This is a genomic window from Fructilactobacillus sp. X7R4C1 (assembly GCF_059901115.1).
In genome coordinates this window covers 1-57488 of the sequence record NZ_JBWXVD010000006.1, presented here as the reverse complement: position 1 = coordinate 57488, position 57488 = coordinate 1, and the positions used below count along the sequence as shown (strand labels likewise).

Sequence of the window (57488 nt, the reverse complement as noted above, 5' to 3'; positions counted from 1 at the left end):
GACGCATCAAATCATCTTCAAGTGAAAGATAGAATTGGGAATAACCAGGATCACCCTGTCTTCCAGAACGTCCACGTAATTGATTATCAATTCTTCGTGACTCGTGTCGTTCGGTCCCGATAACCGCTAATCCACCTAATTTGACCACTCCAGGTCCAAGCTTAATATCAGTTCCACGACCGGCCATGTTGGTTGCAATGGTAACAGCTCCCTTTTGACCGGCGTTAGCAACAATGTCAGCTTCTTTGGCATGATTTTTCGCATTCAAAACTACGTGAGGAATTTTTTCTTCATCAAGTCGCTCTGAAAGATATTCAGAAGTTTCAACCGCAACCGTACCAATCAGGATTGGTTGTCCCCGTTTGTGTAAATCTTTAATTTTGGCAATAACGGCGTCAAATTTTGATTCCAAACTTGGATACAAAACATCTGGCTCATCAATTCTAACAACCGGTTTATTGGTTGGAACCGCAATGACATCCATGTTGTAAATTTCTCGAAACTCATCCTGTTCTGTCTTAGCGGTACCAGTCATTCCAGCTAATTTACTGTATTGTCTAAATAGGTTTTGATAGGTGATGTTAGCCATCGTCTTGCTTTCTTCTTGGATGGTAACACCCTCTTTAGCCTCAAGTGCTTGGTGAAGTCCATCTGAAAAACGACGACCTTCCATGATTCTTCCGGTAAAGGAATCAACGATTAAAACCTCGTCTTTTGAGACAACGTAATCTTTATCTTTTTCCATCACGTAATTGGCACGTAAAGCCTGATCCAAATGGTGGGTTAAAGCAGTGTTTTCCGTATCATAAAGGTTATTTAAATTGAAGTACTTTTCAGCTTTTTCAATTCCAACATCTTTCAAAGAGACCGTTTTAGTCTCTAAATCAACTTTAAAATCCGTTTTAGGATTTAGTGTCTTGGCAAATTTATCGGCCTGCATGTAAAGCTTGTTTGACCCACGAGCTTCACCAGAAATGATCAATGGGGTTCTGGCTTCATCGATTAAGATCGAATCAACTTCGTCGACGATGGCAAAATTAAGTGGGCGTTGAACCCGATCTTCTTTATAAACCACCATGTTATCCCTTAAATAATCAAATCCAATCTCACTATTAGTTGAATAAGTGATGTCGCTATCATAGGCAGCTCGTTTTTCTTCCGGATTCTTATCAGCCGAGTTCACCCCGACCGTTAAGCCCAGCCAATTGTATAACTGTCCCATTTGAGTGGCATCACGTTGTGATAGGTATTCATTAACCGTAACGACATGAACACCTTTCCCTGATAAAGCATTCAGGTAGACGGGCATTGTAGCCGTTAACGTTTTCCCTTCACCAGTCTTCATCTCAGCAATATTACCCTCATGAAGGACAATTCCACCCATAATCTGGACTCGAAATGGATTTAGTCCGAGCACTCGTCTGGCACTTTCACGGGCAACCGCAAAAGCCTCAGGTAACATGTCATCTAAGCTTTCACCATTTTGATAACGCTTTTGAAATTCTGGAGTTTTAGCTTGTAATTCCTTATCACTTAATTTTCGATATTGTTCTGAGTATGAGCTGACCTTATCGGCGAGCTTTCCTAATCGTTTCAGTTCGCTTTTGTCGCTTTCAACCCATTTCTTTAAAAGGTTTGTTGCCATTGATTGATTTCTCCTCTAGTGTCTAAACCGTTTTTGTTTCTCGAATTCTCAGTCTATTTTCTTATTCTAACATTTTATCAAATCAATTAAAAATTCATCACAAAAAAACAGAAATATGATATTTCTGTTTTTTCTAACGATCGGTTTTAATTAACCCATAGTCCCCATCATGTCTTCGATAAACAATATCAGTGGTGCCATCGGTGACATCAACATAGACAAAAAAATCATGCCCAATCAAATTCATCTGAATAACGGCATCTTCCGAAGTCATCTTCTGTAAAGGAATCCGCTTTTTCCTAACGATCTTAGATTCAGCTAATCGTTTATCGGGATCATTAAAAACGTGGGATAACTTATGCTCAGTTAATTCTTCATTTACCTTTGAGCCATATTTATCGATCTGTTGCTGGATATCGTGAATCGCGATATCAATGCTTTTGTGAATGTCATCAGAGTTGCCCTCACCTCGCAGTAAGAAGTTCGGTAGGATAATAGTGATTTCAGCTTTGATTCGTTCGTTAGAATAGTTCATAAGATCAACATGAGCAGTCCCTTTCACGTTTACATCAAAACGTTTATCAATTGTTTTGACGTGATGATTAATGTAATCACGGAGATCACTGGTGATTTCAACATCATCACCTCTTAATTTAGTTTCAAGCATTTTAATCTCTCCTATGCTTAGTATCATTGTCTTCAAACGAATCTCTTATAACTATTATAAATTCTAATCGATTAAATAACAATCAATACTAACGTGCAAGGGTAATACTTGAGACTTTCTTAACCCCATACGAATATAACAGTTTAGCTGCTAAGTGCAGGGTGGTTCCAGTCGTATACACATCATCAATCAAACAAACCTTTCTCCCACGTAGGTTGTTAGTCGACCACTCCGGCTCAACGTAAAATGGTTGTTTTAAATGCATCCTATCAAATTTATCTTTTTTGGACTGGGGTAAGCCCTTTTTTGACACCGCTCCTAAGACCTTTTGATATTTCACACCAGCTAACCACCCCTCAACCTGATTAAACTTTCGCACCTCAAACGTTTTCTTACTAATCGGGATGGGAACAATCATACCGCCGTCGTTATGGTCAAATATAAAAGACTGAAACTGACTCTGAAATAGTCGCCTTAACCGATAATCACCCTGAAACTTGTACCGAGCCATATAATCACTCACTTCATCATATGGAAACAACGCATGATTAATTAATTTGGGACCAGATTGATCTTCCCAAATTTTACAATCATCACACAACTCTAATTTCACTTGCTGCTTGCCACAATCTGGACACGCCGTTTTTAAATCAATGGGACAAAAAATTTTTTGACATTCATCACACATAATTGGCGGGGCAAAGGAACGAAAACTTAAAATAAAGGAAATCCTCATATCACTTCTAATAATTTGATTACACCATAAACATTTATTCATTATTTTTTAATTTCATCCCTCTGCGATTCATAGCCCTAATCTCATTTTGGGCGCTAGTAATTCGTCTTGAAAAACTGCCCACAAAAAAATCAACGTTACCGGTCGGTCTGGTCCTTTTTCGACCCACTCTTCCTGCCATCTGAACTAATGACGACGTAGAAAAGACCTCATCGTCGGCTCCCAGTACCATTACATCAATATCCGGAAAAGTCACTCCTCGTTCTAAGATGGTCGTAGTAACCAAAAATAACACTTGCTGGTCACGCATGGCTTGAACCTTTTCCATTCGTTTCTTGTCAGCAGAATAAACACATTCCCATACCTTTGGACCACGGATTTGTTTGCTTAAAATCCGATCAACCACCGGTAAATCTTTAATCTTAGGAACAAACAATAAAAATCTTCTTCTAATTGCAACGTTACGCTGACACATTTTAATTAATTGATGGGGTAACCTTCCCTTTGATAATTGCATCCGCCATTTTCTTGACAAGTGAACTTTAATCACGGGCAATAAATGACCATGAAACCTGATCGGCAAATAACTCATATCTCCATTTCCACGCGTGATTTGGGTTCTCAGTCGTTTACTTGGAGTGGCACTTAACATGATTCTTTGTCCCGTAGTCTTTAAGGCATGCTTTACGGCAAACTCCAGGTTAACGTTGTTAACGAATGGAAACGCATCAACTTCATCAATAATCAATAAATCAAAAGCATGAAAGAAACGCATGAGTTGGTGGGTAGTACAGACAGTTAGTTGACAATATCGGTAATCATCCTTACTTTTACCATGTAATAAAACCATATCAAGGTTAGAAAAAGCCACTTTAAGACGCGGATAAAGTTCCGAACACACGTCAACTCTGGGAGAAGCAATGGCAATTCGAAATTTACGTTTAATTGCCCATGTTAATACCGGAAAAAGCATCTCGGTCTTACCAGCCCCAGTAACCGCCCACAGTAGATGATCACGGTGATGTTTTACTGATTCAATCATCCTTAACGCACAGTCTTTTTGATTTACAGTTAGCGTCCCATCCCAAGTCAAAACATTACTTGGAACCACAAAACGATTTGTTTCTAGGACACTAACCAGTTTCATCGACGAATCAATTCGCCCCATTTCGATGCAATTGGGGCAGTAAAAAATATGATTGGGAAGTTCACATTTTGATTTTTCACAATTGAATCCACATCGGTTACAATGAATAGTAGTTTGATTAACCGTTACCGCTAATTCAAAATTAAGAAGTGGATCACTTAAAAGCATCGGATCAATCAAAGTGCTTGGCGTAAGTCTTCCCATTAGTTCTTTTTGATCTTTGATCATTAACTATCCGCCTCCATTTTTAAATACGAAGAACAGGAATAATTTAATGCAAAATTCTTTTTTAACCATTAAACAAGCTGGTCAAAATGAAATTATTATCAAAAAATCAAAGTTTATTGCTTCCGTATCTCGTGTCACGGACGAAGCGAGTGCTCAAGCATTCATTGCCAGTATCAAAAACCAAAATAAAAAGGCCAACCACAATTGTTTTGCCTATGTTATTGGCCCAAATGATGATATCCAGCGAGAAAGTGACAACGGCGAACCCAGTGGGACTGCCGGGATTCCAATCCTGGATGCCATTAAAAATATGGAACTTCACGACACAGTAATCGTAGTAACAAGGTACTTTGGTGGCATCAAACTAGGTGCTGGTGGCCTAATTCGAGCATATAGTAACTCGGCATCGGATGTGATTGAAAGGGTTGGAATCAGCAAAATGACGCTTAAAACTGCACTTACTATTTCAGTATCCTATAAGTTAAATGATAAACTCCAATATTTTCTTAAACAAAATAATCTACCAATTACTAACGTTGAATATGACACCAGTGTTCGGGTAAGCACCGCCATTTCAAATCATGTGATTGATGACTTCAAAACAAAAATCAACAATTTGCTTGCAGGAGACGTTCAATTCAAGATTGGTAAGGAAGCTTATTTTGAGAGTCCAGTTTAGTCTAAAAAGAGTAGTTCACCTTCAATGAACTACTCTTTTTTGTTTGATTTGGTTTTATGCTTTGCCTTGGTTTTAGTGATTTCGGTTTCGTGATTAGCCTTACTGGTTGTTCCAGTCACAACACGTTTAATCAAATTAAGCAACGGTTGCCGGTTCTTTCCGACTAATCCAATGGCTTCCACAAAAAGCTCAATCCCAATCAAAGTGGCAACCGTCAACAACACTGATCCCCAGAAACTGGACAATGGATAGAGTAAAGAGATGAAAGCGAAAATTAACGCAATCCCGTAAATCACCAAAACCGTTTGTCGGTGGGTCAAACCAATCTGCATCAATCGATGATGCAAATGGTGCTTATCAGCGTGAGAGATGGGTTGCTTGTTCAAAATCCGCCGTAAAATTGCATAAGCGGTGTCCGAGATTGGGACTCCCAAAATCACAACGGGAATAATGACAGATATGAAGGTGGCGTTTTTAAGACCTTGTAAAGAAAAGACCGAGATCATAAAGCCAATTAATAGGGATCCGGTATCACCTAGATAGATTCGAGCTGGGAAAAAATTATACGGTAAAAAACCCAAACAGGAAGCGGCAAAGGTGAAAATCATGATTGATACGTAAACGTTACCGACATTTAAAAAGAATAACCCGATGATTCCCATGGTAGTCAGAGCAATAATGGCAATCCCCGTCGCTAGTCCATCCAGTCCATCGATTAAATTAATTGAGTTCGTAATCCCCAGAATCCATATCCAGGTAATTGGTAGACTTAACCATCCCAGACTAACATCACCAAAGAATGGGAGCGTAATGGAGCTCATCTGAATGCCCGCAAAAATGTACACCCATAGTGCTGCTAGTGAGATCCCAATCACCTTTTGTCGTGGCTTCAATTCAAAAATATCATCAATGACCCCCGTCATAATGATAATAATTTCTCCGCCCAGAATTCCCCACAACTTACTAGATGGAATTTGGTTCCGCAAAAAAACGCAAGTCGTAATGGTATAAGCAATAAAAATTGCCAGACCACCTAACGTTGGCATTGGAATTTTATTTACACGTCTTTTATTCGGTTTATCAATGGCGCCAATTTTGAATGCTAAAATTCTGATAAAAGGGGTTAAAACCGCCGACATTATCATCGTTGCAAACAAATAGACGAATATTTCAAATTTCAATTAAGTATGGCCTTCCACGATTAAGTTTATATTCAATTATACAAACGGAAAATAACAAACACAAGCTTCCCTTTATTTAATTTATGATAATTAAATCTAATGATAACAATTAAAATTTTGGTTTGTTTTTTAGTTCATTTCATATATTATATTAAATATAGAAATAGCTAAATCAATCACATACTTTTGAAAGGAGTCAAACATGCAAAATAAAGAAGAAAAATCTCAAAAAGATGCTCCATTGTTAACTCAACTCGGTATCTTTGGGGTCATTTTATTCGTCTCAAGTCTAATCTCAGCACTCTTTCCAGCCAACTTTCCAGTTCCAACCCCAGTAATTGGGTTGGTGATATTATATTTGTTATTGACCTTTAAAGTCATTAAACAAGAACAGGTCGAAAAGGTCGGATCATTTTTTATTGGAATCCTAGGATTCCTTTTTGTCCCTTCTGGAATTCAATTAGCGGCCTCCCTCGACATTATGAAACATTCTGGCGTCAAACTAGTGATTATGATCATTATTTCGACAGTTGTCATGTTGGTGTCGGTGGCTTTAGTTGCTACTTTTTTGATATGGGCCCGCAATAAAATTTTTGGCAAAAAACAAGATATCGATAAGGAGTAACCAAATATGCAAACGGAACTATTAAAATTTTTAGGCAATCCAATGTTTGGAATCGCTCTATCATTGGTGGTCTATCTGATTGGATCATTTCTATTTAAAAAATTTAACGGCTTTTTTCTTTTTCAACCATTATTTGTTGGAATGGTGCTCGGGATCTTTGTTCTCTGGTTAATGAGCAAAGCAACGGGGATTAACATTACCTGGATTTACACTCATCTGTATAAGCCCGGTGGTGATATTATTTTTTGGTTTCTCTTCCCTACCACGATTGCTTTCGCAGTCCCACTCTTCAAGCGAAACGACATCGTGAAAAAGTACTGGTTTGAAATTTTGTTATCACTAATAATCGGTTTAACCATTTCGGTAATCATCATGTACTTTGTCTCCAAGTTAATTGGATTAAACAAGTCGGAAATTGCTTCCATGCTTCCGCAAGCTGCCACTACCGCAGTTGCAATGCCAATCGCCCAAGGCATTAACGGTGTGCCAGCAATTACCGCTATGGCATGTATTTTAAACGCTGTTATTATTTACGCACTTGGCGACTGGATCATTAAAATATTCAGATTGAAGAACCCCATCGGAATTGGATTGGGGCTTGGAACGGCAGGACACACCCTTGGATCAGCTAAAGCCCTTGAACTTGGTGAAGTTCAGGGCTCCATGGCTGCGATTGCGGTGGTCATTATTTCGGTGGTCGTTGATATCATCGTCCCACTATTTGCTCATATTGTGCACCTTTAAATCTAAATCAAAAAAGCTAGGCTATGTTAAACATAGCCTAGCTTTTTGTTCTATTATTCACTTAAATGATAGTTATACGTCGATACAATGATGTCCTGACGTGAATTCAAGGCACTTCTTAATCGAACAGCAGTCTGATTATGAAGGACTTGTTGCCAGTAGTGTTTTGGTACAAACTGAGGAACCAAAACTGTCGTAGTATAATTGCGATCCTCATCCTGTTTCGCAATAACATCACAGAAACGAAGCACTGGATCGACAACCGAACGATACGAGGTATGAATATCGACAAATCGAATGTCTGGATACTCTTCCTTAAACTTCGTTGAAATTTTCTCTTCTTTTTGCGGATTATCGGCAAACGAAACGTGCATGGCAATGACATTGTCACCAATCGATCTCGCATAGTTAATTGCTTGTCTAGTAACTTGGGTAACATTTCCCACTAACACGATTACCGTTGAACCAGCATAGGTATGATTCTCATAATTCGGATCAGTTGAAATACGAAGCTGCTCAGCAATTCGCTGATAGTGAAGATGAATTTTGTAAAACATCAAAAGGAGCAACGGCATGATAATGAGATATGGCCAAACGTTTGCAAAATGAAGTGCAAACAGGAAGAAGACTAACATCACTGAGATGAACGCTCCAATAAAATTAATGACAGCCTTCACCGGCCATAAGCCATCTTTATTTCTGAACCAGTGAACAATCATTCCAGATTGAGACAACGTAAATGGAACAAACACACCAACAGCATAGAGTGGAATTAAGAGATTGGTTTTACCCTTAAAGAGGACAATTAAAACAATCGCACCTAAAGCTAACGAAATAATTCCATTTGAATAACCTAGTCGGTCACCCTTATCCAGGTAGGCATGTGGCAAATATTTATCCTTAGCCATGTTGTAGGCCAAAATTGGAAAGGCTGAGAAACCAGTGTTAGCAGCAACAGCTAAAATCAAGGCCGTTGCAAGCTGAAGTAAGTAGTACATGATTCCGTGACCAAAGACATTGGTACCAATCTGTGATAAGACGGTATCCTTAGCGTTAGGAATAACTCCCATGTAGTAACTTAGAAAGGTAATCCCAGCAAAGAAGATTCCTAAAATAATGGCCATGATACCTAATGTATTGGCAGCGTTCTTTCGTTTTGGTTGTTTAAAGTTCGGAACCGCATTACTAATGGCTTCAACTCCAGTTAACGATGCTGAACCAGATGAGAATGCCTTAAAGAATAATACCAAGGTCATTCCCTTAACTGAGGTATTCAGTGGAGCATACGCATGATAAGTAATTTTATTAGTTAAAATATTATAAGCACCAACAATGATTAAAATGATAATCATCACAATAAATAGGTACACTGGAATAACCAGGAATGAAGCTGAATCATGCATTCCACGAAGATTCAAAATCATGATAAATATTACAATTAAGATTGCGATCGGAACCTGATAATTATATAGCGCAGGGATGGCAGAAGTAATTGCTTCAGTCCCAGAAGTCGTTGAAACGGCAACCGTTAACATATAATCAACTAATAGGGACCCACCGGCAACTAAACCAGCAGTGTCACCCCAATTGGTTCGGGCAACAACGTAGGCACCTCCACCAGATGGATAAGCATAAATAATCTGTCGATAAGATAATGTGATTGCGGCTAACAGAACCAACACTAGTAGTGCGACCCACATTTGATACATTAATGCCGCGGTCGATAAGGTAATCAAAACGGCAGTGATCTGTTCAGTACCATAAGCAACTGATGATAAGGCATCAGATGATAACAATGCTAAACCTTTGAACTTAGTGAGAGATTGACCAGAGCCTTCCGTTGTCTTAAGCGGACGTCCAATAATTAATCTTTTTAAATACCGCCACATTTAATCCATACTCCTTTAATATGTCATATTTAACCTAGTAAAACCGTAATTTTAAAGTCAAATGCAATTGTACTACATTAAAGTAGATAATTCATCATAATTGGAAATAAAAAAGAGTCCATTCGGACTCTTTTTGGTTAAAACTTAAATTACATCATTCCACCCATTCCAGGTTGTTGTGGAGCAGCTGGTTGATCATTATCATTTTTTGGTTGTTCGGCAACAACGGCTTCAGTAGTTAATAGAAGAGCTGAAACAGATGCAGCGTTTTGAAGTGCTGAACGGCTTACCTTAGTTGGGTCAACGACACCAGCCTTGATCATGTCTTCGTACTTGCCAGTCAATGCATTGTAACCAATGCCTGGTTTTTCGTCTTTCAAATGATCAACAATAACTGAACCGTCAATCCCAGCATTTTCAGCAATTTGTCTTACTGGCGCTTCTAGGGCTTTAACAACAATGTTAACTCCAGTTGCTTCATCACCTTCAGCAGGGATTTTATCAACGTCATTCAAGATGTTGATAAAGGCTGTACCACCACCGGGAACAAATCCTTCCTCAACAGCGGCTCTAGTAGCATTCAAAGCATCTTCAATTCGGTACTTACGTTCTTTAAGTTCAGTTTCAGTGGCTGCACCAACTTTGATAACAGCAACTCCACCAGCCAGCTTAGCTAAACGTTCCTTCAACTTATCACGGTCAAAGTCAGAATCAGTGGCATCAATTTGTTGTTTGATTTCATCAATTCGTTTGTCGATAGCTTCTTTGCTACCCTTACCTTCAACGATAGTTGTGCTGTCTTTAGTAACGTTAACCTTATTAGCTTGACCTAACTGATCAATGGTAGTGTCTTTTAGATCTAATCCAAGATCAGAAGTAATTACAGTACCACCAGTCAAAGTAGCGATGTCTTGGAGTTGTTCTTTACGACGATCACCAAAGCCGGGAGCCTTAACAGCTACAACATTAAAGGTTCCACGCATCTTGTTCAAAACTAAGGTTGGAAGAGCTTCTCCACCAATATCATCAGCAATGATCAAGAGTGAACGACCTTGTTGTACGACTGATTGAAGTAATGGCAAAATGTCTTGGATATTAGTGATTTTCTTGTCAGTAATTAAAATGTAGGGATTATCTAGGTTAGCTTCCATTTTTTCTTGGTCGGTAACCATGTATTGTGACATGTATCCACGATCAAATTCCATACCCTCAACAACGTCTAAACTAGTGTCAACACCACGTGATTCTTCAATCGTAATAACACCATCATTACCAACTTTTTCCATTGCGTCGGCAATCAAATTACCAACCTTTTCGTTAGCTGATGAGATTGAAGCAATTTGAGCGATATCTTCCTTGCTAGTTACTTGGTGACTCATCTTGTGAAGACTGTCAACGGCTGTTCTAGTAGCCTTTTCGATTCCTTGACGAACTCCAACGGGATTAGCACCAGCGGTAACGTTCTTCATACCCTCTTTAACGATTGCTTGGGCAAGAACAGTAGCAGTAGTAGTACCATCACCGGCAACGTCATTGGTTTTAGAAGCAACTTCAGATACTAACTTAGCACCCATATTTTCAAAGTGATCTGGAAGATCAATTGCTTTAGCAATGGTAACACCATCATTTGTGATTGTTGGATCTCCAGCTTTTTCTTCTAGAACAACGTTACGTCCTTTTGGACCCATAGTTGTTTTTACAGTGTCAGCTAATTTGTCAACACCATTTAACATCGAATTTCTAGCATTTTCAGAAAACTTAATTTCTTTAGCCATTATTATCACCTCATATTAATTAATTTATTTTTATTATTTAACGATTGCAAGTAAATCTTTTTCGTGCATTACAAGGTATGGAGTACCATCATATTCAACCTTTGTCCCTGCATACTTATCAAACATGACCATGTCGTCTTCTTTAACAGAAGGGGCAACTTTTTGTCCGTTATCAAGAACTCGACCCTCGCCTACAGCGACAACTTTACCCATCTGTGGTTTTTCTTTAGCGTTATTTGCTAAAACAATTCCACCGACGTTTTTTTCTTCTGGTTCTTGCACTTCGACAATTACGCGATCTCCTAATGGTTCTAACACGTTAATCCCTCCAATAAATATCTTTATTAAATTTTAGCACTTGCACTTATCAAGTGCTAACTTACATTCTTAATATATTATTTTTTCACAACTAATGCAAGAACTTTGCCCGATAAAAATAAAAAAGCATCCAAAATTGGATGCTTAATCTTTATCATAATGATCAATAAAATAGATCAATGTTTGCAGTTCATTAGTCAAATCAACATTATGAACTCTAATTTCCTTTGGAACCGATAATCGGACTGATGTGAAGTTTAAAATTCCTTTTACACCCGCTTTGGCAACTTGATCAGCAACTTGTTGAGCAACTTTACCAGGAACTGTGAGAATCACAACACTGATTTGTTGATCTTTAAGCTGTTTTACCAATTGATCCATTGGGTAAATTGGAACCCCACCTTGAATGGTATTAACATTTTTAGGATTAACGTCAAAAGCAGCGGAAATTCTAATATTACTATCCATGTGGAAGTTAAAATTCAAAAGGGCATGACCCAAGTTACCAACACCAATCAATGCTACATTGGTTAATTGATCTTGGTTCAAGATCTTCTTGAAAAATTCTAGTAAACTGTCTACGTCATATCCATAACCTCGCTTACCAAGGGCACCAAAATATGAAAAGTCACGACGAATTGTAGCAGAATCCACTTGAATTGCGTCGGCCAATTCATTTGATGATATTCGTTTCTTTCCACCGTCATGTAAAATATTTAAATAACGATAGTAAAGCGGCAATCGTTTCGCGGTTGCACGTGGAATTTTTGTCTCAGCCATTTTCAAATCTCCTATTATTATTGTCGAGATTAATAAGTCACAAAATTAATTCTAACATAAAGAAATTGTTTGTGAAATAATATAAAAATGAAATCAGCTGAAAAGCCCCACAGGGCAGGATAAATTAATTTAATAATTTGTTGTTAACGATTTATTTTTCATTTTGAGCCCACTCAAATTCTAATCCTGGATCAGCATTTAGTGAAGCTTTTCCTTTTTCCTGATGGTGCTGCATTGCCGCTGCAGCAGCTCCTATCATGGCTGCATTATCTCCACACAACTTAAGTGGAGCCTTGACAAATTCCACATTTTCCTTACTGGCAATCGCATCTAGTCGATTTCTAATGCCCTTATTCGCGGCAACTCCACCAGCTAAAATAAACTCTTTTACAGGATAATTTTCAAGCGCACTTTGTGATTTTTTTGCCAAAACGTCCACTACGGCAGCTTCAAAACTAGCAGCTAAATCGTTCTTATTTATAATCTTTCCAATCTGATCGGCATGGTGAACGGTATTGATAAAAGCACTTTTAAGTCCGCTAAAACTAAAATCATAATTACCATCTGATTCCATCGCGCGTGGAAAATTAAAAGTATCCTTTCCCTTTTGAGCCATTTTGTCAACGGTTGGACCAGCTGGATAATTAATTCCTAAAACTCTACCAATTTTGTCAAACGCTTCACCTGCGGCATCGTCTCTAGTCTCACCGATGATCTCAAACTTACCTTCTTCGGGCATAAAAACAAGCTCCGTATGACCACCAGATACCACAAGTGCCATTGCTGGAAACTCAATTGGCTTAATAAAGTTAGTAGCATAAATATGTCCTGCAATGTGATTAATTGGAATGAGGGGTAGATGATGAGACCAAGCTACCACTTTGGCAGCGGTGACTCCAATCAAAAGTGCACCAACCAATCCTGGGCCATAGGTCACAGCTACTGCCGTTAAATCATCGTATGTGACGTTTGCACGTTTCAAAGCATCATTTATACAAATGGTAATCTCTTCAATATGATGACGACTAGCCACTTCTGGTACCACACCACCAAATCGCTGATGACTTTTAATCTGAGTTGCAACGACGTTTGATAAAATTTCTTTACCATCCTTGATAACAGCAACACTTGTTTCATCACAACTACTCTCAAACGCCAAGATCACACTATTATCTTGCATTAATCCTCACCCGTCTCTAATTATCTTCCAAAATTATTTGGTGCCACTTTTTGCTTGGATAAATCCAGTTTCATTACCACAGCATCTTCACCATCATTATAGTAATCTGGATCAATTCCAACCTGAACAAACCCAAGATCCCGATTCAAATCTTGAGCTTTAATATTTCCTAATCGAATTTCGATTGAAACACTTTTAAGTCTCATCAGTCGTGCTCTTCTGATAACCATGGTAAGCAAAAAATATCCCAATCCGCGATTTTGGAATTTGGGTAACACCGCAATATTTTCAACGTGACAATTCTTACTATCACGAGAAATCGAACAACCGACAAAAGCAATCAATTCGTCGGCTTTCCTAATTACCAAGTATAAACTGTTTTTGTGCTTTTTTAGATCATTTAGGAAACGTTCTCGATCCCAAGCTGCCTTTTTGTCGTAAACCTCTTCTTCAACATTCACAATGTCAGGGATGTCAGTAATAGAACCCTTGCCAAAATAGTAATCGACTCCATTCACATCAACAATGTGATTTTTAATCTGAAGTCCCCGCTGAATCTTAGCTTCTTCCTTTTTTTTAACGTTCTTTTTTAACCATGCCTCAATTTTCTTCAACATAAGACTCGTTTTCCCTCCCCGGGTTTAACTTTTGCCAGTCTGCTTGTGCTTTGGTTAAACGAAGATAATTGGGATTAAAATTGTTAACATCAGCAACTGGTTCTTGCTTTTCCCCATAGATACCAATTTTAGCTGCCTGTGGCAGGTTATCAATTCCAGTCATATATTTGAAATCTTTCCCGAAATGTTGTTTTAAGCGCTCGGAAAAATGAGCAACATCACTTCCAACGAATACGATGGGCTCATCAAACTTGTCCAGTTCGGTCATCCACTTATCAAAATTAACGTGTTGATCTTTAATTACCGACTCGGGACCACGATCGGAAGTACGGTACAGACCAGTAAACAAATTATCGTTTCTACCATCAAATAATGGCACTACCAACTGGTCGTGTTTTTGCACGTTTAAAACAAGCGCCATGAGACTTGAAATGCCAACCAAATCAATATTCAATGTATCGGCCAAAACTTTTCCAACCGTGGTGGCAATTCTAATCCCAGTGTATGAACCAGGACCATTACTTACGACTACCCGATCCAGATCTTGTGGAGTTAAATTGGCATACTTAACCAACTCTTCAACCACTGGCATTATGTATTCAGCATGTTTTCTATGCGTTGTCATCGTGGTTGTTGCTAGCACCTGTTCGTCTTTTAAAACTGCTACAGTTAATGGTTGATTAGAGGTATCAACTGCTAAAACGTGCATATTATTTACTTCCTTCTTTATTCAGCTTCTTCCATTTAATTTCGGCAATCGATTTAGTATCATCGTTGACCGAAATATCGTGGATCGATTGAATTTGATCACCGGTATTAATGAGTTTGCTTCGACTTACGACCGGATCACCATATGTAACTTCATCTTCATACTTAATACTTACTTGCTTTGGAACGTGAGTTGCCAAAAAATCATAGGATAAATCATCAACCATCCATCCAATGTATTTGGCATTATTGACATGAGAATTCCAATCAATGTCAGTAAAACGAACGTGATACTCAGTCTTCATAAGATTTTGTTCATCATGAATTTGAGGAATCTTTCTTAACCGTTGAATCCTTCTTACTCGATCACAGTGATAAGGAGTAATCATATCTTCCTCTAATCGAACCATTTTCCTAGATTTAATGTCCATCATGACCCACAAACTGCCAACATGAACTAATTCATTGCCGTCAACGTCTCTAACCCAGAATTCACGGTACGCAAAGTACTTAGTGTATGAAGTTCCCCTCGTTTGAACCTGAATTTTTTCATGAACTTTAGGAAGACGCGTAATATCCATGTCGGTTTGAACAACAACCCAAGTTACGCCATGTTCAATCACATGTCTGGTACTTACACCGAGTGCTTTTGCTTGGTCCTGTGAAATCATAATGATCACGTCAATTAACATTGAAAGAGTAATGTTACCCAGTAAATTGGTTTCATAGTACTCAACTACATGGTCTTCAGAAAAAATATCTCCAGTCATCTTAATTCCTCTTATCTTATTCTATGTGGTGGTATTGATTATAAACATCCTGACGGACTAGCCCATTTTGCTTAGCGACTTGCTTAATCGCGCCATTTGGCTTTTCACCGTTACTAATTAATTGATCAACCTGCTCGTAAACCGATAATTGAGCTTCATTTTGCTTCTCTTCATGAAGTTTAAACCCGGCTGAATTCCCAGAAACTAGAATGACAAACTCTCCTCTAATCTCATTTTGTTTGGACCATTCCACTAAATCGTCAAGACCACCACGAACGTATTCTTCAAACTTCTTAGTGAGCTCTCTTGCAAGCACTGCCTGCCGATTTCCAAAAACCTTTTGCATGTTTAAGAGCGTCTTTTTAAGTCGATGAGGCGCTTCATAAAAAATCAAGGTCGGATATTCTTGTGCTAAAATCTTTAGTTCATCAACCTGCTCTTTGGGTTTCCGTTTTAAAAATCCATAAAACAAAAACGGTTGAGGTTTAAGTCCTGAAGCAATTAAACTAGTAAGGCCAGCGTTTGGTCCCGGAATGCTTATCACGGAAATATCATGTTCAATGCACTGCTTTACTAATTCACGTCCAGGATCACTAATTGAAGGCATTCCTGCATCACTGACTTGTGCAATTGAAATCCCATTGATTAATTTTTCAACTAATTCAGGTGCTCGTTGTTCAGTATTATGCTCATGAAAACTAATTTGTTTGGTCGTAATATCAAAATGATTTAAAAGTTTCTGGGTATTCCTCGTATCTTCAGCGGCAATCAAATCAACATCTTTTAAAATATTGATGGCTCTAATCGTCATATCATCAAGATTACCAATTGGTGTAGGAACCAGATATAAACTGCCCTTATTATGATCTGCAAAACTTTTTTGAACTGATAAATCCAATGGAATTACCTTTCTCCGTAAATGATATCGGTACAAAACATACAACTACTATTACTGTTACGCCGTTTTCCATAAAACTGTGTGCAAACATGAAATCCTTCGTTATACAACTTTTCCAAGTTTTTCTTGGACATCGAAAGTTGCTGCTTCTTTTTGTTTTTCCCATCTTTTCCCGAAATTAACTCTCGAAGATGTTCATTTTCAATCTTCAGTTCTGAATTTTCCTCGATGACTTTATCAATTTCATCCCGAAGATCACCAATTTTTTCACTCATTAATTCCGATTGTGATTCCAAATTATTAAATTCTTCGTTAACATCTGATTCTTTCAATCGACTTTTGCTCCTCCTTCAATGACTGCTAAACATTTCAGGGTAATAACCTCCAAAATATTTTGGAAGCTAACGTTTAGATCTTGTTTTTTGGCACTGTTCAAGACCGTTGTGATGATTTCAATTAATTGATCATCTGATAACTGGTTAGCCATCTGTTTCAAAAGGGAATACTGATCACCAAATCCTAAACTATCAGGCTTTAATTCCCTAAACTTGACATCAAAGACATCCTTAAAAATTTGATAAATCATTTTTAAAGTCATCTGTTGTTCAAACCGACCCGTTATATTAGGCATAAAGCTAATTTGAACGCTCGTAAAAGCGCGATAATCATCATTAACTAATTCATTAAACCAGTGCTCAACTATCTCTTTAACCTTGTTAAACCAACCGTCTTCAAGCATTTTATCAATTGAAGATAAGTCCTCAGTTAATTCTAAAATAAGATTACTAGACGTTTTCGATAACCCTCTATCAGTTACGTACTTAATCAAGTTATCTTCGTTAATTTTGGGAAATTCTACTAACTGCGTTCTAGATATGATGGTTGGTAATATCTTTCGATAGTCATTGGTAAGTAAAAAGGAATTAACTTGCCCATTTGGCTCTTCAATAAACTTTAAAAGACTATTAGCAGCACTAGTAGTCATCGTATCGGCCCCGTCAATAATGAAAACCTTCTTGTTTCCTTCAACCGCACTTTTAGAAAATTCATGTTTTAAATGTCGAATTGAATCAACTTTGATACTTCTGCCATCGGGTTTGATCATCACCACATCAGGATGTTCGTCTTCTGCGATCCGGACACACTCATTACAGATGCCACATGGCATGTCATTTTGAACGTTATTACAAAACAACCGCATTGCAATCGTCTTTGCAACCGCTAATTTTCCCAAACCATCCGAACCCGAAAAAAGATACGAGTGACTGAGATCTTGAGCCGAAATAACGCCCATAAAGTGTTGTGTTAAAGTAGCTTGTTTTTGGGTAGCCTGTTTAATTATGGTCTGAGCTAAAGTTTCTTCTACCATTATATTAACTAACTAGAAGCGATTTAATGATTCCATTGGCAAAATCATAACCGTTGCTCCTCCAACCTGAACTTCAACTGGGTAAGACGTCTCACTAATGCTTCCAGCTAAACTAACTGGTGGCGTCATGTATTGTTTTCTAGTTTCACAGGTTGTTTTAATGATATCCAAAATCTCGTCGACCTTATCATCTTTAGCTCCAATCAAATAAGTGACGTTTTTAGCCTTCAAGAATCCACCCTTAGTGGATAATTGGGTTGCCTGGATCTTATGTTTGATGAATTCAGATTGTAATTTGGCTGCATCCTTATCTTGGATAATTGCAATAATTAACTTCATAACTGATCCTCCTATTTACTTTCGTTAAAATATCTAGCTGCTCTCTTATACAATACGGAAATGACCTGATCTACTACTTGTTCAATTGGCTTAGTAGCATCAACCTTAATAACACGCTTGGGATTCTGCTTAGCAATTTCATCATAAGCTTCATGAACCCGAACATAAAAATCGTGTTCTTGAAGATCCAATCGATTAACTTCCTCACTCCGATGTTCAGCAATGCGATCTAATCCAACGTCCACTGGGACGTCAAAATAAATGGTGGTATCGGGCATTAAACCCTCAGTAGCAAACTGATTCATTGATAAAACGGCGTTTTCACCAAGTTCTCGGCCCGCTCCTTGATACGCAATTGAACTGTCAAGATAGCGGTCGCACAAAACTAATTGACCGGCCTTTAAAGCTGGCAAAATGGTCTTAACTAAATGCTCTCTTCTGGCCGCCGCAAACAAAAGCGCCTCACAACGGTCATCCATATCTGACTCGTTTTTATTCAAAATTATCTGACGAATTTGCTCGGAGACTTGGTTCCCACCTGGTTCACGAGTAGTTAGCAATTGGTCTTTAAGCATTGGTTTAATTTTATCAACCACCTGATTTAAAACGGTGGTTTTTCCAGCACCATCGGTGCCTTCAAATGTAATAAATTGTCCAGTCATATTAGATTCAGTCCCAGCATTTTTGCTATTTTCATTGTACTTTAAGTTATATTTATTGTCTATTTAAAAAGCCAGCTAGGATCTAGCTGGCTTACGTTTAATTTTCATATACTGACGGTTGAATCCGATCATTTTTAATGTTTCGTTTTCGTGCTTGCCGATACATAAACATGTATTTTTGCTTTGTAAGCATCGTTTGTGCAAATAAGTGACTGTCCGTTTCGGAAACAGCTTGTTCAGTTTGCACAGCCTGATCCCAATCATTTTTTAAAAAATTGATGGTATCAAGCAATTGGTCATCATAATTTTGCTTCATAGAACTATATCTAAATAACGAAAACATCGTTCATCCCTCACATTTCGGTGCGTCCAGAAACTGCCTTTGAAAGGGTCATCTCATCTGCATATTCAATATCACTTCCAACTGACAATCCATGAGACAATCTGGTAACTTTAATGCCTGCTGGCTTAATTAACTTTGCCAAATACATTGCCGTTGCTTCTCCCTCAGGAGTTGCATTAGTAGCAATGATGACTTCTTTAACTTCTTCGTTTTTTTGCAGTCGTTTGATTAAAGAACTGATATTGATGTCTTCAGGACCCTTCCCCTCAATTGGGGAAAGCACTCCGTGTAAAACGTGATAAAGACCATTATAATCCTTCATTTTTTCCATCGTCATCACATCTTTAGACTGTTCCACTACCATAATCTTACTTTGATCACGACTTTCATCGGTACAGATCTCACAGGGATCGGTCTCGGTGATATTGCCGCAAATTGAACAAAAACGCAAATCATTCTTAGTTGAAGTTAAGGCATCCGCAAAGTTTTTTACATCGGTTTTATTCATATCAACCGTATAAAATGCCAATCTAGTGGCGGTCTTTCTGCCAATTCCTGGCAAATGCATGTAACTATCGATTAGCTTAGCAATTGGTTCTGGGTATTGCATTTAAATCCCTTCTTCTACATACCTGGAATATTCATTCCCTTGGTATACTTTCCCATCTTATCTTGAGTGGTCTTTTCAATCTGTGAAAGTGCATCGTTAACCGCACTGATCACTAGATCTGAGAGCATGTCTGGATCGTCTGGATCAATGGCCTCTGGTTTGACGTTCATGTCCTTCATCTTGCGGTCACCAGTAAAGGTAACGGTCACCATATCTTCTGGAGCTTTTCCAGTGAATTCACTCTTCTCAATTTCTTCTTGTTCATTTTGCATTTGTTGTTGCATCTTACGAGCTTTTTGCATCATCTTTCCCATGTTCATTCCGTTCATAATTATTCTCCTTTTAATTAATCATCTTTAACATCAATTATATCATCACCAAACATCTGCTTGGCAGTATTAACCGAATCATTGTTATCTTTATCTTTGGTCGTTTCAGTTTGTTCTTGCTTTTCGTAAGCTTTATTCGTATTAGAAACCGCTTTTTCTGACTTGGGGTTTGACTGAATTTTTTCATTATGAGACCGGTGATTTTTAAGGTAATCACTTCTAAGTTGTGGCCATTCATCATTTGGTACAAACACCACCATTGGAACAAATCCTAAAATACGATCAAGGCCATTTTGAAGTGCATCCATCAAATCACCATCGGTTCCAGCCTTCTGATACAAAAAACCATAATCAAAGGCAACAACAACTCCTTTATCACTCGCAGCAACGGGGTTTGAGACATGCATCACGGCTCGTTGCGTGACCGACAACGACTGAAGTAATTCCTGCCAGATATCCTGATAGGTAGTCAGATCTTTTCTAGTGGCCTTTTCTAGGATATCGTAAACTTTCGTCAAATTAACTCGGACCTGTTTGGTGGAATCATAATGAGTGGAATCAGCGATTGGTTTAGATTTAGTTGATTTAGGTTGCTTATCATCATCAGTTGACGTTGACCCATTGCCCAGTTCCGACTTTAACTCACTAACTTGATTTTGCAGCTCAGACAGTTGCTTTTTTAAAACTTTCGTATCCATATCATCGCTTTTTGATTCGTTATCTGGGTCACTTTCTTTTTGATTTGCCAGTTTAACCGTTAAAATATCCAAATAAACATCGGGATGAGACGAATAACGCATCTGACTTTGAACGTCACTCATAATTTCAACGTAATGATATATTAGATTACTATCTACCTTATCAGCAATCGTCTTAAAATTGTCGCCTAAAAGGCCAAGTTCGCTCTTTTGGACCATTTCTGGATCCTGATGATATAACAAAATGTTCTGACAATAATCAATTAAGTCCTCAATAAACTGATTAGCGTCTTTGCCGTCATCAAGAATTTCTTGAACCATTTTTAAACCCGTCGAAACGTCTGAATTAAAAACGGCCTCAAAGTACGACTGAATTCGATCCCTGGTGACACTGCCAGTGACTGACAAGGCACTTTCATATGTCACCTTATCATTACTGTAGGAAAGAGCTTGGTCAAGGATACTAAGTGCATCACGCATCCCACCCTCAGCACTTTTAGCGATTACCTTTAGCGCTTTGTCATCGTACTCAATGCCCTTTTTTGAAAGGATGTATTCCATTCGTTGCAGGATATCACTAGCCTTGATTCGCTTGAAATCAAAACGTTGTGTTCGTGAAATGATGGTAGCAGGAATCTTTTGGGGTTCAGTGGTAGCCAATATGAAAATGACGTGCTCCGGCGGCTCTTCTAGTGTTTTAAGCAAGGCATTAAAGGCCCCCGTCGACAACATATGCACTTCATCAATGATATAAACTTTATATTTACCTTCCGTTGGGGAATACTTCGCCTTATCGCGAATATTTCTGATCTCTTCGACCCCATTATTAGAAGCAGCATCAATTTCAATGACATCATTAAACGCACCCTTATTAATCGCTAGACACGTTGCACACTCATTACAGGGCTCGCCATCCTTTAAATTAGGGCAGTTAACCGCTTTAGCCAAAATTTTAGCGGCGGAAGTTTTTCCCGTTCCACGGGGACCCGTAAATAAATACGCATGACTAATTTGGTTAGTTATCAATGCGTTTTTTAGAGTCTGAGTAATGACCGGCTGCCCAACAATTTCATCAAATCTTTGTGGACGCCAGGTCCGATATAGTGCTTGATAACTCATGAAATGCTTCCTTTCGCCAAAAATTGATACCATTAATTATTATATCTTGAAAATTGATGAAATGCTAATAACTTTAAACGACATTTTGTCCAAAAAAAATCTCCCAGTCAAACGACTAGGAGTTTAATTTCTAAAAACGAGAAGCACAAGGCAAAAGATACTTAGTGCTGCTTCCTTCCGGACCTGACACGGTTCGTAAGTCTGCCCTTGCTTCAGGGCCTTACGGCATTAATTATCATAACCGAAAAATCCACAAATGTCTAGGAATATTACCGTGATTTGCGTTTATCTTTAAAGAATTTCTTCATCATACTACCAGATTGGGCGGCTTTCAATCCACTTGTCACTTTAACCTGATGGTTTTGTCTTGAATCATTTAGGGTGTGGTAAAGACTTTCAACGGCTCCAGCTTTCTCATTTTTTGCTCCATATACTAATCTTTTAATCCTGGTATTAATAATCGCACCAGCACACATTAAACAAGGCTCAACCGTCACGTACATCTCACAATCATTTAAACGCCAACTCTTTAAATTGATACACGCTTCTTCAATCGCAATGATTTCAGCATGCTCGGTTCCAATCTCCGTGTGTTCACGCAGATTATGTCCCTTCCCAACAATTTGACCGTCCTTAACGATTACTGCTCCAATCGGTACCTCACCAATGACGTAAGCATGGTTAGCTTCACTTAAAGCTTGGTCCATAAAATACGCATCATTTTCATTCATTTATGACTTCCTTTCTGCTCTTTAAAATGTAATATCCTTTATCTCGTTTAACGATTTGTACGTTACCAAAAACCTTATTCATTAATTTTTTAGCCGAGGGTGCTCCCTGCTTCTTTTGTAAAACCACCGTCAACGTTCCATCATTAACCAGGTGGTCATAAGAACCCGTAATCATTTCATCGACAACTTTTTTTCCGGCACGAACAGGCGGATTAGTTATAATGCCCGCATACTTTTGGGAAATATTCTGGTACCCATCAGAAGCAAAAATATCTACGTTATCAATCTGATTGAGATCTGCATTCTGTTTAGCCAGTTTTAATGCTAAATTATTGACGTCTACCATAGTAAAATGCCGTTCTGGATTTGTCTTGGCCAAAAACAGACCAATCGGGCCGTAACCACATCCCATGTCTAAGATTGCTCCCTGAGGCATTTCATTAACATCGACATTATTAATCAAAACCCGCGAACCATAATCCACGGTATTTTTAGAAAACACACCGTTGTCTGTCACAAAACTTAGCGTGGTTTTAAGTAAAGAAAAGTTCCAATGTTTTTCCTCATGTTTAACATCAGGATTTGCGGTATAATAAAAGTCGTTCAAAATTAATCACATCCTAAAAAAATAATATTTAAACCATAAACACTATATATAGCGTCTAATTCCTATCAATTTCACTATATATGGTGTTTTTTTCTGTTGAAAATTTCACTTTTTGAGAGTAAACTCATCAAGTGAAAGATATCAAGGAGATGAAACAAAATGAAAAAAATTACTGTATTTACCAAGAACAATTGTATCCAATGCAAGATGACAAAACGTTTCCTTAGCGAACACAACGTTGACTTCGTTGAAAAAAACACATCCGAAAATCCGGAATACGTCGCTTACCTGAAGGGTGAAGGCTTTCAAGCTGTTCCAGTTGTTGAGAGTCAAGCACTTGAAGCATTTAGTGGGTTTCAACCTGACCAATTAAAGAAACTAGTTGGTTAAATTTTTCATATTTATAGTATAATACAAAACCAACGTTTCAGATATTTCGTACGACACGATTAAGGGAGAGTAATCCAATATGTCTTTAAAAGATTTGCACGATGTTACGTATTACGAACTAAATAATGAAATTAATATCCCTGTCGATGGCAGAATCCAATTGGAAAAAGATCAGGAGGCTTTAAAAGCCTTTTTCAAAGAAAACGTTAATCCAAATACCGTTAAGTTTGATTCTTTAAAAGATCGTTTTGATTATCTAATTAAGCATAATTACATTGAAGAGGATTTTGTAAATAAATATCCCTTTTCATTCATTGAAAAATTATACAAGTATTTGGAAAAACAAGATTTTCACTTCAAATCATTTATGGCTGCATACAAGTTTTATGCTCAATACGCCATGAAAACTGATGACAATTCCATGTACTTAGAAAGCTACATAGACAGAACCGCAATGAACGCCCTGTTTCTTGCTGATGGTGATCAAAAGCTTGCCATGGATCTTGCTGATGAATTAATTCATCAACGCTTTCAACCAGCCACTCCAACTTTTTTAAATGCTGGAAAGAAACGCAGGGGTGAGTTGATTTCGTGTTTTCTACTTCAAACCACCGATAACATGAATACCATCGGTCGTACCATTAATTCGGCCCTTCAATTATCCAAAATTGGTGGTGGAGTTGGGATCAACCTTTCTAACCTTAGAGCGGCCGGCGACCCTATTAAACACATTCAAGGAGCAGCTAGCGGCGTTCTTCCAGTAATGAAGTTACTAGAGGATAGTTTTACCTATTCTAATCAATTAGGCCAAAGAAACGGTGCTGGGGTTGTTTATTTAAGTGTCTTCCATCCCGACATCATCGAGTTCTTAGGGGTTAAAAAGGAAAATGCCGACGAAAAAATTCGGGTTAACACTCTTTCCCTGGGAGTAGTTGTCCCAGATAAATTCTATGAACTAGCTAAAAACAATGAAGATATGTACTTATTTAGTCCGTACGACGTTGAACGTGAGTATGGCGTTCCCTTTTCTTACGTCGATATCACTAAAGAATACGACAACATGGTCAACAACAAGAATATTCGCAAAAAGAAGATCAGGGCACGTGAATTAGAGACAGAAATTGGTAAGTTACAACAAGAGTCCGGCTACCCATACATTATCAATATCGACACCGCCAATCGTGACAATCCAGTTGATGGCAAAATCGTCATGAGTAACTTATGTACTGAAATTATGCAAGTCCAAACCCCGTCAATTGTTGATGATGAACAAAATTACGAACAGCTTGGAACCGATGTTTCTTGTAATTTAGGGTCAACGAACGTTGTCAATTTGATGGCTTCTCCCGACTTCGGTAAATCAGTCGAAGCCATGGTCAAAGCTCTCACTTTTGTGACCGATCATTCATCAATTAACGTTGTTCCATCAGTCAGACGTGGCAATGAATTAAGTCACTCAATTGGTTTAGGAGCTATGGGTCTTCACTCTTATTTTGCTAAAAATCATATGTATTATGGTTCAAAAGAATCCATTGAATTTACCAGCACCTATTTCATGTTATTAAATTACTGGACCTTAAAGGCCTCAAATCAAATGGCAAAGGATCGCGGTAAGGTCTTTCATAACTTCGACAAGAGTAAGTACGCTGACGGTTCTTATTTTGATCAATACGTAAATAAAAGTTGGACGCCAACTTCCAAAAAAGTCAAGTCATTGTTTGATGGTATCTTTATTCCAACTGAAAAAGATTGGGAAGATTTAAAGAAGTCAATCATGGAATATGGTTTGTACCATCAAAACCGAATGGCAGTTGCTCCAAACGGTTCCACTGCTTACATCGGTGATGCTACCGCTAGTCTGCACCCGATTGTTCAAAAAATTGAAGCCAGACAAGAGTCCAAAATCGGGACAATTTACTATCCGGCCCCCTACCTTTCTAATGACACCATTCCTTACTACGAGTCAGCTTACGACACGGACATGCGAAGGGTGATTGACGTTTACGCCGCCGCTCAAAAACACGTCGATCAGGGAATGAGTTTGACTCTCTTCATGCGCTCAACCATTCCTGAAGGGCTATACGAATGGAAAGACGGTCGAAGTAACAAAATGTCCACCAGAGATTTAACGATCCTTCGTAATTACGCCTACAAAAAGGGAATTAAATCGCTCTACTATGTTCGGACATTTACCGACGACAACACTGAAGTTGGTGCTAACGAGTGTGAAAGCTGTGTAATTTAATCTTTAGGAGGGAATTTATGGACATTAATAAAGTTTTAACCGGAAAGTTACAGGGAAACTACAAGGCCATTAATTGGAATTCCATTGGCGACGAGATTGATAAAGCCACCTGGGAAAAACTAACCGAACAGTTCTGGCTTGATACCAGAATTCCTTTGTCAAATGATTTAAAGGATTGGCGTTCGCTTGACGATGATCATAAATGGATTGTTGGTCACGTTTTTGGTGGCTTAACTTTACTGGATACCTTACAGTCTCAAGACGGAATGGCCGCCCTTAGAAATGATGCTGTTACCCAACATGAAATTGCGGTTTTAAATAACATTCAATTTATGGAATCCGTTCACGCCAAAAGCTATTCATCCATTTTTTCAACTTTAAACAGCCCTGATGAAATTGATGAAATCTTTCATTGGAGTGATACAGAAGAATTCCTCCAAAACAAAACGAAAAAGATCTATTCGTTATACCATGACGATGGTCATCCATTAAAAAAGAAAATTTCTAGTGTGTTCCTTGAAACTTTTCTTTTTTACTCTGGATTCTATACTCCCATCTGGTACCTCGGTCATAACGAGCTTCCAAACGTTGCTGAAATCATTAAATTAATTATTCGTGACGAATCGGTTCACGGAACATACATTGGCTATAAATTCCAAGTTCAGTTCAACCAATTAGGTGAAAATGAACAAAATGATTTAAAGGATTGGATGTATAACTTCTTGTACGACCTTTATCAAAACGAGGAAAAGTACACCCATTTGCTTTACGACCAAGTGGGATGGTCTGAAGATGTTTTAACTTTCATTAGATATAACGCCAATAAGGCCCTCATGAATCTAGGACAAGATCCAATGTTCCCTGATACTGAAGCAGACGTTAACCCAATCGTTATGAACGGAATCTCCACTGCTACGGTCAATCATGACTTCTTCTCCCAAGTCGGTAACGGTTATCGACTTGGTAACGTTGAAGCAATGAGCGATTCCGACTACGATATTGGTAATAAAAAGAACCCAAAATAATTGTTCAACTAAAAAGAGGTTTCAGAATTAATTCTGAAACCTCTTTTTTATGGCATATTTTCTTCAACATTTTCAATCGTGGGACGTTCACTAACCACCGATAAGAGCTGTAGCATCGTGAATACCAATGAATTATCCTTACGATATACGAAGTACTTGGACACCCAGTTATCGACGTATTTCTGCTTATAAGACCGCAATCCTTGAAAGCTATAGAAGGCATCACCGTACTGATAAATCAAGTGAGCAATTTTTTCGTTAATGAAACTAAACTTTGATTCACCAACATTAGCTAGTGGTGCCATTCCTAAGTTAAACCACTTGTAACCCTCATCCTTTGAATACCTGAAGAGATGAATGAAGATTCCATCCATAATTCCAGACGGAGCATCATTTCCCGACCGCATTAAGTCAACCGAAGTCATCACTCGATCACCCGTTGGCATGATGTTAGCAAAAGCTACAATCGCATCATTTTTATCGCGAATGACCGCAATTGGAGCCTGGTTTAAGTAATATGGATCAAAGAATCCCAGAGAGAAGCCCTTTTCATCACGTCCATTGAGCCACTCATCAGAAATTTGTTTAAATTCACCCATCTGTTCTTTAGAAAATGGTGGATCTAAAACCTCAAAACGATAGCCTTCCCGATCGAACTTGTGCATTAACGCCCGTTCACCTCGATGTCGCTTACCGGTAAGCGAAAAATCCGTTAAATCAACGTGACCTTCCTCTCCAGCCTTAATAAAGTCAAAGCCCTTTTCGTGAAGTAACATTGTTAGTGATTCTCCAACTTCGTAAAACACCAGGGAGAAATCAGCTTTGTCAGCATCACTCATGAATTGGTCAATCGCTGGATCTAATTTATCCTGATTTCCAATTGGTTCACCCATCACAATTAACTTATTGGCCTTCTGTTTATACATGAAAATGACTTCGTCTTCACTATCTTCAGCGTAGAAGTAAACCTTTTTATCACGCAAGAAGACTAAGTGACTAACTTCGTTTCCACCAAATTTGCGAATAACATTGCGAATTCTAACTTCATCAAAGGGTTGATTCAACCATGGGATACGAGCGTACGTTAAGTACTTGTACAACATAAACAGGATAATAAAAGCAATGATAATGCCCACAAATCCAGTTAACCAGACCTGTTCAGATGGTAAAAGATACACATTCATCATTTTGATGGGAGCGTGTCTACTAGACAAGTTATGATTACTCATGTAGATTCCGATGATGGAATACATTAAGAAAGTTCCAATAAAAATGATGCCGTCAAAAATTGCATTTCCCCACGAGTATGTGAGTTTTTGCCGATACATGCCCTTTCTTGATAACCACAAACAAATAATGATAAAGCCTAACAGTAACGTTAATTTTAGTGGAAAGTCCTCTTTCCACAGGGTGTTAGCAATGGCAAACAACAAAATGATAACGGTCGGCCAGAAAGCTTTGTGGACTCTCGATCCTACTCCACGTGCTAATCCAATTAGTAAAATCCCAATAATCACGTTCGACAACTGTCCTAAAAAGAACAGCGTGTATGGCGCCAGTGATAAGTAGAGTGGATTAACAAGAGCCAAATTAGGAATGGTCGCATACAAAATCATCATGATTCCCGAAAAGTACATAAAAATCGTAATGATCAGCTGGGCCGACCTATGAACAATCGTTTTCGGAATATCATCCAGAAAATTATTAATTCGTGCTCCCATTTCGTGGAAAAAGAGAAAGGCCCCCACGAAAAACGGGAGAAAATAGTAGAAAATTCGGTACAATAGCACCCATACGGCAGCAATTGTCGGTGACACCCCAAGTAAACTCAGGCTACCAATCATCATCGTATCAAATGACCCAAGACCACCTGGCAGCATTGAGACAACCCCAAATACGTTGGCAATAATAAAAATGGGAAAAACGTCCCAAAGATTAACATTAATCTTCATGAAGTATCCAATAATTAAAAACAACATGGCACAGCTCCCCCATTCGAGGCAGGAACCGAGGATCAGTTGAAACTCACGTTTTAAGGTTAAATCACTAAAAAACTCAGAATTACTGAATCTGGTAAATAGAAAAATCACTGGAAAATAAACTCCCCCACCTACTAACCAAATCCAATCCTTTGCATACTGAGATCCAATGCCAAATCCAAAGATCAAAACTAACGAAACCAAACAATAGGTGGAAAGTCCTGCCAGTAAGAACAAGGCAATCTTAGAAATGGCATATAATACCTGTTTCTTACTAGCATTTTTACTATAAAACATCGCTCTCAAACTGGCCCCAAGAAAGCCACCAAACCCAGCAATATTGGTAAATGTGTTAACGATCCACCCGCTCTTGACGATGTAGGACGGTTTAAACTTGCCAGGCAGAAACTCCGTAATGGTAAAATCATATATTAACATTGGTAACACAGCCACAAATCCTAAGATCGTTAAAATAATTAACGTCGTTGGTGACTGTGATGCAAGGCTCGCTCGCATTTCCTTTCCATTAATCTCAGAAAGCACGTGGGTCGCCTCGTAAACAACAAACACAAGGACCAGGGTGACAAAAATCCCCTTAATCCAGGCAGAATATTTGTTATAGAAATCCATAACTTTATTAAATGCTTTTTTCAATTGTTAACCCCCAAAAAATCGGCTAACTTCATTCTCTCAATTTTTATGACATAAAACAACTTTATTTAAACAATATTAAGGCAAAAAAAAGAACGTGCAAAAGCACGTTCTTTTTAGTCATCGACTACTTAAGAGTTACAGTAGCACCAACGGCTTCAAGCTTGTCCTTGATGTCGTTAGCATCTGATTCTGAAGCGCCTTCTTTAATAGCTTTAGGAGCGCCATCAACTAAGTCCTTAGCGTCTTTCAAACCAAGACCAGTGATATCTCTAACTGCCTTGATAACCTTAATCTTTTCTTGACCTGCTTCAGTAAGTTCAACGTCGTATGAATCCTTAGCAGCACCTTCACCACCAGCAGCACCTGCAGCTGCAACTGGAGCAGCAGCAGAAACATCAAATTCATCTTCGATTGACTTAACCAAGTCGTTTAAATCAGTGATTGAAGCTTCTTTTAATTGAGCAATAATATTATCTTTATCAAAAGCCATTTTAATTTCCTCCTATTAGGACATTTAATCTATTTTTATTAAGCTGCATCACTATCGTCACCATTGTCATCTTTATCAACAACGGCATTAACAGCATAAGCAACCTTACGGATAGGATCTTTCAAGATGTTAGCAAGAGTTGAAAGCAATTCTTCACGGCTTGGTAGAGCAGCAAATTCATTGATTTCATCAAGTGAAGCGATCTTCCCTTCGATAATTCCACCCTTGATTTCAAGTTCAGGATTATCATCAGCGAAGTTCTTCAAAATCTTGGCTGGAGCAACTGGGTCTTCATCAGAAAATGCAATAGCAGTAGGTCCAACAAAAGTATCTTTCAAATCCTTAACGTCTGCTTTATCAGCAGCACGCTCTAAAATTTTATTTTTAATAACACTCATTGAAACATCATTATCACGCAATTGTTTACGTAAATCAGTATCTTGAGCAACACTTAAACCTCGGTAATCAACAACAATTGCTGATACAGCTTTTTGAAATTGGTCAGCAACTTCATCAACCTTTTTGGCTTTAGTATCAATAACTTCTTTTTTTGGCATATTATTTCACCTCCCAATGTATTTTGGGACTTAATAAAAAATCCCTATGTTCGCCAAAACATAGAGAAAGAGTGTATTACTCCTCGGCAGGCATAATTAAGGTCAAAAACCACCTGAGTCTTAGGCGAATCATATTCAACTAATAATCTATCATAATGATAAAAATTAGTCAATTAGGGATTATTTAATTAGTTAGTAACTAAAATGATTCAGGATCAACTGAGACACCAGGTCCCATTGTTGATGAAACTGAGATGTTACTAATGTAAGTTCCACGAACAGATGCTGGACGATTCTTAACAATCACATCGTTGATGGTGTTAAGGTTTTCGGCCAACTTGTCTGCGTCAAATGAATCTTTACCGATTGAAACTGCGACGTTTCCATCACGATCAGTTCTGTAAGTAACCTTACCGGCCTTAGCATCAGAAACCGCTTTTGAAACATCCATGGTAACAGTTCCAGTCTTAGGGTTTGGCATTAATCCCTTAGGTCCAAGAACACGACCTAAACGACCAACTTGAGCCATCATGTCAGGAGTAGCAATTGCGACATCAAAGTCGAGCCATCCATCTTGAATTTTTTGAGCTAAGTCGTCATCACCGACAAAATCGGCACCAGCGTTCTTAGCATCTTGAGCCTTTTCACCCTTGGCAAATACTACAACTGTTTGATTTTTACCAGTACCATTAGGTAAAACCACGGCACCACGTAATTGTTGATCAGCTTGTTTAGTATCAACGTTTAATTTATAAACAACTCTGATAGTGTCATCAAAGTTGACTGAATCTAATTTTTGAACTAATTCTACAGCATCTTGAGCAGCGTATTTTTTACTCTTGTCAATTTGCTTTGAAGCATCTTCGTACTTCTTACCTCTCTTACGAGCCATTGTGTCTTCCTCCTTGCAATTGTGGTTATAACGGAATTTCCTCCCACTAGCACATTATCTTTCGACATTGTGCTGTCCGGGCATAGTGAAATTAACCTTCAACAGTGAATCCCATACTACGTGCCGTACCTTCAACCATGCGCATAGCTGCTTCTACATCAGCTGCGTTTAGATCTTGCATTTTGGTTTCGGCAATCTGCTTAACTTGGTCTTTGGTAACTTTTGCGACCTTGTTAGTGTTAGGTTCACCGGAACCGTGTTCAACACCAGCGGCTTTCTTTAATAGGACAGCAGCTGGAGGGGTCTTGGTTACAAAGTCAAATGAACGATCTTCGTAAACAGTAATCACAACTGGAATCAACATTCCTGCTTGATCAGCAGTACGTGCATTAAATTCCTTAGTGAATCCCATAATATTAATTCCAGCTTGACCTAAAGCAGGTCCAACTGGAGGAGCGGGTGTTGCTTTACCCGCAGGTATTTGTAGTTTAACTACATTAGCTACTTTTTTAGCCACGAGACATACCTCCTTAAGTCCGTGTGTGGTAAATGAAGATCAAAATTTCTTCTCCCACGTTAATTTATGCAATACGCATACTAGTTAAATATACCACGTTTATTGAAACGTGACAATGAATATTTTACTCAGAATCGGCTTCTAGGGGCTTAACTTGGTCAAATTCCAGTTCAGTACTAGTCTCTCTACCAAACATGTCAATATTAACCTTGAGTTTACCCTTAGTGTTGTCAATCTCAGTGATCTTGCCAGAAAGTCCCTTAAAGGCTCCCTCAACGATGGTAACCGTATCACCAACCCGGCTATCCAATGGTTTAACTCGCTTCTTTACCCCAATCGTTGACATAACGTTTTCAACCTCTTCGGGTAACAACGGATTGGGCTTTGAACCTTGACCGTGAGAACCAATAAATCCGGTCACTCCGGGAGTATTTCGAACGACATACCAGGCTCTATCAGTCATTACCATTTGAACCAGCACGTATCCTGGGAAGGTCTTGTTCATAACCACTTTCTCTTTACCGTTTTTAACCTCGTGTTCTTCGGTTTCTGGAACAACAATGTCAAAAATATAGTCTTCCATTCCCATGGATTCTTTTCTAGATTCAAGATTCATTTTAACTTTGTTTTCATAGCCAGAGTATGTATGTAATACATACCATTGCTTTTCTGCAGTCTCTACCACAATGATTATCTCCTTTAACTTAAAGCAAAATAAAAAAACCTCGCGTAAACGAAGTTCTTATCATCAAACTAACTATAACAGAAATTATCACACTAATCTAGTTTAGGCTAGTAACTTCAAAATGGTTTGAATTGCCCAATCAATTACACCAAGAAAGATTGCAAAAAAGATGGTAGTCCAGATAACGATTGAAGTATCGGTTCTAGTTTGCTTAGCGTTCGGCCAAACAACCACCTTCATCTCTGCAATAACGCTCTTAAAAAAGTTCCATAATCGTTTCATGTAAAATTCCCCTCTTAACGAGTTTCTCGGTGCAACGTATATTTTCCACAATGCTTACAAAATTTCTTTACTTCCAATCGTTTGACACGATTCGGATTGCTGGAAATGGTGTAGTTTCTTAAACCACATACAGAACAAGCTAATGCTACCTTTTTCTGTGCCATAGGCTGCACCTCCTTAATAACTAACTAATCGTATCATCAATTTCAACGTTAGTCAATTTTATTAAATCTATAGTATTTCTGACGACAACGTGCGATCGCATTTTTCAATTTCATCACATTCACATCAGAAACCTGAGCCATTTTTTCAAACGAATAATTCTCAAGCGAACGAATAATCACCATTCTCTCAACTACCGAACTCCTTTTCATCAAGCCTTGTAAGTTCTCATACATTGAAAGAACTCGTTCTGGACTGGCAGCATGAATATCGGCAATGGTATCAGAATAAAATTGAAAATACGCACTAAGAGAAGCTTTTTTAGAATCGGGCACGCGCTTTTGAGCTCGCTTTTTTCTTAAAATATCATATAAGCGGTTTTTTAAGTTAACTTTATAGTAACTGCCAAAGGTAACCTTACGACTGGCATCATACCTAATAATTGTTCGACTAAGCACAATGGCCGCTTCCTGTTTCCAATCTGAGAGTTCCATACCTGATAAGTAGAAATCGTTCCACAACTTTAGATAAATTGGCGCATATTTTTTAAACAATTTGATGAAACCAGCGTCGTTCTTTTTTGCATCCTCAACCATTTCTAATTCTTTAGCCCGTTTCTCTTCTTTATTCATCAATTGGCCCTCCTCTTAATCAATTAATTAACACTTAGTATCGTATCGAAACGAATTGAGCTCAAACAAGCGAACAAACGTTCGATATGTGATATTATCTGCTAACCAATTTTTAATATCGAATTTACGATATTAAACGGCCCAATAAAAAAGAACAATGTGCTGGCATTGTTCTTTAGTTCAGTCATTTCATTATAAAGGATGGCGCGAGTTAAAACCTTGATACATAACTAATCCGGCAGCAACCGACGCATTCAAGCTCTGAATATCCCCCACCATTGGAATGGTAAGTGTTTCATCAACCTGTTTTTTAAGTAAAGGCGAAATCCCCTTGCCTTCACTGCCAACGATAAGAGCACTCGGACTTTTAGCATCCCAGCGCCGATAATCAGTTCCTTTCATATCAGTACCAAAGACCCACAACCCACGTTCTTTTAATTCTTTAACGGTGTTGACCAAGTTAGTTACTCTGGCGACCGGAACACGTTCAATTGCCCCCGCAGAGGTTTTCGCTACCGTTGATGTTAATCCAACAGCACGACGCTTGGGAATGATCACCCCATGAACGCCGGCAGCATCTGCGGTTCTAATAATTGACCCCAAATTATGAGGATCGGCAATGTTATCCAGAACAATGAAGTATGGTGGTTCACCCTTTGATTCAGCATTTTTAAATAAATCATCAATCGATGCATAATTAAAGGATGCAATTGATAACATGACTCCCTGATGATTCTGGTGGTCTGACATCAAGTCTAACTTTTGCTTTGGCACCTTAGAAATTACTAAATGACGACCCTTGGCCAAACGAATAACCGCCTTAATGGTGTCATCTTCTTGACTGACTCCATTTTGTAAAAACACCTTGTTAATTTCTTGATTTTCATTGCGCAGTGCTGAGACTGCCGGGTGTCTCCCAATAATAAAATCTTCATTATCTCTCATACTCAACCCTCCCAGAATCAACTTGATCAATGCACCACTGCGCCAGTTCATTGAGTCTTTTATCTTGGCCACTAAGGGACAGGAAACCAAAGAGGGCTTCAAAGCCAGTGGAAATCCGATAGGTAACAACACTCGTATTCTTGGCGTGAGTATAGCTCTTGGCGTTACGTCCCCGTTTAAAAAAGTACTCTTCTTCATCACTTAAGATTGCATCCTGATTCATCAAAGCAATCAATCCGGCCTGAGCCTTGGCTGACACATATTTAGTAGCAAAATGCTGCAATTGATTTGGCCTAGCGATGCCCTCGTCAATCAAATGCCGTCTCACGTATACCTCATAAACCGCATCACCTAAATAAGCTAGTACAATACCATTTAACTGTCGATATTGAATATTATCGTCCGCTTCACTCATTAAACTAATTTTCCCTTCTGAATCGGGTCCCCTGTGGTGTGTCTTCTAAAATAATACCCTTATTTTTTAATTCATCCCGAATTTCATCACTTCTAGCAAACTGCTTGTTAGCTCGCGCATCGTTTCTTTGCTTAATTAATTTCTTAACTTTGTCGTCATTTAACTCACTACTTTGTAGTTTAATTCCAAAGATAGCGGACAACTGTTCTAACCGTTTCATCAGCAACTTAATCGAATCCTTAAAAACCACTGGTCGTTCCGCATAAACGTTTCCAAGCTTAGCCAGCTCATAGACCTTGGCAATCCCATTTTGAACGTTAAAGTCATCATCCATGGCATCCTGAAAATCAGCCTGAATTTGACGAATCTCTTGGTCTAATTTCGGATCGTTATAAGGATCAGCGTCTTTTAACCGATAGTTCAAATTATCGTAAGCCGTCTGTATTTTTTGCAGATTGGTGGCAGCTTCATCAACTCCCTGCTGGCTAAAACGAATTGGACGGCGATACTGAGTGGTCGAAATGAGAAAACGCAGTGCTTGAGGATTATCCTTTTTAAGTAACTCATGGACTGTAACAAAGTTCCCTTTTGATTTGCTCATCTTCTCGTCTTCATCACCGACGGTCACAAAACCATTGTGAAGCCAGTAATTAACAAACTTTTGACCCGTTTTAGCCTCGCTTTGTGCCCGTTCATTTTCATGATGAGGGAACTCTAAATCAATCCCACCACCGTGAATGTCAAAGGTGTTACCAAGGTACTTAGTTGACATTACCGAGCACTCAATGTGCCAACCGGGACGGCCTTTTCCCCACGGAGAATCCCAGGAAATTTCGTCTGGTTTAGCTTTTTTCCAAAGTGCAAAATCAATCGGGTCTTCTTTTTGGGCTAATTCTTCACTTGAAACGTGCTCACTTGCACCACTCTCAAGGTCATCGATGTTTTCGTGTCCTAGTAAGCCATAAGATTTAAACTTACGAGCCCGATAGTAAACCGTCCCGTCAACGTTATAAGCATACCCTTTTTCAATTAAGTCAGAAACAAAGGCAATAATTTCCTTAATGTTATCCGTGGCACGCGGATTAACGGTCGCAGGTTGCACGTTTAACGCCTTCGTATCTTCCATAAAAGCCTTAATGTATTTATCGGCTAATTTAGAAACCGTGGTTCCCTCTTTTTTGGCTTCGTTAATCATTTTATCATCAACATCGGTAAAATTAGACACATAATTCACCTTATAACCACAATATTCAAGATAACGACGAATGGTATCAAATGCCACTACACTTCGCGCATTGCCAATGTGAATATAGTTATAAACAGTTGGACCACAGACGTACATGTTAACCACACCCGGTGTGATTGGTTCAAACTTTTCTTTTTCATTTGTAAGTGAATTATAAACTTTTAACATGTCCAACCTCCTAATAATTGTTCAATATTAACATCATAATTAACCCATCAGTTCATTATGAACTAGACCAATTGAAATGAAAATATTTTACTTTTTTAATGCTGTTTTGAGAGCTTCGGTAATGGTTGAAACTCCTATGACCTGAATATTTTTAGGTGGAGTCCATCCCTTTAGATTATATTTAGGAACCAATACGCGCTTAAAACCTAGTTTCTGGGCCTCAATAACGCGTTGCTCAATTCGATTGACCCTTCTAATCTCACCAGTCAAACCAAGTTCACCAATGTAACACTCTTTTGGATCGGTTCCAATATTCTCATAACTTGACGCAATGCTAATTGCCATTGCCAAATCAATGGCTGGTTCATTAAGTTTGACCCCACCAGCAGCTTTTAAATAAGCATCCTGGTTTTGTAACATCAATCCAGCCCGTTTCTCAAGAACCGCCATAATCAGTGAAACACGATTTCGATCCAGTCCAGACGCAGTTCTTTGCGCATTCCCAAAAACCGAAGGAACAATTAAGGCTTGAAGTTCAACCAGAATCGGACGAGTTCCTTCCATTGCTACCACAATTGCTGATCCGGTAGCGTTCTTCAAACGTTCCTCTAAAAAAATCTCAGATGGATTCTTGACTTCTTTTAGCCCATCTTCATCCATTTGAAAAATTCCGAGCTCATTCGTAGATCCAAATCGATTTTTAACGGCGCGTAGTAATCGATAAGAATGATGCTTGTCTCCCTCAAAATAAAGAACGGTGTCAACCATGTGCTCTAAAGTCTTTGGGCCGGCAAGCGTACCACCCTTAGTAACGTGTCCCACCAAGAAAATGGTAATACTGTTGGTTTTTGCGATGTTCATTAAATCCGAGGTGACGCCTCGAACCTGCGTAACGGACCCAATCGCAGACGGGATCTCATCTTCTTGCATGGTTTGAACGGAGTCAATGATAACGGTGTCCGGCTTCACTTCTTCAATTGCCTTCCTGATTGAAATCATATCCGTTTCTGGATAAAGGTATAAGTTTCCTTTTTCAGAAACATTGAGGCGATCCGCTCTCATCTTAATTTGATCGGCACTCTCTTCTCCTGAGACGTACAGTACCTTTTGTCCTGAGGCTGCTAATTGACCGGAGACTTGGAGAAGTAACGTTGACTTACCAATCCCCGGATCACCACCAATTAGAACCAGTGAACCAGGGACCACGCCTCCGCCAAGGACCCGATTCAATTCATTTGAATCAACCTGAATCCTCGGAGCACTTTCAGCGCTAACTTGTCTAATTAGCTGGGGTTGCGACTTAGTCCCGCTCAGTGAAACCCGACTCACGTTCGCCTTTTTGGTATCATTTTTTTGGACCGTTTGTTCAACCATCGTGTTCCATTCACCACAGTTAGGACAACGACCTAGATATCGTGGTGATATATATCCACAGTTGGAACAAACATATTGCGTTTTTGCTTTAGCCATTAAATCATTTCCTAACTATTTGCCAGAAGAACCAAATCCCCCATTTCGAGTCAGCTTTGGTCCCTCATCTTGATCCGCAAGTAAATAAGGCATAAAGATTCCTTGTCCAATTCGATCACCTTTTTTAATCTTACGGTCGACGATTCCAAAGTTTAGAATCTGGACAAAAATTTCACCCTCATTACTTTCATTATTGTAATAATCAGCGTCAATAACACCGATCCCGTTTGGAATTACCAAGTTTCGTTTTAAAGGATTACTTGAGCGATTCGCGATAATCAATACTTCATTTGGCTGCATGTAAGCCTTAATTCCCGTTGGAACCAAAAAGGGCTTTAAAGCATTCTCTGAATCCATGATGTCTTGTTGATCTAACTTTCTTCTAGCCTTAATGATACCCAATGACCGAATTAAACCAGTTTTCCAGATTGACGGAATAACCATGTCAACGGCACTGGCAAAGTCATATCCGGCAGCCTTTTCAGTTGCTCGTTTTGGCAAAGTCAAGCCGTCATTCTGATATTTTGAAACAATCTCAAAGCCTCTTTGCATCTTCTAATACCTCTTTATTCTCAAAAATTCCTACTATTATTTTACCAGTATTTCTTAAATTTTGACATTGCTTGACAAAATCATAAAGACCATTGAAAATTAATAATAGTGGTCAAGTTACTAAAAGTAACGACTTAATTTGAAGGGGAACAATCAAATGAATTCAGCAGATCAGCGAGAATTAAAGAAACACGTTGGAAAAGAAGCTGTTAAGCACGTTAAGGATGGGATGGTCTTAGGTCTTGGGTCTGGTACCACCATCAAGTACATGGTAGACGCACTGGGAGAGCGCATCAAAAATGAACATCTAAATATTATCGGTGTGCCAACCTCCAGTAAAACTAAGCGTCACGCGGAAAGCTTAGGCATCACTACTAAGGATGTTGACGAAGTCGACCACATTGATTTAACCATTGATGGGGCCGACCAAATTGACAAAAATTTTCAGGGAATTAAAGGCGGTGGAGCCGCTCACCTGATGGAAAAAATCGTTGCCATTAATTCTGATCGTAACATGTGGATTGTTGACGAAAGTAAGATGGTTAAAAAACTCAATTTTCCACTTCCGCTTGAAGTAATCCCTTATGGCAGTGGCCAACTATATCGTCGTCTCAATCGGATGGGACTTCATCCGAAATTTCGTCAAAGCACGAATGGAGGGAAATTAACAACCGATTCTGGTGACTACATTATTGACTTAGGCTTACCTGAAATCACGACTCCCGTTCAACTGGGCAAAAAACTTGATAGTATGACAGGAATTGTGGAACATGGGCTGTTCTTGAACATCGTAAACACCATTATCGTAGAACATCCCGACGGACCGGAAACAATTGAAGCTCGCTAATGATTTAACCGACCCAAAAATAACTACGCAACTATCATCAAAATCTAAATAACAAAAGGACGAAAACTTTGATTGAGTTTTCGTCCTTTTGTTATTTAAGGTAGGTCTTATCTAAAATATCTAAATCTGGGTCAAAGGTATAAATGATCGGCTTCCCGTTTTTAACTTCCACGCCATCAATTCCTTTATCACTGATATTTTCTAAATATTTAATTAAAGCTCGCAGTGTGCTTCCGTGAGCAACTATCAGTTGATTTTTACCATCCAGCAATTTGGGGGCAATCGAATCCTGCCAGTACGGAATCATCCGGTCATAAGCCATTTTAAGGCTTTCAGCTGGTGGCTCAATTACACCTAAGCGCCGATATTTTCGAATCGGGGACACCTGATCTAATTTAGGGGGAACAGCGTAAAAACTCCTGCGCCACTTCATAAACTGTTCGTCTCCGACCCGCTTTCTAACTTCCTCTTTATTTTGACCCCTAAGAGCACCATAGTGTCGCTCATTTAAGCGCCACGTCTTATGTTCAGGAATAAAATCCTGATTGATCACGTCCAAAACAATGTCAGCGGTGACAATCGCCCGTTTTAAGACTGATGTATGAACATCACCGAACTGAATCCCGGTCTGACCTAAGCGTTTGCCGGCCTTAATTGCCTCTTCTACGCCCTTCTTAGTCAGTGGAACATCACTCCATCCAGTAAAGGTATTAGTGTGATTTGCGACACTTTCGCCATGTCTCATAATTACTAACTTACTCATACAACCGCCTCAATAAACTAAATTTATTTACCTTCTTCAATCGTCTGATCGTCTAACATGGTTGAATCGGTCTCTTTATAACGCTCACCTACAAACGTAACCACCGAACCAATCAGGATAATCACAATTCCTACAATGGTAGGCAGATTAATCTTCTCGCCCACAAAAATCATTGCTAAGACTGGAGCTAAACCAGGCTTAATAAAGAATACCAGGGACGCAATTGAAACCCCTGAGTCTTGCATCGCTAAAAAGTAAAACGCAAATCCTCCGCCGGTTACACAGACTCCGATAAAGAATAAAATCCAGAAATTTTGTAAATTAACGTCCTTTAAGATCGGAATGGACGCAAATTGACTCAACCATCCCACCGATTTCATCCCACTTGAAACAAACGGGATATTGGTAATCAATGATAAAACAAATAACTCCAAAGAACCAGCAATAAAAGTGAAACAAGTGATGGTCACTCCATCTAATTCTCTTTTGACCGAGCAATACTGCGACAAAATACTGTAAAAGCCGAAAGTAACAGCCGATAAGAGTGACAAAATAATTCCAACTGGATTAGTTAAGTTAAATGGATTAACAATCACAATTAAGCCAATGACCGAAATGATTAATGAGATTAAGTTGGCCCGTCCAATTCGTTCATGCAAAATGAAGTACGCAAAGATTACGGCAAAGACCGGATTACAACTAAACAGGACGGCCACAATAGCTGGCTTATCGTACACAATCGCTAACTGGTACAGGGTCATACTAATTACCACGCACGCAAAACCGGTAAACGCAAACGTCTTCCAATCCTTTAAGTTGATTTTGCGTCGTCGTTTATGTAATTCATAGAAAGCGAACGGCAATAAAACAATCCCACCAATGAAGAAACGAAGTAAATTCAATTGAATTGGATTAAACTCACTTCCTGCCACCTTTAGGGCAATCTCCATTGAACTAAACATTAACGTCGAAATTAACACATAAATCACTGATTTTTTCACTTTAAGCTACTACTCCCATTCTTTACTTGTCTATTTTTCAATTGACTCGTCTTAATGGATTTGTTGCACAATCACCATTAAAATGGGCAAAACAACTAAACTGATGATCGTGGTTTCAGCGACCATCAGTGAAGCATAATCTGCGTCCGCACCATACTTTCTGGCTACCACCGGTGCGTTAGTCATAACCGGCATGGCAGCCTGCATAATGAAGACCTGTTTCATCAAAACTGGCATCCCGGTTGGAATAACCAACAGTGCCATTAAAATTGGTGAAATAATGAATCGACCCAGTAAAATTCCCCAATTAGAGGCACTAAAGTCAAATTTGTTAAAGTTGATATTTGCCATCGAAATTCCAATGAACATCATTGAAAGTGGGATGGTTAACCCACCAATATATTGAAAATCACTCATTAAAAAATCAGGAATTTTAATTCGCAGTAAAACCAAAATCACCCCAAAGATAAATCCCAGCAGTGGTGGTGACAAAATTTTACTCACGGTCTTTTTCCAGTCAAACTTGGAATTAGCGTCCCCATCACGTTGGATTAAGTAAACACCAATGGTCCAAAAAAAGGTCGTATTAGCCATGTAGTAAACTAACACGTACGGTAAACTTTTGGCCCCAAACAGAGCCATATTAACCGGCAATCCGACAAAGACGGTGTTTGAATTTAAAAACATCGATTCAAACACCCCCCGATGATACTTTTTAATTCGAATCACCCGCGCAATTGCCACCGAAATCCCAAACATGATTAACATACTAACGACCGGAAATCTTAAGTCTGGCAACGTTGAAAGTAACGTGTCGGTCGTAAAATCGCGACCAATCGTATAGATCATGTAACACGGCAAGGCTACGTCAATAACCAGTTTAACAATTAAGTTAGTTGAATCATCATTAAACCAGTGCCGTTTAGCCAAAACAAAACCGAGCACGATCATGATCAGTACAATTAATATCCCTGATATACTCTTAAAAAAAATACCCATTTGATCATCCTATTCTTGTAAGTTTTACTTAAGTTATTGTACCACACGATTTTACACCACTAGAAATTGCCCCAATAAGAATAATACGGTTATATTAAAATCTACTAAAAAGTTGAGAAATAACTAGCGTTAGCTGCCATAACTGCTATATAATTTGGGGCAGTATTAATAAATAAGCGGGGAATAATAATGTCAAACTACGATAATAATAATGACGACAATCGCGAATATAGCCGGAGAGCTGGTAATCCACATTTTTCCGAACCAAAATCAGAGCCAGCCGTTGACTATGATAACGAACCGCACCATCCAGTTGCCTGGACTTTTATGGGTATCATCTTATTGATTGTCATCATTGCCCTTGCTTTTGGTTTCCGTGCTTACACCCAGGCTCGTCATTCCTTTGGAGGAACGTTTCAAGACGATGGAATTGGAAAATCAAGAAACGTCTCAAACCTTCTAAAGAAACGAAAGCCGTTTTCAATCTTACTAATGGGAACCGACACGGGCGCCCTTGGTAGACACGACGTTGGCCGCACCGACACCATTATCGTTGCTACCGTTAACCCGCAAAAGCAGACCACTTACTTAACCAGTATCCCCCGCGATACCAAGGTCGTGGTCGACGGTGACTCACAGCCATACGAAAAAATCAACGCTGCTTACACCATCGGTGGTCCAAAGACTGCCATTTCAACTGTCCAGCATCTCTTAAACGTTCCCATCGACTACTTTGCGATCGTTAACATGGGTGGTTTAAAACAGATGGTTGACTCCGTTGGGGGTGTCGAAGTGAAGCCACCATTGACGTTTAAGTATGGGAATGCCAATGTAGTTAAGGGCAAAATGACCCATCTAGATGGTGATCAAGCCCTTGATTATTCTCGAATGAGGGATGATGACCCGAAAGGTGACTACGGTCGCCAACAGCGACAACGGCAAGTCTTAGAAAAATTAGTGATGAAAGGAATGGGAATTTCTTCCATTCCCAGGTACCAACAAATTCTTGAATCATTAAATGGAAACCTCAAAACCGATTTATCCTTTGATGACATGATTGCCATTAGATCTAAGTATGGTCCAGCCACTCATCACATCAAGTCTGAGACCCTTCAGGGGAATGAAGCAATGATTAACGGAGTCAGTTATCAAGTCGCCCAACCAGACGAATTGATGAACGTCTCAAACCATATTCGAACCACCTTGAATTTACCGCAAGCTAAGGGTTTAACTCCTAAACAACAAGAAACCAATTCCCCTAGTAATGGTGATCCATTCAACAACAATACTGCTACCAATGATTCATCAGGGAGTACCACCGATCAAAACTCAACGGCACCAGCATATTAAAATAGACTTGTAAGAATAGGGCTAATAACCTATCTTGCAAGTCTATTTTTATTTATGGGATCTTTTATCTAATTTCATTTAAATCAAGACCAAGAGCCTTTGTTACTCGAGTCCCATACTCTGGGTCAGCCTTATAAAATTGTCTGGTTTCTAGGATTTGGATCTCATGATTATCAACGGAACCAAGCGTTTCTTTGATCGTATTAATCAGGCGATCACGTTCCTCTGGTTTCATTACATGATACAACTTTCCGGCGGCACTATAGTAGTCAGTGTCATAGGGTTTAAAGGCTCCGGTTTCACCTTCCACTTTATCGGGACTGATTGAAGCACTCAAATCTTCAACTGGACCACCCTTACCGTTTGGTTCATAGTTGACCGATCCGTCTTGTCCTTGTGCCATTTGACCATCACGTTCGTAATTTTCAACCTTGTCTAATGGACGGTTGACCTTTAATTGTTCATAATTAGCGCCTAAACGATATCTTTCCGCGTCCTTATACGCAAACAACCGTCCTTGAAGTAACTTATCAGGACTTGCTTCAATCCCAGGGACTAGGTTAGCGGGTGAGAAAGCTAATTCTTCCACATCGTCAAAATAGTTAGTTGGATTTTGGTTTAAGGTAAATTCCCCAACTTCTTGTAGTGGGTAATCCTTATGAGAAACCACCTTAGTTACATCAAAAATATCTGGTTTGTAATCAATTCCTGCTTGATAAGGGATAATCTGAACGTAAACTTTCCATGTTGGATAGTTCTTTTGTTCAATTGCATCGTATAAATCATGAATTAAATAATCGGTATCTTCAGTTGCTGCTTTTGAAGCTTGTTCATTAGTCATGTTCTTAACCCCTTGTTGACTAATGAAGTGATACTTAACCCAAAATGGAGTCCCTTCTTTATTAACCCACTTATACGTGTGACTTCCATAACCATTCATTGTTCGATAACTAGCCGGATTACCACGATAACCCATCAGGTAGGTGACCTGGTGAACTGATTCTGGTGAGTGAGACCAGAAATCCCACTGCATCTCTTGTGAACGTAAATGAGTCTTAGGATCACGCTTCTGGGAATGAATAAAGTCAGGAAACTTAAGTGGATCGTTAACAAAGAACACCGGAGTATTATTACCAACAATGTCGTAATTGCCTTCTTGCGTGTAGAATTTCAACGCAAATCCACGAACATCACGAACGGTGTCAGGATAACCAGCTTCACCCGCAACCTGCGAGATTCTAATGGTCATTGGGGTTTCTTTGCCCACACCATTGAATAAATCAGCTTTAGTGTACTTACTCATGTCATGTGTAAGTTTAAAAACGCCCTTGGCGCCAGCACCTTTAGCATGAACGACTCGCTCTGGAATCCTCTCACGATTAAAATGAGCTAACTTTTCTAGTAATTGATAATCCTGCATCAAAACAGGACCACGAACACCAGCTGTTTGAGAATGTTCGTTATTAGCCCACGGTTGACCAGCTTCGGTTGTTAATTTATCTGACATAATTATCACACCATCCTTGTTAATTAATCGTTCACTTCTTAGATTAATCGTGCACAACTTAATGTCAACAAAAGAGACTTAGAATTAAAAAGAACACCATATCTTAAAATGATATGGTGTTCTTGAATTAAATGATGCGGCCAAGAAGACTCGAACTTCCACCGGGATAAATCCCGACAAGATCCTTAATCTTGCGCGTCTGCCAATTCCGCCATGGCCGCATTGCTACAATAAACATCATAGCAAATTTAACGAGATAGCGCAATGAATTTTTTAATTATTCTTCACCACGAATCGTGGCACCATCCCTATCAAGGTCAACTAACTTACATACTCCATCCAATTGATCGTTACTTTCAATCTTCTGTTGTAACTTGGTGAGTTGGTCATAATCTCCTAGCGTAATAATCGATGAACCCACTCCACTAATGTAAGTTCCGTAGATTCCTAGTTCATGAGCAGTCTGTTTAATTACTTTGAAGTCTTTAAAATCATTACCCTGTCCAGTGCGAACCAAACTATCAGCTTCAATCATTCGGGCCGCTTTATTCCAATCATTTTGCATTAATGCAGCGACAAAAACGTTCGAAGCGCTACTAGTCTGTACCTCTTGACCAAACGTAATTTCCTTTGGGAAACGTTCCATTCCCTTCTGTTGGGTAATCTTTTCATTTCGAATGAAAACCAAGGCTTGCATCTCATCGGGCATATGAGCTTTGACAACGTCCGTCTTTCCATCCTCATAGTGAGAAATTGTTATGTCTCCCAGAATGGCTGATGCAATGTTGTCGGGATGTCCCTCCATTCGACTCCCAATATTAATTTGGTCATTAACTGATAAATTCATATTTTCAAGCTTGTTAGCAATTTTAATTCCCGCAGCAATCGCTGTGGTACTAGATCCAAGTCCTTTTTCCAGTGGAACATCTGACATTACCGTTAGTTGATGGGGCATGATTTTAGGGTTAACCTTTAAAATCGTTTGAACCACCAAATTTTTGTCATCGTGAGGAACTGAATCGCCAAACGCATGATTGACCCGCCACTTCTCAGTTTCTTCTTCAACGATCACCGTGTAATACATGTGAAGAGCGAGCCCAACCGAATTATAGCCATTACCAACATTACCAGAAGTTGCTGGGACCCTCACAATAATTTTTTCCATGATACTTCACTCCTTCTTAACTAGTTTTAGCTTACCACGACACTTACTACATACAAAACGTGAGATATTAACCCGTCGCTTTCGTCGATATAATTGGCCACACTTAGTACACTCATAAAGATAATGATAAGCTGATTGTGCTTTCAAAATTGGAGCATAACGACTACCACCTACAGCTCTTAACAACTGCTTAAATTCTTTTGAACGATGATTAGCGGAATACCCTGCTAAATGAAGATGATAATGAACGAGTTCATGTTTAATGATTCCCACTAATTCTTCTCTAGAGATCCTCTTCGCCATCGTCTGATTAATATCAATATTATGGTCTTTAAGGTGGTATCTACCACCCGTGGTTTTCAATCGACCATTAAAATATGCGCGGTGCTTAAATGGTTTCCCAAATGACTCCAATGAAATTTGTTCGACCAGTTTCTGTAATTCATCGTCATGCAAATAAGTTCGCTCCTATTCTGGACCAACCATGGAAAGTTTAATTCGTTTTCGATCTAAATCAACACTTAACACCCACACGTCGACAATGTCACCAACAGAAACAAGCTTTGCTGGATCCGATATAAACCGATCACTCATTTTTGAAATATGAACGAGACCATCCTGTTTTACCCCAATGTCGACAAACGCACCAAAATCCGTAACATTGCGAACGGTTCCCTGTAATTTCATTCCCGATTTCAAATTTTCAATCTTCATGACATCCGATTTAAGCAACGGCTTCGCCATCGTATCACGTTGGTCACGTCCGGGATTTTTCAAACTAGCTAAAATATCTTTGACCAACTGCTGATCAATTGATAGTGATTGTGATAAATCAACTTCATTTGCTTTTTCAAGCTTTTTTCGACCTTCATCAGAACTAAAATTATCAATTGTAAGTCCCATTGCTGACAAGATTTGTTTAGCTTGCCGATAACTTTCTGGGTGAATATCAGTATTGTCCAATGGATTCTTGCCATTAATGATACGTAAAAATCCAACTGATTGTTCAAAAGCCTTTGGTCCTAATCGTTTAACTTTTTTTAATTGATTACGGTTAGAAAAAGCACCGTTTTCATCTCGATATTCAACAATATTTTGTGAAGTGGATTTAGTTAATCCCGAGATGTGTTCAAGTAGATTTGGACTAGCGGTGTTCAAGTTGACCCCGACTTGGTTAACGGCGGTCTCAATCACCCGATCCAACTGTGCATCAAGGTTACTTTCAGAGACATCATGCTGGTACTGACCAACCCCAACCGCTTTGGGGTCAATCTTAATCAACTCAGAAAGTGGATCCTGTAGTCGTCTTCCAATACTAATGGCTGAACGTTCCTCAACGTGAAGGTTAGGAAACTCTTTTCGCGCATTGTTACTAGCAGAATATACCGATGCCCCAGCTTCACTAACAATTACGTAATGAACCAGATAATCAATGGATTTAATTGCATCAGCGACAAATTGTTCCGATTCGCGTGACGCCGTTCCGTTACCAATTGCAATCATTTGAACGTGATACTTCTTAATCAGGTCAATCAACTGTTCTTTAGCACGCGCTTGTTGTGATTCCGTTGCTGGTTTAGTGGCTTTAATAATTTCCTTTGCCAAGAATTTACCGTTTGCATCAATGACCGCTAGTTTGCATCCCGTTCGGTACGCTGGGTCAAAACCAAGAACCACCTTACCCTTGATTGGCGCCTGCATTAACAGGTGATACAGATTTCTTCCAAACACTTCAATGGCATGATTTTCTGCGGCTTCAGTCATAGTGGAACGAATTTCACGTTCGATGGCAGGACCGATGAAGCGCTTATAAGCATCTTTTGAAGCGTCTTTAACAAAGTCAACTGCGGGACCATTATGATTACTAACCACATGAAAATCAATGTAATGCATAATGGCATTAACATCAACATCTAGTTTCACGGTCAATACCTTTGCTTTTTCACCACGATTGATTGCTAAAACCCGATAACTCGGAACCGTTTTGGCTCGCTCACTAAAATCGTAGTAATCACCATAAACGCCACCTTCGTCATTGACCTTTCCTTTAGGTTTAACCTTTGCCGCCAGCATAGCGTTTTTTAAGGTATAGTTTCGAATCCATTCCCGAAACTTAGCGTTGTTTCCAATGGCATCCGTAATGATTTCACGGGCTCCATCTAAAGCGTCATTAACGGAACTAACGTCGTGATCATCATCTATAAAGGACTTTGCCAGTTGTTTTAATGGCTCATTTTGAAACTTTAAAATTGCAGTTGCAAGTGGCTCTAATCCCTGTTCCCTTGCAACCATCGCCTTTGTTTTTCGTTTTTGCTTATATGGCAAATACAAGTCTTCCACAATCTGAATACTGTCAGCATTTAAGATGTCTTGTTTTAACTGCTTGGTTAATTGGCCTTCTTCGTCAATCTTTTTTACCACTTCTTCCTTTCGGTGGCTCAGCTTTGCTAGACGCTGGTAAGTATCCTCAAGTTCCCGAATGGAAACCTCATCCAAATTACCGGTTCTCTCTTTGCGGTATCGTGCAATAAACGGAACGGTATTACCATCCTCAAGCATTTCTAAGGTTTGTTGAATTTGTCGTTTCGAAATGTGTGGTAACGCTTTTGCAGTTTGATCAATTAAAGTTTTTTCCATTTTTTCACCATAATCTTTCAAATAAAAACTCCATTAAATAATTAACGGAGTTATTGTAATCAAATTTATTTCCAAAACGTATCATAAACATTAATGGGAAGGTGTCGCTTATGTTGAGTTTTCAAATACCAATTTTCAATCACATTAGCTGCACTAGAACTAATGTCCTGGCCTTCTAAAAAGTCATCAATATTTTTATAACTAACCCCAAGTGCTTTTTCATCTGGAAGAGCTGGACGATCATCTTCAAGATCCGCCGTTGGGGTTTTCTCGTAAAGGTTTTTAGGTGCGTCAAGGTACTCAAGAAGCGCACGACCTTGTCGTTTATCCAGTCGCCAAATTGGAACAATATCAGAGGCACCGTCACCAAATTTAGTGTAAAAACCAGTCACCGCCTCGGCGGCATGATCAGTGCCAAGTACAATCCCTTGATTGGCACCAGCAATGGTGAACTGTGCGATCATCCGCGTCCGAGCTTTAACGTTGCCCTTATTAAAATCAGAGACAGCATCACCGTTAGCTTCAACCGCTTTTACCATCGCATCGACTGAATCCTTGATATTGACGCGTTCAACCCGATCAGCATCCATAAAATCAATAGCTTCCATAGCATCCGATTCATCAGCTTGTTCACCATAAGGAAGGCGAACCGCAATAAACTGATATTCAGTATCACCCGTTTCTTCCCTTAATTCATTCATTGCCATCGATGCCAATTTTCCCGTCAAAGTGGAATCTTGACCACCAGAAATTCCCAGTACTACTGATTTAATGAACGAATTCTTTTTAACGTAATCCTTAATAAAATCAACACTACGTCTAATTTCTGTTTCAGGATCGATCTTTGGCTGAACCCTTAAAGCATTAATAATCTGTTTTTGCAGTCGTTTTTGTTTCTCATCCATTACTATCACCTACTCTAATTTTTGCTCAACCCCATTATGAATTTCATTAATCAAACTCATCTTGTGGTCCCATAATTTCTTAGAAAGATCAACTGGGTAATCTTGTGGATTTAACTGACGCTTGTACTCTGGCCAGAGTGCCTTCAAAGAGTCAGTCGCATGCTGCTTAGTAGCCTCTAACGTCGGCATTTGATATACCTGCTTTCCATCTTTAAAGATATCCTGTAAGAGCGGTTGAGCATTAAAGTTGGTAATAGTCTTGTTAATGTACGTGAAATGCGGATGGAACATGTACACGGAAGACTGTTCACGTGGATCTTCACCATCAAGTGTGATGTAATCTCCCTCAGACTTACCGTCGTCTTTTTCAGTAATCCGCCAAACTTGCTTCTTACCTGGAGTGGAAACCTTCTCAGCATTATTGGAAAGTTTAATGGTATCGACCATGTGCCCTTGTTCATCTTCAACTGAGACCAACTTGTAAACCGCACCAAGTGCGGGTTGGTCAAAAGCCGTAATTAGCTTGGTCCCAACTCCCCAAGAGTCGATTTTGGCATTTTGCATCTTCAAACTACTAATGGTGTATTCATCAAGGTCGTTGGAAGCCACAATTTGAACATCCTTAAAGCCAGCTTCATCCAGCATTTCTCTAACTCTTTTTGATAAGTACGCCATATCACCGGAATCAATTCTGACACCTTGAAAGTTAATCTTGTCGCCCATTTCTTTTGCAACTCGAATTGCATTTGGGACCCCACTTTTAATGGTATCAAAGGTATCTAACAGAAAAGTACAGTTCTTATGGGTTTGGGCATACGCCATAAATGCATCATAGTCATTTCCAAATGATTCAATCAAAGAGTGCGCCATCGTTCCGCTGACAGGAATGCCAAATTCCTTACCAGCTAACACATTGGAAGTCGCGTTAAACCCACCAATGTATGCCGCTCTGGTTCCCCACAGTGCTGCATCAACTTCTTGGGCTCGACGACTACCAAACTCCATTAAAGGATTATTTCCAGCTACCATTCGAATTCGAGCCGCTTTAGTAGCGATTAAAGTCTGATAGTTCACCATGTTCAAAATAGCGGTCTCAACTAATTGACATTCCGCAATCGTTCCTTCAACTTGAACAATGGGCTCGTTGTTATAAACTAAATCACCCTCAACAGCAGAACGAATTGTTCCAGTAAACTTGAAGTTACGAAGATAATCTAAAAATTCATCGGAATAATCGCTAATTGACTTTAAATACTTAATGTCCTCATCAGTGAAGTGAAGGTTGTTGATATATTCAATAATGTGTTTTAATCCTGCAAAGACGGCATATCCATTTCCAAAGGGCATGTCTCTAAAAAAAACTTCAAATACAGCATGACGATTTTGCATATGTTTTTCAAAATAAGTTGCCATCATATTGATTTCATAATAGTCAGTGTGTAAAGTTAAATTATCAGGACTTTGTAATGTTGACATCTTTAATCTCCTCTAGCCCTTTCAGGCTAAACTATTGTTGTTACTCGTTGCACATTATATCACATAATAACCAAAAAGAAGGCTAACAGATGACGCACAAATTTCCGACCACCGACATCGCTTCCATCCCCTTTGTTAACACGACTTTCACCGAATTTATGCAAGTAATTGAATCCCAAATAGACGGCCACCAAAACACGTTCGTGGTAACCGCAAATCCAGAAATCGTCGTTTATGCTAATCGTCACCCTCACTACCAAAAAATTTTAAAAACGGCTACTTACGTCGTTCCGGATGGGATTGGTATTATCAAGGGCGCCAAAATGTTAAATGACTCGATGCCAGAACGAATTACCGGCTATGACATTTTTAAAACACTATTAGCTTGGGGAAACCAAAATAACAAGTCAGCTTATTTTCTGGGAGCCAAACCCGATGTCGTATTTGATTTACGAAAAGTCTTAACCGTTAACTATCCACATTTAAAAATTGTGGGGATGCAGGACGGCTATTTTAAAAACGACTCTCCCATCATTAACAACATCGAAAACAACGACATTGACATGATTTTTGTTGCGACCGGTTTCCCTAGCCAAGAAGAATTCATAGCAAAATATCGAGCCAAAAATAACGGGCTGTGGATTGGGGTTGGAGGCAGCTTTGACGTTTTAGCTGGACACGTCAAGAGAGCTCCTAAGTTCTGGATTAATCATCACATCGAATGGCTCTATCGCCTTTTTAAAGAACCCACCCGTTTTAAACGAATGCTAGCCATTCCTGAATTTTTAAAATTAGTTCGAAAACAAAAAAAGGATGAGAAGTGATCTCATCCAACTTTATGAGCCCTCGTTAGTAGGGCTCTTTTTTATTTATTTAGGTAAAACTCAAATCGCTCAGCAGCATACTGAGCCTGAACAAACTCAAATGGTTGCTGATTTTGAAGATAAGATATCTGTTTTAGCTTAAGAATGGGTGCCTTAACCTCAATATCCAGTAAATCAGCAATTCGATCAGTCGCTAAAATCGCCGAAATAAATTGCTTCGCGCTTCTTGGACGAAGTCCCTTCTTGTCCTCTAAAGAACGATACAGGGAACTAGAAACATCTTCTTCACTTAACCCTTCGACCATCGATGCATTAACAGCTGCCACTTCATAGCAAATCGGAATGTCGTCCCCATAGCGAATCCGATTCATCCGCAAAACCCGATCATCCTGACTCAGCCCCAAGACGGAGGCTTCCTTAAAGGTGGGCTCAACAATCTTATATGACAAGGTTTTGGTGGATGGCTTTTTTCCTTGAGCCAGCATAATGTTAGTAAAACTGGTTACTCCGGACATCTTTTCTTGAACCTTTTGGTTAGTAACGTACGTTCCTGAACCGGCAATCCGTTTTAATATTCCATCCTCAACGAGCGCTTGAACAGCTTGCCTGAACGTCATCCGACTTACTCCGTACTGTTCGGATAGTTTTCTTTCAGATGGAATCCGGGTTCCCACTTTCCAGCTTCCGTCTTCGATCTTACTCTTAATATCATCATGAATTTTAATATAAACAGGTACTGTCATAATTACTCCTACCTTGGCATAAAAAAATCGACTAACATTTGTTAGTCGATTTTACACCAATAATTAGTATTGGGCTAGCTGGGTTCGAACCAGCGCATCACAGGATCAAAACCTGTTGCCTTACCACTTGGCTATAGCCCAAGAATCAATGGAGGGGAGTGGATTCGAACCACCGAACCCGAAGGAGCGGATTTACAGTCCGCCGCGTTTAGCCAGACTTCGCTACCCCTCCATAATAAATGAGTAATTCGTAGTAACGAATCAACGTTTATTATATTACACGGGATCATGATGTTAGTCAATACTTTTTTTCAAAAAATAAAAGGCGCTAACTTTACAGCGCCTTTCATTATAGTGATTTTAATTTACTCCATCCATCAGTTTTTTCACTGGTTTGATCATCAATAATAAGACAATTCCAAACAAGATGGCTACAAGTCCAACGATTCCAAAGTACGCGATTTCGTGTCCCGGAGTGTAGAACTTAACGATTTGTGAGTTAACCGCCTGACCAGCAGCATCCGCTAAGAACCACATACTCATCATCTGTGATTCAAATGCTTTCGGAGCAAGTTTGGTGGTAACGGAAAGCCCAATTGGTGAAATCAACATTTCGGCAATTTCAACAATGGCCCAACTACCAATTAGCCATAATGGGCTAACTTTAGCTGATGAACCAAATAGGAAAATTGGAATCATCATAAATAAGTACGAAAATCCAGCGAAAAACATTCCCCACGTAAACTTAACTGGGGAGCTGGGCTCTTCTTTTCTTTTAGCCAGATATGTCCATAAGAATGCGAACAGTGGTGTGTACAGCATAATGAACAATGGGTTAAGTGACTGATACCAAGTAGCATTAATGTGCAAAAATCCAAGGTTATTGTTAGTTTGATTTTCAGCAAACAAAGCCAAAACAACGGAGCCCTGTTCCTCAATGGCCCAGAATACCGCAGCAGCGATAAATAATGGAATATAGGCAAGAACCCGTGAATGTTCTGTCTTAGTAACCTTCTTACTTCTCAAAATAACAACGAAGTAAATAATTGGGGTTAAAATTGCGATGATACTCAATAACAAAACAAAGTTATCAATACTCAAAACTTTAAAGTACCACATCCCCGCGATAATAACGGCAAATACAGCTAAGCCACCAATAATTTCAAGAACTAAACGATTCAAATCATCTGGTTCTAAGGGATCACTTGGATATAAGCCATCGATACTCAAAGTCTTTTTACCGCTAAAGTAGTAGTAAATTAAAGCAAAGAACATTCCGATCGCAGCAAGTGAGAATCCAGCATGGAAATTAAAGTCCATTCCGACGGTCCCAACTAAGATTGGAGCAATGAAGGACCCTAAGTTAATCCCAAAAACAAAAATAGTAAATCCAGTATCACGTCTTGGATCATTTTCACCATATAAGGCACCAACCATTTCTGAAACATTTGGTTTTAACAGTCCAGTACCAACGGTGATTAAGACAATGGAAATAAACAACGCTCCGGCACCAAATGGTAATGAAAGTACCACGTGCCCAAACATAATTAAAATTCCACCATACAGAACGGTCTTTCGACTCCCCCAAACTCGGTCACTTAAATAACCACCTAACACTGAAGTTAGAAATACCAGTGAACCGTAAATTGCCATAACTGAAGCTGCTGTGGTTGGAGAAAATCCTAATCCACCCTTGGCGACTGAGAAATACATGTAGTATAAAAGAATTGCACGCATCCCGTAGTAACTGAATCGTTCCCACATTTCAGTGAAGAACAGTGTTTGCAACCCTTTTGGCTGCCCAAAGAACGCATGGTCGAGACTCTTCTCGCCTTGTCCGTTCATAAAATCTCCTCCTGTCAATCTTTTAACAATTATCAGAAATAATACCATTCTTGATTTTCATTTACAATCATATCTCGACAAAAAATTTGTTAGAATAGTGATTATCAAGGAAAAGGAAGTGAATAATACATTGTTCAAGGAATTTAAAGAATTTATATCACGAGGGAATGTGGTTGACATGGCCGTCGGAATTATCATCGGGTCTGCCTTCACTTCGATCGTGACTTCATTGGTTAATAACATTTTTAACCCGTTTATTGGACTGTTCTTAGGAAAAATCGATCTTTCATCACTTGCCATCACCGTTGGAAAAGCAAAGATAAAATATGGCTTATTTCTAAACTCAGTCATCAATTTCCTGCTGATTGCTTTCATCGTCTTTTTATTGGTCAAATTTATCAACAAATTAACTAATAAAAATCAAAAAAAGCAAGAAAAGAAGGCTCAAGAACCGAGCCTTACTGATCAATATCTAGCTGAAATTGTTAAACTGCTTAAAAAGTAATTCCTTAATCACACCAACGCTCTGTTGGTGTTTTTTTATAGCATATCTAGGTATCTGTCGCGTTCCCATTGAGAAACGTTTTGTCTGTAAGCATTCCATTCCATGTTCTTTGCATCCAAGTAATTTTGATACATGTGAGGTCCCATGGCTTTCTTCATAAGTGGATCAGCTTCATATGCTTTAAGCGCATTATGAAGGGTGGAAGGTAAGTTTTCAATATGATCTAATTTTCGTTCCTTGCCATCCATATGATAGATATTACGGTCAATTGGTTCACCTGGTTCAATTTTGTTTTTAATACCATCTAAACCAGCTTCAAGAATTGATGCAATTGCTAAGTATGGGTTAGCTGAAGGATCAACACTTCGAAGTTCAAGGCGAGTGCTAAGACCACGACTAGCTGGAACTCTAACTAATGGTGAACGGTTAGATGCCGACCATGCCACATAGACCGGTGCCTCAAAGCCAGGAACTAGTCGCTTGTAGGAGTTAACGATTGGGTTACATACAGCAGTTAATGCTTTAGCGTGCTTCAAAAGTCCACCTAAGAAGTAGTATGCCGTTTGTGATAATTCCAGGTCACCATCTTTATCATAAAAGACGTTGTCACCATCTTTATCAAACAATGACATGTTGATGTGCATCCCAGATCCATTGATACCATTCAGTGGCTTTGGCATGAAAGTGGCGTATAATCCGTACTTTCTAGCAACTGTTTTTACAACTAACTTAAAGGTTTGAATATGATCTGCCGTAACCACGGCGTTGTCGTACTGAAAATCAATTTCATGTTGTCCAGATGCTACTTCATGGTGAGAAGCCTCAACTCGAAAGCCCATATTTTCTAATTCAAGAACCATATCACGACGAATATTGGCTGCCAAATCCATTGGTGCCAAATCAAAGTAACTTCCGTGATCATTCAATTCAGTGGTTGGATTACCCTTATCGTCCATTTTGAACAAGAAGAATTCAGGTTCTGGGCCAATGTTAAAGTTAGAAAAGCCCATTTCTTTCATTTCATCCAGAACACGCATTAAATTATTTCTTGGATCACCAACGAACACCTCGCCATCTGATGTATGAACACTACATGTCAGACGAGCAACCTTACCGTGTTCGTCACCCCATGGGAAGACCATCCACGTTGAAAGATCAGGGATCAGGTACATATCACTTTCCTCAATGCGTACGAAACCATCAATTGAAGATCCATCAAACATAATCTTACCATCTAAAACCTTGTTTAGTTGGTTAACGGGTACCTCAACATTTTTGATGCTGCCCATCAAGTCAGTAAACATTAGTCGAATAAATCGGACGTCTTCATCTTTTACCATTTGGCGAATGTCGTCTTTTGTATAATCATGTACCATAAGTAGTCTCCTTATTTTAAATACTTACCCTGTTGCTTTAAATCAGAATCATCATACAAGCGTCCAGCTTTTAAAATATCGTCTTTCAAGTATTCGCGGACATCTTCATCACTAAGTGATTTATCACCACTATGTAAAAGTTTTCGACGACGTTGTTTCTCAAATACTCTTTTAACCTGAGCAATTGTCATTCCTTCAATAAGATAGTTGTGAATCTCAAGAATTTGGTCCACATTATCTAATGAATACAAACGTCGGTTTCCTGATGTTCGTTTAGAATGAACAAGACCATGATCATCGTAATACCTTATTTGTCTGGATGATAAGGAAGTAAGCTTCATAACCGTTCCCATTGGCAGAACCGCTAAAGATTTCCTCAGTACTTTTTCACTCATACGCATATCTCCTTGATATGACACCATTCTATTCGTTATTGATATAAGCGTCAACAACCTATGTTATGAAATGTAACACTGATCCAAGTTTAACATAAAACTTGCAATATAAAAAAAGACACAAGAAATAAATTCTTGTGTCTTCATGTATGTATGTGCATCTTCAAGCACACCATTAGATTCTATTCACCCATTATTGCTATGCCAAAGGTTTAATCATCATTAAGAATGAATAAAAGATTTATGCCGGCTGCAGGACTTGAACCTGTGACCCTCGGTTTACGATACCGATGCTCTACCAGCTGAGCTAAGCCGGCAAAATGACGATAAATTAAAAGTGCTAACGGCAATTGTTGTTAGCACTCAGACATAGCTCCGGCAGGCGGGCTCGAACCGTCGACAACCTGATTAACAGTCAGGTGCTCTACCAACTGAGCTATGCCGGAATAA

General features: G+C 39.1%; 61 protein-coding genes, 5 tRNA genes, 1 other RNA gene and 1 other annotated feature (1 of these 68 running past the window's edge). Of the genes, 10 read left to right on the top strand and 57 right to left on the bottom strand.

From position 1 onward, the window contains the following. The 4 genes from secA to AC6UC9_RS06545 all read right to left on the bottom strand — a co-directional run. Nucleotides 1–1645, bottom strand: partial view of a preprotein translocase subunit SecA gene (gene secA, locus AC6UC9_RS06560; RefSeq protein ID WP_500701508.1) — the 5' portion only. 722 nt of this gene lie to the left of the window's left edge; the window shows 1645 of its 2367 coding nt (coding positions 1–1645); its start codon is at nucleotides 1643–1645; its stop codon lies beyond the left edge, outside the window. A gap of 133 nt (nucleotides 1646–1778) precedes the next feature. Next, nucleotides 1779–2312, bottom strand: coding sequence for a ribosome hibernation-promoting factor, HPF/YfiA family (gene hpf / locus AC6UC9_RS06555; RefSeq protein ID WP_500701507.1), 534 nt, complete (start codon nucleotides 2310–2312; stop codon nucleotides 1779–1781). A gap of 88 nt (nucleotides 2313–2400) precedes the next feature. Beyond that, nucleotides 2401–3090 carry a ComF family protein gene (locus AC6UC9_RS06550; protein ID WP_500701506.1) on the bottom strand — a complete coding sequence of 230 codons (690 nt, stop codon included), beginning with the start codon at nucleotides 3088–3090 and terminating at the stop codon, nucleotides 2401–2403. Continuing rightward, nucleotides 3083–4423 (bottom strand): ATP-dependent helicase ComFA, encoded by a 1341-nt coding sequence (locus AC6UC9_RS06545; protein ID WP_500701505.1) that lies wholly within the window; start codon nucleotides 4421–4423, stop codon nucleotides 3083–3085. The genes AC6UC9_RS06550 and AC6UC9_RS06545 overlap by 8 nt, the downstream gene beginning before the upstream one ends. 46 nt (nucleotides 4424–4469) lie before the next feature. Between AC6UC9_RS06545 and AC6UC9_RS06540 the strand changes: the two genes are divergently transcribed. Continuing rightward, on the top strand, nucleotides 4470–5102 hold the full coding sequence (locus tag AC6UC9_RS06540; protein ID WP_500696126.1) for a YigZ family protein: 633 nt from the start codon (nucleotides 4470–4472) through the stop codon (nucleotides 5100–5102). Nucleotides 5103–5131: 29 nt separating this feature from the next. Here the strand turns inward: AC6UC9_RS06540 and AC6UC9_RS06535 are convergent, their stop codons facing one another. Then, nucleotides 5132–6283: a glycosyltransferase family 4 protein gene (locus tag AC6UC9_RS06535; protein WP_500696127.1), complete on the bottom strand. Its 1152-nt coding sequence runs from the start codon at nucleotides 6281–6283 to the stop codon at nucleotides 5132–5134. 202 nt (nucleotides 6284–6485) lie between these two features. On the opposite strand from AC6UC9_RS06535, the gene AC6UC9_RS06530 reads away from it, so the two are divergent. Together AC6UC9_RS06530 and lrgB are read left to right on the top strand one after the other, a co-directional pair. Next, nucleotides 6486–6908 carry a CidA/LrgA family protein gene (locus AC6UC9_RS06530; protein WP_500701504.1) on the top strand — a complete coding sequence of 141 codons (423 nt, stop codon included), beginning with the start codon at nucleotides 6486–6488 and terminating at the stop codon, nucleotides 6906–6908. A gap of 6 nt (nucleotides 6909–6914) precedes the next feature. Then, nucleotides 6915–7652: an antiholin-like protein LrgB gene (gene lrgB / locus AC6UC9_RS06525; RefSeq protein WP_500701503.1), complete on the top strand. Its 738-nt coding sequence runs from the start codon at nucleotides 6915–6917 to the stop codon at nucleotides 7650–7652. 53 nt (nucleotides 7653–7705) lie between these two features. Here the strand turns inward: lrgB and kimA are convergent, their stop codons facing one another. From kimA to AC6UC9_RS06425, 20 genes are all read right to left on the bottom strand, one after another. Beyond that, complete coding sequence (gene kimA, locus AC6UC9_RS06520; RefSeq protein WP_500696129.1) at nucleotides 7706–9541, bottom strand: potassium transporter KimA; 1836 nt, start codon at nucleotides 9539–9541, stop codon at nucleotides 7706–7708. A gap of 149 nt (nucleotides 9542–9690) precedes the next feature. Further along, nucleotides 9691–11316 (bottom strand): chaperonin GroEL, encoded by a 1626-nt coding sequence (groL, locus tag AC6UC9_RS06515; protein ID WP_500694453.1) that lies wholly within the window; start codon nucleotides 11314–11316, stop codon nucleotides 9691–9693. A 33-nt stretch (nucleotides 11317–11349) separates the two neighbouring features. Next, nucleotides 11350–11634 carry a co-chaperone GroES gene (gene groES, locus AC6UC9_RS06510; RefSeq protein ID WP_500694454.1) on the bottom strand — a complete coding sequence of 95 codons (285 nt, stop codon included), beginning with the start codon at nucleotides 11632–11634 and terminating at the stop codon, nucleotides 11350–11352. A gap of 144 nt (nucleotides 11635–11778) precedes the next feature. Then, nucleotides 11779–12414 (bottom strand): redox-sensing transcriptional repressor Rex, encoded by a 636-nt coding sequence (locus AC6UC9_RS06505; RefSeq protein WP_010021811.1) that lies wholly within the window; start codon nucleotides 12412–12414, stop codon nucleotides 11779–11781. Nucleotides 12415–12565: 151 nt separating this feature from the next. Then, nucleotides 12566–13594, bottom strand: a complete 1029-nt coding sequence (gene tsaD / locus AC6UC9_RS06500) for a tRNA (adenosine(37)-N6)-threonylcarbamoyltransferase complex transferase subunit TsaD (protein ID WP_500701502.1) — start codon at nucleotides 13592–13594, stop codon at nucleotides 12566–12568. A gap of 20 nt (nucleotides 13595–13614) precedes the next feature. Then, on the bottom strand, nucleotides 13615–14211 hold the full coding sequence (rimI, locus tag AC6UC9_RS06495) for a ribosomal protein S18-alanine N-acetyltransferase (protein ID WP_500696132.1): 597 nt from the start codon (nucleotides 14209–14211) through the stop codon (nucleotides 13615–13617). Next, on the bottom strand, nucleotides 14195–14920 hold the full coding sequence (tsaB, locus tag AC6UC9_RS06490) for a tRNA (adenosine(37)-N6)-threonylcarbamoyltransferase complex dimerization subunit type 1 TsaB (protein ID WP_500701501.1): 726 nt from the start codon (nucleotides 14918–14920) through the stop codon (nucleotides 14195–14197). The genes rimI and tsaB overlap by 17 nt, the downstream gene beginning before the upstream one ends. Before the next feature lies 1 nt (nucleotide 14921). After that, nucleotides 14922–15689, bottom strand: a complete 768-nt coding sequence (locus tag AC6UC9_RS06485; protein ID WP_500701500.1) for an acyl-[acyl-carrier-protein] thioesterase — start codon at nucleotides 15687–15689, stop codon at nucleotides 14922–14924. Between the two features lie 16 nt (nucleotides 15690–15705). Beyond that, nucleotides 15706–16587, bottom strand: coding sequence for a 16S rRNA (cytidine(1402)-2'-O)-methyltransferase (rsmI, locus tag AC6UC9_RS06480; RefSeq protein ID WP_500701499.1), 882 nt, complete (start codon nucleotides 16585–16587; stop codon nucleotides 15706–15708). A 5-nt stretch (nucleotides 16588–16592) separates the two neighbouring features. Then, nucleotides 16593–16919, bottom strand: coding sequence for a DNA replication initiation control protein YabA (locus AC6UC9_RS06475; RefSeq protein ID WP_500694460.1), 327 nt, complete (start codon nucleotides 16917–16919; stop codon nucleotides 16593–16595). Next, nucleotides 16916–17956, bottom strand: a complete 1041-nt coding sequence (gene holB / locus AC6UC9_RS06470; RefSeq protein ID WP_500701498.1) for a DNA polymerase III subunit delta' — start codon at nucleotides 17954–17956, stop codon at nucleotides 16916–16918. The genes AC6UC9_RS06475 and holB overlap by 4 nt, the downstream gene beginning before the upstream one ends. Nucleotides 17957–17968: 12 nt before the next feature. Next, nucleotides 17969–18295, bottom strand: a complete 327-nt coding sequence (darA, locus tag AC6UC9_RS06465) for a cyclic di-AMP receptor DarA (protein WP_500696137.1) — start codon at nucleotides 18293–18295, stop codon at nucleotides 17969–17971. 11 nt (nucleotides 18296–18306) lie between these two features. Continuing rightward, entirely contained in the window at nucleotides 18307–18957 is a 651-nt protein-coding gene (gene tmk / locus AC6UC9_RS06460) for a dTMP kinase (protein ID WP_500701497.1), read from the bottom strand. 97 nt (nucleotides 18958–19054) lie between these two features. After that, the gene (locus tag AC6UC9_RS06455; protein WP_500694464.1) at nucleotides 19055–19273 is read right to left on the bottom strand and encodes a YaaL family protein; all 219 of its coding nucleotides are present in this window, start codon (nucleotides 19271–19273) and stop codon (nucleotides 19055–19057) included. Nucleotides 19274–19310: 37 nt separating this feature from the next. Then, a complete protein-coding gene (gene recR, locus AC6UC9_RS06450) occupies nucleotides 19311–19910 on the bottom strand; it encodes a recombination mediator RecR (protein WP_500694465.1) in 600 nt (199 codons plus the stop codon). A 14-nt stretch (nucleotides 19911–19924) separates the two neighbouring features. Beyond that, entirely contained in the window at nucleotides 19925–20242 is a 318-nt protein-coding gene (locus tag AC6UC9_RS06445) for a YbaB/EbfC family nucleoid-associated protein (RefSeq protein WP_500696169.1), read from the bottom strand. A gap of 14 nt (nucleotides 20243–20256) precedes the next feature. Next, nucleotides 20257–22056 carry a DNA polymerase III subunit gamma/tau gene (gene dnaX, locus AC6UC9_RS06440; RefSeq protein WP_500701496.1) on the bottom strand — a complete coding sequence of 600 codons (1800 nt, stop codon included), beginning with the start codon at nucleotides 22054–22056 and terminating at the stop codon, nucleotides 20257–20259. Between the two features lie 132 nt (nucleotides 22057–22188). Further along, an RNA gene (gene ffs / locus AC6UC9_RS06435) (signal recognition particle sRNA small type) lies at nucleotides 22189–22275 on the bottom strand. Nucleotides 22276–22325: 50 nt separating this feature from the next. Continuing rightward, nucleotides 22326–22787, bottom strand: a complete 462-nt coding sequence (gene tadA, locus AC6UC9_RS06430) for a tRNA adenosine(34) deaminase TadA (protein ID WP_500701495.1) — start codon at nucleotides 22785–22787, stop codon at nucleotides 22326–22328. Continuing rightward, nucleotides 22780–23394, bottom strand: a complete 615-nt coding sequence (locus AC6UC9_RS06425) for a class I SAM-dependent methyltransferase (protein ID WP_500701494.1) — start codon at nucleotides 23392–23394, stop codon at nucleotides 22780–22782. Before AC6UC9_RS06425 ends, tadA begins: the two co-directional genes overlap by 8 nt. A 159-nt stretch (nucleotides 23395–23553) precedes the next feature. Between AC6UC9_RS06425 and nrdH the strand changes: the two genes are divergently transcribed. From nrdH to nrdF, 3 genes are all read left to right on the top strand, one after another. Continuing rightward, a complete protein-coding gene (nrdH, locus tag AC6UC9_RS06420; RefSeq protein WP_500694469.1) occupies nucleotides 23554–23784 on the top strand; it encodes a glutaredoxin-like protein NrdH in 231 nt (76 codons plus the stop codon). Nucleotides 23785–23863: 79 nt separating this feature from the next. Continuing rightward, complete coding sequence (gene nrdE, locus AC6UC9_RS06415) at nucleotides 23864–26029, top strand: class 1b ribonucleoside-diphosphate reductase subunit alpha (protein ID WP_500701493.1); 2166 nt, start codon at nucleotides 23864–23866, stop codon at nucleotides 26027–26029. A gap of 17 nt (nucleotides 26030–26046) precedes the next feature. Next, nucleotides 26047–27054 (top strand): class 1b ribonucleoside-diphosphate reductase subunit beta, encoded by a 1008-nt coding sequence (gene nrdF / locus AC6UC9_RS06410; RefSeq protein ID WP_500701492.1) that lies wholly within the window; start codon nucleotides 26047–26049, stop codon nucleotides 27052–27054. Between the two features lie 47 nt (nucleotides 27055–27101). Here nrdF and mprF read toward each other — a convergent pair whose 3' ends face one another. The 14 genes from mprF to AC6UC9_RS06340 all read right to left on the bottom strand — a co-directional run bounded on the left by mprF (nucleotide 27102) and on the right by AC6UC9_RS06340 (nucleotide 38700). Continuing rightward, nucleotides 27102–29687 (bottom strand): bifunctional lysylphosphatidylglycerol flippase/synthetase MprF, encoded by a 2586-nt coding sequence (gene mprF, locus AC6UC9_RS06405; RefSeq protein WP_500701491.1) that lies wholly within the window; start codon nucleotides 29685–29687, stop codon nucleotides 27102–27104. Nucleotides 29688–29811: 124 nt separating this feature from the next. Further along, complete coding sequence (rplL, locus tag AC6UC9_RS06400; protein WP_500694473.1) at nucleotides 29812–30177, bottom strand: 50S ribosomal protein L7/L12; 366 nt, start codon at nucleotides 30175–30177, stop codon at nucleotides 29812–29814. 38 nt (nucleotides 30178–30215) lie between these two features. Next, nucleotides 30216–30734, bottom strand: a complete 519-nt coding sequence (gene rplJ, locus AC6UC9_RS06395) for a 50S ribosomal protein L10 (RefSeq protein ID WP_500694474.1) — start codon at nucleotides 30732–30734, stop codon at nucleotides 30216–30218. A 26-nt stretch (nucleotides 30735–30760) separates the two neighbouring features. After that, nucleotides 30761–30877, bottom strand: a sequence feature (ribosomal protein L10 leader region). Nucleotides 30878–30933: 56 nt separating this feature from the next. Next, complete coding sequence (gene rplA / locus AC6UC9_RS06390) at nucleotides 30934–31626, bottom strand: 50S ribosomal protein L1 (protein WP_500701490.1); 693 nt, start codon at nucleotides 31624–31626, stop codon at nucleotides 30934–30936. Between the two features lie 91 nt (nucleotides 31627–31717). Continuing rightward, complete coding sequence (gene rplK / locus AC6UC9_RS06385) at nucleotides 31718–32143, bottom strand: 50S ribosomal protein L11 (RefSeq protein WP_010021774.1); 426 nt, start codon at nucleotides 32141–32143, stop codon at nucleotides 31718–31720. A gap of 124 nt (nucleotides 32144–32267) precedes the next feature. Further along, entirely contained in the window at nucleotides 32268–32828 is a 561-nt protein-coding gene (gene nusG / locus AC6UC9_RS06380) for a transcription termination/antitermination protein NusG (protein WP_500696800.1), read from the bottom strand. Nucleotides 32829–32930: 102 nt separating this feature from the next. Next, nucleotides 32931–33110 (bottom strand): preprotein translocase subunit SecE, encoded by a 180-nt coding sequence (gene secE / locus AC6UC9_RS06375; protein WP_500694477.1) that lies wholly within the window; start codon nucleotides 33108–33110, stop codon nucleotides 32931–32933. Nucleotides 33111–33124: 14 nt separating this feature from the next. Beyond that, a complete protein-coding gene (gene rpmG, locus AC6UC9_RS06370) occupies nucleotides 33125–33274 on the bottom strand; it encodes a 50S ribosomal protein L33 (RefSeq protein ID WP_500701489.1) in 150 nt (49 codons plus the stop codon). A gap of 48 nt (nucleotides 33275–33322) precedes the next feature. Further along, nucleotides 33323–33904: a sigma-70 family RNA polymerase sigma factor gene (locus AC6UC9_RS06365; protein ID WP_500701488.1), complete on the bottom strand. Its 582-nt coding sequence runs from the start codon at nucleotides 33902–33904 to the stop codon at nucleotides 33323–33325. Nucleotides 33905–34096: 192 nt separating this feature from the next. Continuing rightward, nucleotides 34097–34849, bottom strand: coding sequence for a 23S rRNA (guanosine(2251)-2'-O)-methyltransferase RlmB (gene rlmB / locus AC6UC9_RS06360; protein WP_500701487.1), 753 nt, complete (start codon nucleotides 34847–34849; stop codon nucleotides 34097–34099). Continuing rightward, nucleotides 34839–35264 (bottom strand): Mini-ribonuclease 3, encoded by a 426-nt coding sequence (locus AC6UC9_RS06355; RefSeq protein ID WP_500696797.1) that lies wholly within the window; start codon nucleotides 35262–35264, stop codon nucleotides 34839–34841. Before AC6UC9_RS06355 ends, rlmB begins: the two co-directional genes overlap by 11 nt. Nucleotides 35265–35268: 4 nt before the next feature. After that, nucleotides 35269–36678, bottom strand: coding sequence for a cysteine--tRNA ligase (gene cysS / locus AC6UC9_RS06350; protein WP_500701486.1), 1410 nt, complete (start codon nucleotides 36676–36678; stop codon nucleotides 35269–35271). Nucleotides 36679–36765: 87 nt separating this feature from the next. Beyond that, entirely contained in the window at nucleotides 36766–38148 is a 1383-nt protein-coding gene (gene radA / locus AC6UC9_RS06345) for a DNA repair protein RadA (protein WP_500701485.1), read from the bottom strand. Between the two features lie 15 nt (nucleotides 38149–38163). After that, nucleotides 38164–38700, bottom strand: a complete 537-nt coding sequence (locus tag AC6UC9_RS06340; protein WP_500701484.1) for a dCTP deaminase/dUTPase family protein — start codon at nucleotides 38698–38700, stop codon at nucleotides 38164–38166. Between the two features lie 157 nt (nucleotides 38701–38857). On the opposite strand from AC6UC9_RS06340, the gene rpiA reads away from it, so the two are divergent. Beyond that, a complete protein-coding gene (gene rpiA / locus AC6UC9_RS06335; RefSeq protein WP_500694485.1) occupies nucleotides 38858–39547 on the top strand; it encodes a ribose-5-phosphate isomerase RpiA in 690 nt (229 codons plus the stop codon). Nucleotides 39548–39638: 91 nt separating this feature from the next. On the opposite strand, the gene AC6UC9_RS06330 is transcribed toward rpiA, so the two are convergent. From AC6UC9_RS06330 to AC6UC9_RS06320, 3 genes are read right to left on the bottom strand one after another with little or no spacing between them, the layout of a single operon-like run. Next, nucleotides 39639–40310: a 2,3-bisphosphoglycerate-dependent phosphoglycerate mutase gene (locus tag AC6UC9_RS06330; RefSeq protein ID WP_500701483.1), complete on the bottom strand. Its 672-nt coding sequence runs from the start codon at nucleotides 40308–40310 to the stop codon at nucleotides 39639–39641. A 23-nt stretch (nucleotides 40311–40333) separates the two neighbouring features. Continuing rightward, entirely contained in the window at nucleotides 40334–41311 is a 978-nt protein-coding gene (locus AC6UC9_RS06325; RefSeq protein ID WP_500701482.1) for a DMT family transporter, read from the bottom strand. 51 nt (nucleotides 41312–41362) lie between these two features. Further along, nucleotides 41363–42310, bottom strand: a complete 948-nt coding sequence (locus AC6UC9_RS06320) for an AEC family transporter (protein ID WP_500696790.1) — start codon at nucleotides 42308–42310, stop codon at nucleotides 41363–41365. 189 nt (nucleotides 42311–42499) lie between these two features. Here AC6UC9_RS06320 and AC6UC9_RS06315 point away from each other — a divergent pair, with 189 nt between their 5' ends. Then, nucleotides 42500–43660 (top strand): LCP family protein, encoded by a 1161-nt coding sequence (locus AC6UC9_RS06315; RefSeq protein ID WP_500701481.1) that lies wholly within the window; start codon nucleotides 42500–42502, stop codon nucleotides 43658–43660. Between the two features lie 64 nt (nucleotides 43661–43724). On the opposite strand, the gene AC6UC9_RS06310 is transcribed toward AC6UC9_RS06315, so the two are convergent. The 7 genes from AC6UC9_RS06310 to AC6UC9_RS06280 form a co-directional block, all read right to left on the bottom strand. After that, the gene (locus AC6UC9_RS06310) at nucleotides 43725–45167 is read right to left on the bottom strand and encodes a catalase (protein ID WP_500701480.1); all 1443 of its coding nucleotides are present in this window, start codon (nucleotides 45165–45167) and stop codon (nucleotides 43725–43727) included. Between the two features lie 135 nt (nucleotides 45168–45302). Further along, a tRNA-Leu gene (locus tag AC6UC9_RS06305) sits at nucleotides 45303–45388 on the bottom strand. 56 nt (nucleotides 45389–45444) lie between these two features. Beyond that, nucleotides 45445–46332 (bottom strand): homoserine kinase, encoded by an 888-nt coding sequence (gene thrB, locus AC6UC9_RS06300; protein ID WP_500701479.1) that lies wholly within the window; start codon nucleotides 46330–46332, stop codon nucleotides 45445–45447. Nucleotides 46333–46338: 6 nt separating this feature from the next. After that, entirely contained in the window at nucleotides 46339–46788 is a 450-nt protein-coding gene (locus AC6UC9_RS06295) for a SprT family protein (RefSeq protein WP_500701478.1), read from the bottom strand. 12 nt (nucleotides 46789–46800) lie between these two features. Continuing rightward, a complete protein-coding gene (locus tag AC6UC9_RS06290) occupies nucleotides 46801–48969 on the bottom strand; it encodes a Tex family protein (protein WP_500701477.1) in 2169 nt (722 codons plus the stop codon). A 65-nt stretch (nucleotides 48970–49034) separates the two neighbouring features. Then, the gene (gene nadE / locus AC6UC9_RS06285) at nucleotides 49035–49874 is read right to left on the bottom strand and encodes an NAD(+) synthase (RefSeq protein WP_500701476.1); all 840 of its coding nucleotides are present in this window, start codon (nucleotides 49872–49874) and stop codon (nucleotides 49035–49037) included. Nucleotides 49875–49883: 9 nt separating this feature from the next. Continuing rightward, nucleotides 49884–51350 carry a nicotinate phosphoribosyltransferase gene (locus tag AC6UC9_RS06280; protein WP_500701475.1) on the bottom strand — a complete coding sequence of 489 codons (1467 nt, stop codon included), beginning with the start codon at nucleotides 51348–51350 and terminating at the stop codon, nucleotides 49884–49886. 89 nt (nucleotides 51351–51439) lie between these two features. Here AC6UC9_RS06280 and AC6UC9_RS06275 point away from each other — a divergent pair, with 89 nt between their 5' ends. Then, a complete protein-coding gene (locus tag AC6UC9_RS06275) occupies nucleotides 51440–52174 on the top strand; it encodes a WecB/TagA/CpsF family glycosyltransferase (RefSeq protein WP_500701474.1) in 735 nt (244 codons plus the stop codon). Nucleotides 52175–52215: 41 nt separating this feature from the next. Here the strand turns inward: AC6UC9_RS06275 and AC6UC9_RS06270 are convergent, their stop codons facing one another. The 4 genes from AC6UC9_RS06270 to AC6UC9_RS06255 all read right to left on the bottom strand — a co-directional run bounded on the left by AC6UC9_RS06270 (nucleotide 52216) and on the right by AC6UC9_RS06255 (nucleotide 54762). Next, nucleotides 52216–52917: a GntR family transcriptional regulator gene (locus AC6UC9_RS06270; RefSeq protein WP_500694496.1), complete on the bottom strand. Its 702-nt coding sequence runs from the start codon at nucleotides 52915–52917 to the stop codon at nucleotides 52216–52218. A gap of 69 nt (nucleotides 52918–52986) precedes the next feature. Then, nucleotides 52987–53058 (bottom strand) — tRNA-Gln (locus AC6UC9_RS06265). An 8-nt stretch (nucleotides 53059–53066) separates the two neighbouring features. Next, a tRNA-Tyr gene (locus tag AC6UC9_RS06260) sits at nucleotides 53067–53149 on the bottom strand. 128 nt (nucleotides 53150–53277) lie between these two features. Then, entirely contained in the window at nucleotides 53278–54762 is a 1485-nt protein-coding gene (locus tag AC6UC9_RS06255; RefSeq protein ID WP_500694497.1) for a peptide MFS transporter, read from the bottom strand. Between the two features lie 130 nt (nucleotides 54763–54892). Here AC6UC9_RS06255 and mscL point away from each other — a divergent pair, with 130 nt between their 5' ends. Further along, entirely contained in the window at nucleotides 54893–55267 is a 375-nt protein-coding gene (gene mscL, locus AC6UC9_RS06250; RefSeq protein ID WP_500694498.1) for a large-conductance mechanosensitive channel protein MscL, read from the top strand. Between the two features lie 35 nt (nucleotides 55268–55302). Here the strand turns inward: mscL and glnA are convergent, their stop codons facing one another. From glnA to AC6UC9_RS06230, 4 genes are all read right to left on the bottom strand, one after another. After that, nucleotides 55303–56643, bottom strand: a complete 1341-nt coding sequence (glnA, locus tag AC6UC9_RS06245) for a type I glutamate--ammonia ligase (protein WP_500694499.1) — start codon at nucleotides 56641–56643, stop codon at nucleotides 55303–55305. Nucleotides 56644–56654: 11 nt separating this feature from the next. Next, complete coding sequence (locus AC6UC9_RS06240; RefSeq protein ID WP_500694500.1) at nucleotides 56655–57038, bottom strand: MerR family transcriptional regulator; 384 nt, start codon at nucleotides 57036–57038, stop codon at nucleotides 56655–56657. Between the two features lie 244 nt (nucleotides 57039–57282). After that, nucleotides 57283–57355 (bottom strand) — tRNA-Thr (locus AC6UC9_RS06235). Between the two features lie 56 nt (nucleotides 57356–57411). Continuing rightward, nucleotides 57412–57484: transfer RNA gene (locus tag AC6UC9_RS06230), tRNA-Asn, on the bottom strand. Between the last annotated feature and the right edge of the window lie 4 nt (nucleotides 57485–57488).

What these genes read in the sequence shown, in the direction of transcription:
- AC6UC9_RS06550 (WP_500701506.1), bottom strand. Translation starts at nt 3,090, where the DNA reads ATGAATAAATGTTTATGGTGTAATCAAATTATTAGAAGTGATATGAGG.
- rplJ (WP_500694474.1), bottom strand. Translation starts at nt 30,734, where the DNA reads ATGCCAAAAAAAGAAGTTATTGATACTAAAGCCAAAAAGGTTGATGAA.
- radA (WP_500701485.1), bottom strand. Translation starts at nt 38,148, where the DNA reads ATGGCTAAAGCAAAAACGCAATATGTTTGTTCCAACTGTGGATATATA.
- AC6UC9_RS06255 (WP_500694497.1), bottom strand. Translation starts at nt 54,762, where the DNA reads ATGAACGGACAAGGCGAGAAGAGTCTCGACCATGCGTTCTTTGGGCAG.
- glnA (WP_500694499.1), bottom strand. Translation starts at nt 56,643, where the DNA reads ATGGTACATGATTATACAAAAGACGACATTCGCCAAATGGTAAAAGAT.
- AC6UC9_RS06455 (WP_500694464.1), bottom strand. Translation starts at nt 19,273, where the DNA reads ATGAAGCAAAATTATGATGACCAATTGCTTGATACCATCAATTTTTTA.
- rplL (WP_500694473.1), bottom strand. Translation starts at nt 30,177, where the DNA reads ATGGCTTTTGATAAAGATAATATTATTGCTCAATTAAAAGAAGCTTCA.
- tadA (WP_500701495.1), bottom strand. Translation starts at nt 22,787, where the DNA reads ATGAATGAAAATGATGCGTATTTTATGGACCAAGCTTTAAGTGAAGCT.
- AC6UC9_RS06280 (WP_500701475.1), bottom strand. Translation starts at nt 51,350, where the DNA reads ATGTCAACATTACAAAGTCCTGATAATTTAACTTTACACACTGACTAT.
- rpiA (WP_500694485.1), top strand. Translation starts at nt 38,858, where the DNA reads ATGAATTCAGCAGATCAGCGAGAATTAAAGAAACACGTTGGAAAAGAA.
- secE (WP_500694477.1), bottom strand. Translation starts at nt 33,110, where the DNA reads ATGAAACGATTATGGAACTTTTTTAAGAGCGTTATTGCAGAGATGAAG.
- rlmB (WP_500701487.1), bottom strand. Translation starts at nt 34,849, where the DNA reads ATGAGAGATAATGAAGATTTTATTATTGGGAGACACCCGGCAGTCTCA.
- nrdH (WP_500694469.1), top strand. Translation starts at nt 23,554, where the DNA reads ATGAAAAAAATTACTGTATTTACCAAGAACAATTGTATCCAATGCAAG.
- AC6UC9_RS06240 (WP_500694500.1), bottom strand. Translation starts at nt 57,038, where the DNA reads ATGAGTGAAAAAGTACTGAGGAAATCTTTAGCGGTTCTGCCAATGGGA.
- rpmG (WP_500701489.1), bottom strand. Translation starts at nt 33,274, where the DNA reads ATGGCACAGAAAAAGGTAGCATTAGCTTGTTCTGTATGTGGTTTAAGA.
- AC6UC9_RS06485 (WP_500701500.1), bottom strand. Translation starts at nt 15,689, where the DNA reads ATGACTGGAGATATTTTTTCTGAAGACCATGTAGTTGAGTACTATGAA.
- tsaD (WP_500701502.1), bottom strand. Translation starts at nt 13,594, where the DNA reads ATGCAAGATAATAGTGTGATCTTGGCGTTTGAGAGTAGTTGTGATGAA.
- AC6UC9_RS06365 (WP_500701488.1), bottom strand. Translation starts at nt 33,904, where the DNA reads ATGAATAAAGAAGAGAAACGGGCTAAAGAATTAGAAATGGTTGAGGAT.
- nrdF (WP_500701492.1), top strand. Translation starts at nt 26,047, where the DNA reads ATGGACATTAATAAAGTTTTAACCGGAAAGTTACAGGGAAACTACAAG.
- AC6UC9_RS06530 (WP_500701504.1), top strand. Translation starts at nt 6,486, where the DNA reads ATGCAAAATAAAGAAGAAAAATCTCAAAAAGATGCTCCATTGTTAACT.
- tsaB (WP_500701501.1), bottom strand. Translation starts at nt 14,920, where the DNA reads ATGCACGTTTTAGCAGTTGATACCTCTAATCAACCATTAACTGTAGCA.
- rplA (WP_500701490.1), bottom strand. Translation starts at nt 31,626, where the DNA reads ATGGCTCGTAAGAGAGGTAAGAAGTACGAAGATGCTTCAAAGCAAATT.
- AC6UC9_RS06290 (WP_500701477.1), bottom strand. Translation starts at nt 48,969, where the DNA reads ATGGAAAAAACTTTAATTGATCAAACTGCAAAAGCGTTACCACACATT.
- AC6UC9_RS06340 (WP_500701484.1), bottom strand. Translation starts at nt 38,700, where the DNA reads ATGCAAAGAGGCTTTGAGATTGTTTCAAAATATCAGAATGACGGCTTG.
- recR (WP_500694465.1), bottom strand. Translation starts at nt 19,910, where the DNA reads ATGCAATACCCAGAACCAATTGCTAAGCTAATCGATAGTTACATGCAT.
- dnaX (WP_500701496.1), bottom strand. Translation starts at nt 22,056, where the DNA reads ATGAGTTATCAAGCACTATATCGGACCTGGCGTCCACAAAGATTTGAT.
- hpf (WP_500701507.1), bottom strand. Translation starts at nt 2,312, where the DNA reads ATGCTTGAAACTAAATTAAGAGGTGATGATGTTGAAATCACCAGTGAT.
- nadE (WP_500701476.1), bottom strand. Translation starts at nt 49,874, where the DNA reads ATGGATGAGAAACAAAAACGACTGCAAAAACAGATTATTAATGCTTTA.
- cysS (WP_500701486.1), bottom strand. Translation starts at nt 36,678, where the DNA reads ATGTTAAAAGTTTATAATTCACTTACAAATGAAAAAGAAAAGTTTGAA.
- AC6UC9_RS06330 (WP_500701483.1), bottom strand. Translation starts at nt 40,310, where the DNA reads ATGAGTAAGTTAGTAATTATGAGACATGGCGAAAGTGTCGCAAATCAC.
- AC6UC9_RS06540 (WP_500696126.1), top strand. Translation starts at nt 4,470, where the DNA reads ATGCAAAATTCTTTTTTAACCATTAAACAAGCTGGTCAAAATGAAATT.
- AC6UC9_RS06310 (WP_500701480.1), bottom strand. Translation starts at nt 45,167, where the DNA reads ATGTCAGATAAATTAACAACCGAAGCTGGTCAACCGTGGGCTAATAAC.
- rimI (WP_500696132.1), bottom strand. Translation starts at nt 14,211, where the DNA reads ATGTTGAAGAAAATTGAGGCATGGTTAAAAAAGAACGTTAAAAAAAAG.
- AC6UC9_RS06275 (WP_500701474.1), top strand. Translation starts at nt 51,440, where the DNA reads ATGACGCACAAATTTCCGACCACCGACATCGCTTCCATCCCCTTTGTT.
- groL (WP_500694453.1), bottom strand. Translation starts at nt 11,316, where the DNA reads ATGGCTAAAGAAATTAAGTTTTCTGAAAATGCTAGAAATTCGATGTTA.
- lrgB (WP_500701503.1), top strand. Translation starts at nt 6,915, where the DNA reads ATGCAAACGGAACTATTAAAATTTTTAGGCAATCCAATGTTTGGAATC.
- tmk (WP_500701497.1), bottom strand. Translation starts at nt 18,957, where the DNA reads ATGACTGGACAATTTATTACATTTGAAGGCACCGATGGTGCTGGAAAA.
- AC6UC9_RS06545 (WP_500701505.1), bottom strand. Translation starts at nt 4,423, where the DNA reads ATGATCAAAGATCAAAAAGAACTAATGGGAAGACTTACGCCAAGCACT.
- AC6UC9_RS06320 (WP_500696790.1), bottom strand. Translation starts at nt 42,310, where the DNA reads ATGGGTATTTTTTTTAAGAGTATATCAGGGATATTAATTGTACTGATC.
- nrdE (WP_500701493.1), top strand. Translation starts at nt 23,864, where the DNA reads ATGTCTTTAAAAGATTTGCACGATGTTACGTATTACGAACTAAATAAT.
- AC6UC9_RS06505 (WP_010021811.1), bottom strand. Translation starts at nt 12,414, where the DNA reads ATGGCTGAGACAAAAATTCCACGTGCAACCGCGAAACGATTGCCGCTT.
- thrB (WP_500701479.1), bottom strand. Translation starts at nt 46,332, where the DNA reads ATGGAAAAAATTATTGTGAGGGTCCCAGCAACTTCTGGTAATGTTGGT.
- AC6UC9_RS06315 (WP_500701481.1), top strand. Translation starts at nt 42,500, where the DNA reads ATGTCAAACTACGATAATAATAATGACGACAATCGCGAATATAGCCGG.
- darA (WP_500696137.1), bottom strand. Translation starts at nt 18,295, where the DNA reads ATGAAGTTAATTATTGCAATTATCCAAGATAAGGATGCAGCCAAATTA.
- AC6UC9_RS06355 (WP_500696797.1), bottom strand. Translation starts at nt 35,264, where the DNA reads ATGAGTGAAGCGGACGATAATATTCAATATCGACAGTTAAATGGTATT.
- holB (WP_500701498.1), bottom strand. Translation starts at nt 17,956, where the DNA reads ATGGTAGAAGAAACTTTAGCTCAGACCATAATTAAACAGGCTACCCAA.
- AC6UC9_RS06270 (WP_500694496.1), bottom strand. Translation starts at nt 52,917, where the DNA reads ATGACAGTACCTGTTTATATTAAAATTCATGATGATATTAAGAGTAAG.
- kimA (WP_500696129.1), bottom strand. Translation starts at nt 9,541, where the DNA reads ATGTGGCGGTATTTAAAAAGATTAATTATTGGACGTCCGCTTAAGACA.